The following is a 55,656-nucleotide window of genomic DNA, read 5'->3' on the forward strand; positions in this document are numbered from 1 at the left end:
TCGAAGCACAGGCAATCGGCGAGGGGCGCGGGTGGTTGGCCGAAACCGGACTGCCGGCCGATCTGGCGCCCGATGCCTTGGGCACGATCGGCGGCGGCAACCATTTCTGCGAGTTGCAGGCGGTGGAAGATATCGTCGAGGGCGGACAGGCTGCCGGTCTCGACGATCAGGGCCTTTACCTGCTCGTCCATTCCGGCTCACGCTCCCTTGGCGCCGCCGTCTTCTCGGAGACGGTGACTGCTCATTCGGGGCTCGCAGCCGGTCTCGATCCGGGTTCGGAGGCGGGCGCCGCCTGGCTTGCGAGCCATGACCGCTGCGTTGCCTGGGCATCGCTGAACCGGCGGTTGATCGCAGTGCGGGCCGCTGCAGCACTTCGCGCCGATCTGGGCCTGATCGCCGACATACCGCACAATCTCGTTCGTCGCTCAGATCGCGGGTTTGTGCATTACAAGGGCGCTGCGGCCGTCGCACCGGGCGAACTCGCGCCGGTTGCGGGATCGCGGGCGAGCCTCAGCCATGTGGTTGTCGCGAGCGCCGATATCGGCCGTTCGCTCGGCGGCATCTCTCATGGGGCCGGCCGCAAATATGACCGCGCCACCATGCATGGGCGTGTCGGCCGCAACCGGTCCGAACGCGAACAGCTGCTGCGCAATTCCTGGGGCGGGATCGCGATCTGCGACGATCGCGCCCTCGTCATCGAAGAAGCGGCGTCGGCCTACAAGGATGCCGGGCAGGTGGTGGGTGATCTCGAACAGGCAGGGCTGGTCGTTGGTCTTGCGAGCCTGCGGCCGCTGGTCACCTTCAAGAAGGCGGTCGACGAGGCGGAGGTGGAACAGCGTCGGCGAAAGCCTGAATATCGCAGGCAAGGAGGGCGCAGCCATGAGCGCTATTGATCTTCTCGTGACGTCGGGCAACGGCCCGGTGGAATGCCGCATGGCGCTCTCCGCACTTCTCGCCATCCTCGAGCGTGAGGCGATCGGGCTTGGCTGCACCTTCGAGAAGAGCCTCGGCCCGATGCCGGATCGGCACGGTGCAAAGTCGGCGATCGTCAGCCTCGATGGCCTCGAGGCGGAACGGATCGCCGGCGGCTATTGCGGCACGATCAGGTTCACCTTCAAGAGCCCGGTGCGTCCCGGTCACAAACGGCAGAACTGGTATGTTGCGGTTCAGCGTATCGAGGCGGGGCCGGAAGGCGGCGAGGTGACGATCGATCCGGCCGACCTGCGTTTCGAGACGCTGAGAGCCGGCGGACCGGGCGGGCAGCATCAGAATACGACCGACAGCGCCGTGCGTGTTCTGCACCGGCCGACCGGTCTGGTGGTGACGGCGCGCGACGAGCGCTCGCAGCATCGCAACAAGGCCCTGGCGCTTCGGCGTCTTGAAGCGATGTTGCGTCAAGTCGAGGCTGAAAAGCAGGAGGCGGCCAAATCCGGACGCTTCATCGCCAACCGCACCATCGAGCGAGGCAACGAGGTCAAGGCTTTCAAGCTGTGATCCGGCATATCGGTACGACCGCAACAAGAAACGGCGCCCTTCGATGAAGGGGCGCCGCTCCTTTCAGTTACGGTCTCTGAAAATAGTGATCCCGTTCGATGCCGTCATAGCGGCCGGATTGCAGGCAGCAGTTCTTGAAACCGCCTCCGGGAACCGCAGGGGCAGGGATCGGCGCGGCCGAGTTTTTCGATCAGTTCGACGTCGCCATGAACGATCTGCGAACCGGTCTTGACCCGGGCTTCGGACGGGAAGGATTTACGCCGTTTCGACGTGACCTCAAAAGCTGAAGTCGGTGAGGTGTTTGCGAGCCATGGCTGCCTCCTCTTCGTTGACACGCTGCGTCGTGCAGCATGCTCGTCATAGGTCTATGGCCGGTTCAGCGCAATGTCGCGGATCGAACTTTGCCGCCGCGTTGCAAAGCCGTCACTCGCCCGTCCCGGCGGGGCGCTGACAGGACTGTCTCGCAGCCTCACCTGGACATTATGCGAAAGCCTCCTCCGGAGCGGAGCGGTTTCGAGGAACCCCGCCCTTCCAGAACCGTTAGGGGTTTCCAGTAGGGACTGTTCACAATGTCGGGCGCAATCAGCGCGCTTTCATCGACGTCTTTGGACGTGAAGTACCCTCGTTCACGACCGGCGCGCCGATTGCTTCATCCGCGGTCTCCGGGCCGGATCGGTTGAAGGGCAGGCCCGGGATCGGCTGATATGGATCTCGGCAAATGCTGCTGGTCGCGACCGCCGGCACTCGAGGAGGGAAGCCTTCCAAAGGAGGTATCATGTTCAAGAAGTACGCCTATGCCTGGATCACCGTCGCCTTCTTTCTATTTTCGCTCGTCGGCCATTGGATGTTCGGTTGGTTCGCCTTTGTCGGCGAGCAGCGGAGCCACGGGCAAGCGCCTGATATCAATGCCTATCTCATGGAAATGAGCAGAGACACCTTTGAAAACTGGCAGTCCGAATTCCTGCAATTGCTCTGGCAGGTCGTTGGTCTTGCCTATTTTCTTTATATCGGCTCTCCGTCTTCAAAGGAAAACGATGACCGCACGGAAGCAAAACTCGATGCTCTCATCCGGCTAAATGCCGGAGAGAAGGGTGAAGTGATCATCGCCGAGATCGATAAGCACTTCATGAGAACCGGAGGGCATGCGGGACCGTACGAGCATGAGTTGGAGATGCGCAGGGGGCCTCACAGGACCGGCGGCGCCACTTGAGCCAATCTCAGGCAGGCGACCGCGCTTTGCGCGACAGCTCCAGCGATCCGAAGCACGCCGCGGGCGATATTCGCCGCGGCGTTGCTATTCGTCACTCCGCCGCCTGGCGGGCCATCGGGTTGTTTGGATGTGTCGTCCAGTTGGCATAGTTCGGATCGACCACGCGGCCGGTGCGTTTGTCGAGGCTGCCGGCGGGGAGCTGCTCCATGGTGATGCAGTTCTCGACCGGGCAGACGCTGACGCAGAGATTGCAGCCGACGCATTCCTCGTCGATCACCTCGAAGTGGCGCAAGCCATTGACGACGTTGGTGATCGCCTGATGCGAGGTGTCCTCGCAGGCGATGTGGCAGCGACCGCATTTGATGCAGGCGTCCTGGTCGATCTTCGCCTTGGCGACGTAGTTGAGGTTCAGATATTGCCAGTCGGTGACATTGGGCACGGCGCGGCCGGTGATGTCGTCGAGAGTGCGATGGCCCTTTTCGTCCATCCAGTCGGAGAGGCCCGAAATCATCTCGTCTACGATCTTGAAGCCGTAGGTCATCGCCGCGGTGCAGACCTGGACGTTGCCGGCGCCGAGAACGAGGAATTCGGCGGCGTCGCGCCAGGTGGTGATGCCGCCGATACCCGAGATCGGCAGGCCGTAGGTTTCCGGATCACGGGCGATTTCGGCCACCATGTTGAGGGCGATCGGCTTGACCGCCGGGCCGCAATAACCGCCATGGCTGCCCTTGCCGCCGACCGTCGGGTTGGGGGCAAAATTGTCGAGGTCGACGGAGACGATCGAATTGATCGTGTTGATCAGCGAGACGGCATCGGTGCCGCCGGCCTTGGCGGCGCGGGCGGGACGGCGAATATCGGTGATGTTGGGCGTCAGCTTGGTGATGACGGGCATGCGGGTGTACTGCTTGCACCAGCGCACGACCATTTCGATATATTCCGGCACCTGGCCGACGGCCGATCCCATGCCGCGTTCCGACATGCCGTGCGGACAGCCGAAATTGAGTTCGATACCGTCGGCGCCGGTCTCTTCGACCAGCGGCAGGATCGACTTCCAGGCCTGCTCCTCGCAGGGCACCATGATCGAGGCGATCAGCGCCCGGTCCGGCCAGTTCATCTTGACCTGCTTCATCTCCCGCAGGTTGGTATAGAGGTCGCGATCGGTGATGAGCTCGATATTGTTCAGTCCGAGCAGCCGGCGGTCGGCGCCCCAGATCGCGCCGTAGCGCGGGCCGTTGACGTTGACGACGGGTGGGCCTTCCTCGCCGAGCGTCTTCCAGACCACGCCGCCCCAGCCGGCCTTGAAGGCGCGCTCGACGTTATAGGCCTTGTCGGTCGGCGGCGCGGAGGCCAGCCAGAACGGGTTCGGGGATTTGATGCCGACGAAATTATTGCGGAGATCAGCCATTGTTCATTCTCCCCTTCAAGCAACCGCGACAGCCGGAGCGGCTGCTGCGGAGAGGGCGCGATGGATGGATTCAGCCGCGTCGCGGCCGTGCGCGACGGCGGAAACCGTAAGATCCTCGCCGCCGAAGACGCAGTCGCCGCCGGCCCAGACGCCGTCGAGGGAGGTGCGGCCCTCGACGTCGACCGCGATGCGACCGGATTCCATGCGAAGCGAGCCGAGGCCGGAGGCGTCAAAGGTCTGGCCGATCGCCTTGAAGATCTGGTCGGCGGCAATCACGCCGGTTTCGCCGGTGCCGACGAGGCGGCCTTCGACGAGCTTGGTGTATTCCACTTCGATGGCGGCGACCTTGCCGTCCTGCGCCAGGATCGACTTCGGCGCCAGCCAATGGCGGATGATGACGCCTTTGGAGCTTGCCAGATCCTGCTCGTATTCCGAGGCGTTCATATGCTCCTTGCCGCGGCGGTAACAGATCGTCACCTCTTCGGCGCCGAGCAGCTTTGCCTGCACGGCAGCGTCGATCGCCGTCATGCCGCCGCCGAGAACGACGACGCGGCGGCCGATGGCGATATCGCTCTTGTCGTCAGCCTGACGCAGTGCGGCGATGAAATCGACGGCATCGTCGACACCGGCAAGGTTTTCGCCCTCGATGCGCAAGGCATTGACGCCGGCAAGGCCGATGCCAAGGAAGACGGCATCATATTGCGCCTGCAGATCGGCAAGCGAAAAATCGCGGCCGAGAAGGGCGCCGTGGCGGACTTCGATGCCGCCGATCGAGATGATGTAATCGACTTCCTGCTGGGCGAAGTCGTCGACTGTCTTATAGGTGGCGATGCCGTATTCGTTGAGGCCGCCGGATTTTTCCCTGGCATCGTAGATGGTGACGGAGTGGCCTTTCACCGCCAGGCGGTGCGCAGCGGCCAGTCCTGCCGGGCCGGCGCCGACGACGGCGATCTTCTTTCCTGATGCTTCGGCCCTGACATAGAACTGTTTGCCGGCCTGCATGGCGGTATCGGTCGCGTAACGCTGCAGGCGGCCGATCTCGACAGGCCGTTCTTCCGCCGTGTTGCGCACACAGGCCTGTTCGCAGAGCTCTTCGGTGGGACAGACGCGGGCGCACATGCCGCCGAGGATATTCTGATCGAAGATCGTCTTTGCCGAGCCGATCGGATTGCCGGTCGAAATCTGCCGGATGAAGAGCGGAATGTCGATCGAGGTGGGACAGGCCGTCATGCACGGCGCGTCATAACAGAAATAACAGCGGTCGGCGGCGACCAGCGCCTCGTGATTGTCGAGGCGTGGATGCAGATCGGAAAAATTAGCCTCATACTCGGCGGGCGATAGCCGGCCGGAATGAATCCCAGTTTCCAGTCGTTCCATTGAAGTTCCCTCATTATTGGTAAACGGCCTGTGAGGGAAAGCGTAACTCAGGTTTAAAAATTTATCAAACGGTAAAATTTTGACGGTTCGCTCTCTTCCGTGCCCGCGCAAGCTGCTGTTTTCAAACGAGAAATTTCCCAGCCTTAGGCCTGCGAAATATTTGCGCGTTCGGCCCAGAAGGGGAGTCCGAAAAAAGGAGTCAAAAAAGTGGAATTTATTTACGATCGCAGGGAACCAAATTTGGACGTCGTCGTTATTGCGATATCCGGATGGTGATCGCATCGACCCAACATGCGCGCCCCCAACCCACTATCCGGACGTACTCACGGTCCCCTCCCGGTGAGTGAAGACAGCCGGTGCGCCGCCCTCGCACCGGCTGTTTTTCTGTTTTCGCTCGTCTTATTTTCCCACTTCAGATGCGCTTGAAGATCTCGAATTCGGTCTCCGGAATGGTCAGCCGATATTCGATGCGGCCGGGCACAAGGTTCAGTTCCGCCTTGCCGTTGACCGACGAGGGCACGACACGCTCCAGCACGGTGCGGCCGAAGCTGTTGTCACTGAATTCGTGGACTTCCGACTGATCCTGCAGCACTTCCGCCCAGGCGATCTCGATCGCCCTCCTGTCGCCGATCGCAGCTTCCCGGCAGTTGAGCGTGATGGAGGCAGCGCCGCCGGCAATGGCGCCATAGGAGGCGGAGTTGACGATGAGTTCGTGGAGAGCAAGTCCAAGATGCACCGCGGCATTCGGCGTCAGATGCGCATTGATGCCGTAGATCGGCATGGAGCCTGATGTTTCCGGCCAGTAGGGGGCGAACTGTTTTTCGGCGAGTTCGAAGAGATAGGCGCCGCGCCAGCTCGAATCCGTGATCAGGTCCTGGGAATTGGAAAGCGACTGCAGCCGCCCGCGGAACTTCAGGAGGAAACTGTCGAGCGAGAGCGTGTTGCGCGCCGTCTGCGTGGCAATGCCCTGGATGATGGCGAGAAGGTTCTTCGAGCGGTGCGAGAGTTCGCGCAGCAGCGATTTCAGTACTTTTTCACGATGCCGGCTTTCGGTGACCTCCGTCATGACGGACAGAAGCCCATGCGTGCCGCGTTCACCGGTGCGCTGGATTTTCAGTTCATAGGTGCGCATTTCGCCGTCGACGTCGATCTCGACCTCGGCATTGTTGGGGATTCCGGTCTCCAGCACCTTATGTTTCAGCGCTGTCAGATACTGCCCATGGATATCACCGAAAAGGCCGGCATCAGTGCCGCCGGGCATGAAGCGCGCCGCGAAATACGGCGGCAGATTTTCGGCGTAGAAAATCGAAAGCCGGGCATCCTGGCAGAGTATTGAAATACCGGCGCTGCCGAGCGCCCGTTCCATCATTGCGGCTTTGCCTTCGAAGGTGAAAGGCGTGCCCGACAATGGTTCAGTCGTATTCACTCGGCCGCCTTTCCTTGTGACGTATTGAACGTCGCTGAAGGGAACGCCCTCCAGAAACCGCCTGCCAACTCTAGAACGAAGCGCTGCAAAAACCGTTAAGGCCTTCGGTGCGTCCCGGCAGCACCGGAACGCCTGTTTCGACGGTTTGGTTCCGAAGGTCGGAAAATTGCGTCTCAGGCGGCTACCTTGGTCGATTCATTGAAGAAAAGCGCCTGGCTGATCAGTGCCTTGACCATGTCGGGGTTGAAAGGTTTGGTGACGAGGAAAGTCGGTTCGGGGCGCTCGCCGGTCAGAAGCCGTTCCGGGAAAGCGGTGATGAAGATCACCGGCACGCTCGACGTCTTGAGAATGTCGTTGACGGCATCGATGCCGGAACTGCCGTCGGCAAGCTGGATGTCGGCGAGCACCATGCTTGGCTTCGTCTTGTTGTAGAGTGCGACGGCTTCGGCATGGGTGCGGGCGATGCCGGTGACGCGGTGGCCGAGGCTTTCGACCATCTGTTCGATATCCATGGCGATCAACGGCTCGTCCTCGATGATCATGATATCGGTTGCCACCTGGCGGGAAATCTCCTGCGAAGCCTTGTCGAGCAGTTGCATGACATCCTGTTCGTCGAGCTCGAGAATTTCTGCGATTTCAGCGACGCGGAAATTCTCCACGGAAGCGAGCAGAAAGGCCTGACGGGCGCCTGGCGAAACTTTGGACAGATTGAGGGTGGCGCGCTGTTCCCACGCATATGGCGAGGTCGGCTCTGGAATCTGGACTGCAGTGGAACCAAACAGTTGCGTAAACAGTTTGTAGAGGGCGACCCGGTCATTCGCCGTGTCCGGGAAAATTGACAGATCGGCGATGATGGCTTCAAGAACGGCGGCGACATAGGCGTCGCCCGAAGTTTGAGTGCCGGTCAGTGCGCGGGAATAGCGACGCAGATAAGGCAGGTGCGGCGCAATTCGAGTAGAAAGTGTCATATATGGCTCCTGTATACAGGCCGGCATTGGCTTCAATGACCGATTAACGTCATCTTGATAAAAAAGTTCCGGAACGGCAGGAACTTTTTTTGCCGCGCCGCATTATTCCAGCCGACATAGAAAGGGCGTAGCATTTTGACCCACGCAGCGGCAAACCTCGGCGACATCGATAATCGAAAGCCTCGGTCTCGCTGGTCGAAGTCGTGATGATGCCGTGCACGCTCCTAGAACAGACAACCGGCGAGAAGACGAATTGATGACCACACGCAAGAAAGAAGCAGCCGATCAGCGCAAGCTGGAGCTGCGGGCAAGCGATATCCTGGACCCGAACAATCAGATCGGCGTCAAATTGCGGTCGCTTTATGCGGCCGCACAGGGTGAAGCGATCCCGGATCGTTTTCTCGATCTTCTCGAAAAGCTCGACCATGCCGAGATGATGGCTTCCGCCAAGATGGCCGAATAGGATCGTCGCATGGAAGATAAAATGCAACCCAGCTTCAAGCGGGAACTGCTGGCGGCCCTGCCCAGTCTTCGCGCCTTTGCAATCTCGCTCATCGGCCGCCACGACCGTGCCGACGATCTCGTCCAGGATACGATCATGAAAGCCTGGGCTAAGCAGGATCATTTCGAGATGGGCACCAATATGAAGGCCTGGCTCTTCACGATCCTGCGCAACGAGCTCTACAGCCAGATGCGGAAAAGCGGCCGCGAGGTGCAGGACAGCGACGGCCTGTTCACCGAATCGATGGCGATGCATCCGTCGCAATATGGCGCGCTCGATCTGCAGGACTTCAAGAAGGCGCTCGACCAGTTGCCGCCGGACCAGCGCGAAGCGATCATTCTCGTCGGCGCCTCGGGCTTTTCCTACGAGGAGGCCGCCGAAATCTGCGGCTGCGCCGTCGGCACCATCAAGAGCCGCGTCAACCGCGCCCGCCAACGCCTGCAGGAATTGCTGCAGATCTCGGGCGAAGCCGATTTCGGCCCCGACGCCACCTCGGCGCCGCTGACCTCGAAGGCGTTTGCGTTCTGAGGAGGCCGGCTGCTGAGACACCGGTTTTTTGCATCGTATTAAGGGGTGATCGCTACCTCTCCCCGCCCTCATTCCTGTGACAGGCACAGGAATGAGGGTGGGTGAGGCGGGCGTCTGTGCCCATCGTCCACCGGTGTGTGGAGGAACACACGCTCTCCTTTTGACAAGCATTCGGAAATGAGGGAGCCAATCCTTCCCTCAATCTTCCCGCTTCGATCCCACCAGATTGGCCGCGACGATGGCCGTCAGCACGCCGGCGGTCAGCAGGGGCTGGGCGCGGACGAGGCCGAGCCCGACTGCCGCCAGTGATTCCAGCGCTGCGCGGCGCTCGCGGGCGCGGCGTTTGTCCTGGGCGTTGATGATCACCATCACCACCACCAGGATGACGGCGATCAGCAGTGCGCAAGCGGCCAGGAAGAGGGCGGCGCCGACCGGGCCGTAGATGCCGGCGAGCCAGATGGCGCCAGCGGTGACGGCCAGCGCATAGGCGGTGAGAATGAAGAGCAGGGCGAGCGCAAGGAAGATGCTGGTGCGCTTGGCGCGCGCGACGGTCCGGTGCACGCTTGCGCCCGTCAGTAGGCTGAGGATCGAGAGCATCGCGCTTCCTCAGCGCCGCGCGAGGAAGGCGATGGCCAGGCCGAAGGCGGCTGCGGCGCCGATCGTTGCCAGCGGATGTTTGCGCACGGTCTCGCGCATCTCGGTCGCGCCGCGCTCGTAGCCATGCTGCAGTTCGCGTAAGAGATCCTCGCTGCGGCTGAGCAGTTCCTCATAGCCGGCGCTTGCCTGGCTGCGCATCTTATCGCCCTGATGGCGCGAACTCTTGCCGACCAGGCGCGTCAGTTCGGCGAGCTCATCGCGCAGCGCCTCGATCTGTTCCTCGATGCCGGATTCGAAATTGTGGAAGGTGCCGTTGCGGCGGCTGCGGCCGGAGTGAAAGATGGAATAGGTCATGGCTGTCTCCATTGGCTGGGGCGCGCGCAAGCCCGCCTGTTCTGCACCGGGGTCACTACCGTTCGTTGCATAGAGGAGACCGCGCGGCATTGACCCAAATCACTGCCGACAACGTGCCGGGCGGTCAAAAGTTCCGCCGTACGCGGTGGTTAGCGCTGGGAAACGGCGCTGTGGGCGAGCACGAAGGGCGTGCCGTCGGCAGGCACCTGATTGATGCGCAGCGCGCAGCCGAATACCGAGAGCATGGTCTCATCGGTCAACACCTCATCGATGCCGCCGGCGGCGGCGAGGCGGCCGGATTTCATCAGCACGACGCGGTCGGCAAAGAGCGCCGTCAGGTTGAGGTCGTGCATGACGGCGATGACGCCGCCGCCGCGTCGGCAGAAATCGCGGGCGAGCGACATGATGGTCAGCTGATGGCTGATGTCGAGGCTGGAGACCGGCTCGTCGAGCAGCAGCCAGCGGGACTTGCCGTCGACAACGGGCTCGGCGATCTGGCAAAGCACGCGGGCAAGCTGCACACGCTGCTGCTCGCCGCCCGAGAGTTCCTGATAGAAACGGCCTTCGAAGCCGGAGAGGTCGACGGAGGCAAGTGCTGCGGCCGCCGTATCATCGGCCTGGTCGGGATTGAGGTTGAGGCCCGAGGTCAGGCCCATGCGGACGATCTCGCGCACGGTGAAGGGAAAGGAGATGGTGCTTGCCTGCGGCAGCACGCCGCGAATGGCGGCAAGCTGCCAGGGTTTCAGTCCTCGCACCTCGCCGCCGCCGATGCGCACCGAGCCATCATAAGCAAGCTCGCCGGAGATCGCTTTCATCGTCGTCGTCTTGCCGGAGCCGTTCGGCCCGGCAATCGCCGTCAGCTCGCCGGCCTTTGCGGTGAAGGCGACGTCGCTGATGATTAATTTGCCGGAAAGGCGCACGGAGAGGCCGGACACTTCGATCATCTGCACGTCACTCACAAGATCGCTCACAGGGCAAGGCGCGAACGCTGCTTCAGCAGGATCCACAGGAAGAAGGGACCACCGACCGCTGCGGTGATGATGCCGATCGGCAGTTCGGCAGGGGCGACCAGGGTGCGCGCCAGGACATCGGCGAAGATCAGCAGTGAGCCGCCGAGAAGGGCTGCGGCCGGCAGCAGAAAACGATGATCCGGGCCGATCGCCATTCGCAGGATATGCGGCACGACGATGCCGACGAAGCCGATGCCGCCGCTGACGGCGACGGAAGCGCCGGTCGCCGCCGCGACGCCGACGATCGCGACGTTCTTCAGCCGCTGCACCGGCACGCCCATGTGAAAGGCGGCGGCTTCGCCGAGCGTGATGGCGTTGAGGCCGCGGGCCATGAAGGGGAGGGCGGTGAAGGATAGAAGCACGATCGGGCCGGCGGCGGCGATCTTCGTCCATGTGGCGCCGGCAAGCGAGCCCATGCTCCAGAAGGTCAGATCGCGCAGCTGCTGGTCGTTGGCCATGTAAATCAGCAGGCCGGTGAGGGCGAGGGTGAGCGCGCCGAGCGCGATGCCGGCAAGCAGCATCGTCGCCACCGAGGTCTGGCCGTGACGGGTGGCGATCCTGTAGAGCAGCAGCGTCGTGACCAGACCACCGCCGAAGGCGGCCACCGGCAAAGCATAGATGCCGAAGAACGCCTGGAACGGTGCCGCCAGGCCGCTGCCGAGCACGATCATGGCGACCGCGCCGAGGCTTGCGCCGGAGGAGACGCCGACAAGGCCCGGATCGGCGAGCGGATTGCGGAACAGGCCCTGCATCACCGTGCCGGAGACGGCCAGCGAGGCGCCGATCAGAAAGCCGAGGATCGTGCGGGGAAGGCGGATATTGAAGATGATGATCCGGTCACGGGCGCTCAGCGCCGCCTCCGAGCCGGTCATGTTGCCGATGACGTCGAGGATCGAGGCATCCGAGGCGCCTGTCGTCACCGAAAACAGCATCGCGAAGGCGGAGCCGGCGACAAGCAGCGCGATCGCCAGCACGGCGAGCCGCGTTCTGTCGCCCGCCCGCCTGGTTTCGCCGATCTCTGCCATCGCAAAGCGTCGCCCTCGTTGCGTCATGGCTTGCGGCAGGGCCATGATCAGCCCCCGTAGATCGCCGCGTTGAGCTCGCGCGCGGCGGCGGCCGTGCGCGGGCCGAAGCCGAGCAGGTAGATGCCGTCCATCCGCACGATCGCCTTCTTCTCGCCGGCCGGCGTCAGCGCGATCGCCGGCTGGGCCAGCAGGTCCTCGTTTCTGGTGCCGGCGCCATCGCCGCGATTCATCATCAGGATGATGTCGGGCTTGGCTTCGATGATCGCCTCGTCCGTCAGCGGCTTATAACCGGGGAATGCGCCGACGGCATTGACGGCGCCGGCAAGCTGGATGATGCCGTCGGCCGCCGTGCCGGTGCCCGAGGCCATGATCCGGCCATTCTGGGCGCTGAGGATGAAGAGAACGCGCTTGCGCTCGGCCTCCGGGCGCTTTTCGGCGTCGGCGATCGCCGCGTCGAGATCGGCCGCGACCTTTCCTTCAAGCGCCTTCGCCTTGTCGGGCACGCCGAGCAGCGCGCCGACGCGATCGATCTTGGCGATGATGCCGTCGCGGGTGAACGGGCTCGGCACGGTCTCGAAGGGCACGCTGGCATTCTTCAGCACGGCCAGCGCCTCCTTCGGGCCCGAACCCTCGACGGCGATGATCGCCGTCGGGTTCATGGCGAGGATGCCTTCGGGCGAGAGCGCGCGCATATAACCGACATTGGGCAGTTTCAGCGCCGCTTCCGGATAGGTGCTCGTCGTGTCGCGGGCGATCAGCCGGCTTTCCTCGCCGAGCGCATAGACGATCTCGGTGATATCGCCGCCGACCGAAACCAGGCGCGACGTGTCGAGCTTGCTGTCCTCGGCGTGGACGGCGCGGACAAAGGCGATGCCTTTGACCGCCGGCGCCGATGGGATCAGCGGCAGTGCCATGACGGCCGCCGTCAGCGCCAGTTGCCAGGGGCGGATTCGGCGCAGATTGTTACGCATCGTCATGGTTGCGATCCTTATGCGGCGACACTTGCTGCCCGCGGCAGGTTTTCGATGATCTCGCGCCATTCGACGCGTTCGTCAGAGCCTTCCTTGCGCTTGCCGAAGAACTGGATGATCATCTCGCCGTCGGCATTGTAAGCCTCGAGCGAAGTGACGTGGCCGTCCTTGGTCGGCTTGCGCACGGCCCAGGTCTCGGCGATGTGGTCCTGGCGCAGATGCAGGTGGAAGGTCGGGTCCATGATATTGATCCACGGGCCCATGGTCTGCACGTTGACGATCGGGCCGGAATGGATCTGGACGATACCGTTATTGGCGACGAAACACATGATCGGCAGGCCTGATTTCACCGAGGCATGCATCATCTCCGCCGTCGCGCTGTTGTCGAGCTTCCAGGCATAGTCGTCGCCGACGCTGCGGATGGCCGCCTGGCGGCCGATCTTCAGGCGCTTCAGCATGCCGAAGAACTCATGCGTGTCGGTGAGCTTGCTCCAGTTGTCGCGCAGCTCGTCGCGGTCGACATCTGCGGCCTCATCGGCGGTATTGGAGATCTCCGCCTCGACGAATTCCTGCGACTGGTCTTCGAGTTTCAATTCGGCGACGATCGCGTGATAGGCCTCGACATTCGAATTCGGTCGCAGATGCACCTTGTGCACGGCGTTGCCCGCCTTGTCGAAATATTGCAGGCTGAGACGCTCCTGGTCCCCATCCTTTTTGGAGACGGCGAAGCCATGCTCCCAGCGGCTCGGGAAGATGCGCAGGTCGATGTTCTCGCCGAGCACGATTGCGCTCTGCATGCCCATCTTGATGTTTTCGAAGACGCCGATCTTCTCGTGCACGGCGCTTTCGTTGCGCGACAGCGCCATCACTTCGCCGAGGCCGGCGACGCGTTCCAGAAGCTTCAGCGCGCTGCCATCGATGCGGGTCACGCTGATGCCGGTTTCGGCGGCGACGAGGGCGGCCTCGGAAATCTTCAGCCGGGCGGCGATATCGCGCTCGCGCATCTTTGGATTTTCGGCGCGAAACGCACGGATTTCGGCCGGCGCCGGTCTTTTCTGTTCAGTCATGTCTTACCTACTTATTGGCCCTATTTATTAAGAATGAGCTTGCCCTGGCGGGTGATCTTCAGGCGGTAGACCAGCCCGTCGTGTCTGATCACGATCTCGTTCGTGCCGCGGAAAAGATCCGCGCTGTCGACGATCCGCTGTTGCGCCGCCGGCTCGCTGGGCAGCGGCGCATGCTTAAAGCTATCTGGCTTTTCAACCATCATGTCGGTTGGCAATTCCGTGAAGCCGGGGATCGGTGGTCCCCGGTGTGGTGACAATTAACTTGACTTTCTTACTCATAGTTTTTTAAAGACGCAATAGGAGACTAACGTAGTCAAGTTTTTGAGATTGCTGATTTGCGGCTGCCTGCTGGCGGCCGGCGACAATGGCGGAGAAGATTATGACGGGTAGGTTTGCGGCCGTTGCGGCCGGCTGGGTAATGGCGGTTGCGAGCGTATGCCAGGCACAGGAGACGGCGCCGGCAGCCTCTCTCAATGTCGAGCTCAACACGCTGGCGCCCTCGCAGAAGGGCTGCATGATGACCTTCGTCGCGCTCAACCAGCTGCCCGCCGCCATCAACAAGGTGTCCTTCGAACTCGCCTTCTTCAACGATAAGAATGCCGTCGACCGCATCACCGTGCTCGATTTTCGCGATCTGCCGCAGGGCAAGAAGCGCGTGCGCCAGTTCGACATGCCGAATGTCAAATGCGAGAGCGTGACCCGCATCCTGATCAACGACACGCCGGTCTGCGACGGGCCGGCTGCCGGCGAATGCATGAAGGGTATCGTCACCCGCTCGCAGATCTCCGTCCCCTTCGAGGGATAAGAAGACGCCGGGGATGATCCCCGGCGGGCATGTTTCAGGCTGTCCGAGGCATAGACAATGGCGATTTCAGCGAAAACCAGATCGAGACACGTGCTCATCGGGGAGGCGGACGCCGGCGGCAGCCTGAATGATAATACGCCCGGAATGCATCCCGGCCACGAGCTTCCCGAATTGCGCAACGCGCAGCGCCAGCCGGCCGGCGAAACGGTGATCCACTATACACGTTTCGCGCAGATATCCTCCTTTCCCGATCATCCGGAAGCCGCGCCGGCAACTCCCGTTTCCGCGCCGCCGATGGACGCGGCGGTGGAAAAACAGGATGACGAGAAGACACCGGTGCGACGGCGGGTGGCGCTGAGTTGCGTCGGTTCAGCCTTTTTCCATGCTGCGTTGGCCGCCACGCTGCTTATTGTGATGCCTGCGCCCTCGGATGAAACGCTGATGGAGGCGGGCGAGGCGATCAGCGTGGTCATGCTCGGCAGTTCCGACGCCGATCAGAGCGCAGCCGGCGACACTGAGGTGACCATTCAGGAAGAAGTGGTCCCAGAGGCTGTTGAGCCCGATACAGTTAAGCCAGTCGAGACAGCCGAGGTGCAGCCGGAGGTCGTTCAGCCGGAAACCGTGCAGCCCGCTGACGCAGAGCCGGTCGAAACCGTCCAGCCTGTGCAGGAGGTTACACGTCAATCAGCGGAGACGATTGCGGCTTCGGAACCTGAAGTCCTGGTATCCGAAACCCCTGCCGAAACTTCTGTCGTGCAGCCGATGTCGACGGTGGTGCCGGAGCAGCCGGTGATGTCTAGCGAACCCCCAACGGCAGCCGCAATGCAGTCCAAACCCGAAGAGATCAAGCCTGTCGAGGTGCCTCCCGTTTCTCCCGAGCCGGAGCCGCCGACTGAGGTGGTCACTCCGCAGCCGAAGCCGAAGTTGGAAAAGCCTGTAGAAAAGAAGACGGTGGAAAGAAAGCAGCCGCCGAAGAAAGCACAGGGTTCGGAGGGCGATGCCAAGCAGGAGTCGCGCCGGGGTGCTGCCGACGGACAGGCAGACGCCAATTCGAACGATAATTCGCGCACATCCGGTGGACGGAATGGAGCGGGCGGTGCGTTGGAAGCCAATTACAAAGGCAAGCTTGTCGCGCGGTTGTTCCGTTGTGTCGACCGGATGGAGTCTCGGTATCGTACGGCTCCGGCTACCTTGACCGTTCGCATCACCGTCAATCGCAGCGGCGATATCACCGCATCGAGTGTTGTCCGTGGCTCGGGGCTCCCCGAGGTTGATAGCGCGGCTCTTGCCAGGGTAGCCTCGTGCAACCTGCCGGCGATGCCAGACACGATCGCGGCATCCTCGCGTACCTACACCTTCCCCGTCGAGGTCACTCCGCGATAATATGATAAAAATAATCAACTTTATACTTTACTCTAAAAATCAAGTTTAATAAGGTCCGTTCGCACACGCAGGAATCGTGTGACGATCAACGAGCGAACGGGTGGTAAATGGCTCGCAAGGGCAAGAAGGGTTCGAACCGGGAGGTCCGCGACAGCGCGGGCGAGGACGCAAGTCAGGCATCCCCCGGACGATCCAAACTGGATGGCCGCAGTTTCCTCTATGTCGGCGGGCGCGACTGCCAGGTGGCGCATCTTCGCCAAATCTGCAGCAATTTCGGCGCTGAGCTCATTCATCACGACGGCGGCCTGCGCGAAGCGGTGTCCCGCATCGATACCGTGCTTCCCTCGGTCGACTGCGTCTTCTGCCCGATCGACTGTATCAGCCACGATGCCTGCCTTCGGGTGAAGACCGGCTGCAAGAAGTTCGGCAAGGCCTTCATCCCGCTGCGCAACGGCAGCAAGTCCAGCCTGGAGCGTGCGCTGCAGACGATGAACGAACGAGATAATTCCAGATGAACGACCAGCATCCCGACGGCTTCACCATGATCGGCCTGCACAAGCTCGCCGCGCAGAGCGGCGACGGCCTCGTCCCCGAACTCTACGAACTTTTTCAGCAGCATGCCGAACGCCAGCGGATCTATCAGAATGTGACGCTGTTCCCGACCTGGGAGGCGCGCATGCCTGGAGAAGCGACGACGAGAGCACTTGGCCCGGCGGCGGCAAACGGCAATAATATCCTCGCCTTTCCCGCGCTTGCGGCAAGGGCCGATAAGCGGAAGGCGTAGGGAGATTTCATGTATATCGCAATGAACCGCTTCAAGGTCGCAGCCGGCAGCGAGAGTGATTTCGAGACGGTCTGGCGCAATCGCGATTCCAGCCTGGCCGAGGTGCCCGGTTTCGTCGAATTCCGCCTATTGCGCGGCAAGGCCAACGAAGAGGAGGGCTATACGCTCTATTCCTCGCACACGGTCTGGAAGAGCGAAGCGGATTTTCAGAACTGGACGAAGTCCGAGAATTTTCGTGCCGCGCACCGAAATGCCGGCGACCGCAAGGCGATGTATAAGGGACCGCCGGTGTTTGAGGGCTTCAATGTGGTCGATGGGATATAGCCGCTGACAGTTAGCTTGGCGTCCGTAGCCCCCTCATCCGCCCTTCGGGCACCTTCTTCCCGCCCGGGTAGAAGGGGAGATCTACGCCCGAACCCGCAAGACCGCACCCGCCGCAACCGCCAGCCAGCCAAGCATCATCGCCCAGCCGCCGGTCGGGGCGGCATAGGGGAAGAGGCCGGAACCGGCAAAACGCAGCGAGACCAGGTCGCCCGCAAAGAGCAGCGTTCCCAAGATCATCAGAAAACCGGCCAGCCAGGCGGTTTTGAGCCTTGCGGTGCCGAAAGCCAATGCCAGCAGGGCAGGGGCGTGCGCCAGGCACATGGCGGATGCCGATGCGGCCAGGTTGGCTTGCCCGCCGCCATGGGCGGCAAGAGCGGCAAGCGCGACGCCGGCCACGCCGAACAGGCCGGCAAAGAGATAGAGCACCGGTTCCAGACGCGCATTCAGGCTCATGGCTGTTCCTTGTTCTGCATGTGGTAGGCAAGGCGCTCGACCGGCGCCCAGATGAGATCGCGCAGCGCTTGGCTTTCGATCGTCTCATCGAGGGCGCGGCGGAAGCAGAGCAGCCATTCGTCGCGCTCGACAGGGCCGATCTCGGCGACGAAATGGCGGCTGCGCAGGCGCGGATGGCCGCGTTTGTCGGTATAGAGCGGCGGGCCGCCGAGATAACCGCTCATATATTCGTAGAATTTCTCTTCGCTCTCCTGAAGGCTCGGCGGGTGCACGGCGCGCACGTTGCCTGCCTCCGGCAGCCTGTCCATCAACTCATAGAAACGGCGCGTCAGCGCCCTGACGGCGGGATCGCCGCCGATCGCTTGATATAGAGTGGTGACCTTCTCCGTCACGAAACCATCCCAAATGTCTTTCCCCGGCCCCTTCATGCACCGGGCGGAAAATCATCGCAACTGTCATCAGGCTGCCGCGGCATTTCGCGCATAATGCCGGCGCCGCAGGGGTTCCAACCGATTCTTCTTGACAAAACCGTCCGGACGGTATCTTTATATCGCATGTCGAACGCTCATCACCGCAAGAAACAACCGGCTCTCGTGCGCCAGCAATTGCTGGATGTCGCCGCGCGTCTTGCTGCGAGTGAAGGCATGGCCGCGGTCACGCTCGATGCGGTGTCGGCCGCCTCCAGCGTCAGCAAGGGCGGGCTGCTGCATCACTTCCCGACGAAGAATGCGTTGCTCGATGCCCTGTTCGAGAGCCTGCTTGAAACGTTCGACGCCGATATCGAGGAGCTGATGCGGGGTGATCCGCTGCCGCAGGGCCGTTTCACCCGCGCTTATGTCATGGCGGTATCCGGTCTCAAGGACCGTCCCGACGATTCCAGAAATTGGACGCAGGTGACGATCGCGCTGCTTGCCGAACCCCGGCTGCGTCTGCGCTGGCGCCAGTGGGTGCAGGCGCGGGCAGAGGAATATGTCGGCACCGACTCCTCGCTCGACGCCCAGATCGTGCGGTTTGCCGCCGACGGGCTTTGGTTCGCGGACACGCTGGAAAGCCACGATATCGACGGTGCCCAGAGGCGGGATCTCATCGCCCGCCTCGTGGAGCTGACCGGCAAGTAATCCGAAAGGGAATTCGTCATGAGCCAGGCCGCCGTTTACGGGCTGCTTTTTGCCGCCATCGTGCTCGAAGTCATCGGCACCACCGCGCTGCAATTGTCGCAGCAGTTCACCCGCATCGGGCCAACGGCGCTCGTCGTCGCCTGTTATGCTGCCGCCTTCTATTGCCTGTCGCTGACGCTGAAGAGCATCCCTGTCGGTATCGCCTATGCGATTTGGAGCGCTTTGGGAATCGTGCTGATTTCCTCGGTCGGGCTGATCTTCTTCAAGCAACGGCTTGACCTGCCGGCAATCCTCGGGCTTGGGCTGATCGTATCCGGCGTCGTCGTCGTCAACCTGTTTTCGAAATCCATTTCGCATTGAAATTGCTGCGATATTTCCTAAAGCTGTTGTCCGCGCCACGAGAGAAATTTTCCCCTTTGTCAAATTCCTGACAAAGGGCTATGTGTTGCTTGAACGTGGAGGAGAGTGAGGCGCACGCGGTGCTGTTTTCCAAAGCGCTTTGAATCCTGCCTTCCCACCTTTCGAGACCTCCACTCTACAGGAGCACAGCATGGCCATTCGCACCGTCGTCTGGGGAGAGAATATTCATGAGAATACCAATGAGATCGTCCGGGGCATCTATCCCGAGGGGATGCACACGACGATCGCCAATGCGCTGAATGCCGATCCCGCCATCTCGGCGACGACGGCGACGCTGCAGGAGCCGGAACATGGCCTCAGCGAAGCCCGGCTTGCCGAAACCGACGTGCTGACCTGGTGGGGTCACAAGGATCATGGCGCCGTCTCCGACGTCGTCGTCGAACGCGTCGCCAGGCGCGTCTGGGAGGGCATGGGTCTGCTGGTGCTGCATTCCGGCCATTTCTCCAAGATCTTCAAGCGGCTGATGGGCACGCCCTGCGCGCTGAAGTGGCGCGAGGCGGGTGAACGCGAGCGGCTGTGGACGATCAACCCGCGCCATCCGATCGCCGCCGGCATCGGCGAGCATTTCGAACTCGAAAACGAGGAAATGTACGGCGAGCAGTTCTCGGTGCCGGAGCCGCTGGAAACGGTGTTCATCTCCTGGTTCCAGGGTGGCGAAGTGTTCCGCTCGGGCCTCACCTGGCGGCGCGGCGCCGGCAACATCTTCTATTTCCGCCCCGGCCACGAGACCTATCCGACCTATCACGACGCCACCATCCAGAAGGTGCTGATCAACGGCGTCAAGTGGGCGTACAACCCGCAAGCGGCGTTGACTGCTATTACCGACGCTCCAAATGTGCCGGTAGAAAAGGCGCTGGAGCCGATCGTCGAACGCGGCCCGAAACTGCACCAGGCCGGCGAAGCCGGTTACCGCTGAGGAGCATTCATGCGACTACTCGTTCTTGGCACGGGCGTGATGGCGAAAAGCCAGCTCACCCACTTCAGCAAAATCGACGGCGTAACGGTGGTCGGCGCCGTCGACACCGATCCCGACCGGCTTTCCGCGTTCGCCGACAAGTTCGGCATCGAAAAGCGGTTTCTGTCGCTGGATGAGGCGATCGCCTGGGGTGAATTCGATGCGGCGACGAACATTACGCCCGACCGCATCCATCACCCGACGACGCTGGCGCTGATCGCCGCCGGCAAACATGTGCTCTGCGAGAAGCCGCTGGCGGAAAACTATCCGAAGGCGCTGGAGATGACGGAAGCGGCCGAAAAGGCCGGCATCATCAACATGGTCAACCTCACCTATCGCAATGTCGCGCCGCTGCAGCGCGCCCGCGAGATGGTGCTGGCCGGCGAGCTCGGCACGATCAAACATGTCGAGGCATCCTATCTGCAGAGCTGGCTCGTCTCGCGCGCCTGGGGCGACTGGCGCACGGAATCGACCTGGCTGTGGCGGCTGTCCACTGGCCATGGCTCGAACGGCGTGCTCGGCGATGTCGGTATCCACATTCTCGATTTCGCCGCCTATGGCGCCGCGACCGACATCGATCATGTCTTTGCGCGGCTGAAGACCTTCAACAAGGCGCCGGGCGGCCAGATCGGCGAATATATGCTCGACGCCAATGACAGCTTCACCATGTCGGTCGATTTCGCCAACGGCGCGCTCGGCGTCATCCATGCCAGCCGCTGGGCGACGGGCCATCTGAATGAACTGAAGCTGCGCATCTACGGCGAGAAGGGCAGCCTCGAGGTCATTCATCGCCCCGGCGGTTCCGAATTGCGCGGCTGCCTCGGCGAGGATGCCGAGACCGCCACCTGGAGGGAGATCGAGGTGACGCCGGTGCCGACCAACTACCAGCGCTTCGCCGAGGCGGTAGCAAGCCGCATCCAGCCGGATCCCAATTTCCGCCACGCCGCCAACCTGCAGAAAGTTCTCGACCTCGCCATGGTCACCGAGCGCGAGCGGCGCGAGCTGAAGGTCTGATCGTGCTGGAGACAAGAATTCGCGACCGAATGTTGCCAATGAAAGGCGTGCCGTGTGGCCCCCTCATCCGACCCTTCGGGCCACCTTCTCCCCGCTGGGGAGAAGAGGGAGCAAGGTGTGCCGACATTGCCCAACCGAACCCGTCCGTTTAAGGGCACTTCGTCCAATAGGGTCGATGGCGAGGCCGCATTCGCCCTCTTCTCCCCAGCGGGGAGAAGAGGGCCCGAAGGGCCGGATGAGGGGGGCGCAGGGCACGATGCCAACGACAATTAGTTTATCCTGAAGAAGCATCCTGAGTAAGCTGAGCGGGACAACCAACTCGCCGGGCTGTTCACGCCCGGCATCTGGCGCAAGCAAACGAAAAAGGCCCCGCCGAAGCGGGGCCGGAGGTAGCCGAGCCGCAGCAGGCGGCTTCGACGATCTTATTATTCAATCACCTGCACCACGCGGTGGGTGCGGGGCTCGACGATCACGCGGCGATCGTTGATGACGGTATAGGCATATTTCGGGTTGTCGGGCACCGGAGTGACGACGACATCAGCCGGAAGCGGCTTGCCGACGACGATCGGTTGTTCGACCACCACGCGAGAGGTCGGGGCCGGCTGCTGTTCGACATAGGTGACGACCTCCCGCGGCGGCGGATCGATAACGGCGCCGGCAACACCGCCGGCCACGCCGCCAACGGCAGCGCCTACGGGACCGCCGACAATCGCGCCGGTGATGGCGCCACCGGCAGCACCGGTGACGGCTCCGTCAGCCAGAGCATTGGTGGCAAAAGACGACAGCGCAAGGGCGCTGGAGACAAGTAGAATCTTGTACATTTTGCTTCTCCTTTGCTGGGGTTGCGTCTCGTTAACGACGCCATCTATTCGATGTTCCCGCTGCAAAGAGTCACGCTTTGGAAGGCTGATTCACATTCTGTGAGGCCGCTGAAGCATTGCCGGACGTCGATTATTCCAGCCGCCGTCGGAAGAGCCAGGCGGCGGCGCTGAGCGTGACGGAGGCGATCAGCGCCAGCGGGATCGTCTGGTTTATCACCTCGCTCAAGGGGATATCCTTGAGGAAAACGCCTTTGACGATCACCAGGAAATAGCGCAGCGGATTGATGAAGGTTATCGGCTGCAGCCAGCCCGGCATGTTCTCGATCGGCGTTGCGAAGCCGGATAGCAGCATGGCCGGGACCATGAACAGGAAGGCACCGAGGATCGCCTGCTGCTGCGTCATCGACAGCGCCGAGATGAAGAGGCCGAGGCCGGCGACCGAGCCGAGGTAGAAGATGGCGCTGCCGTAAAGCAGGAAGAGCGAACCGCGCAACGGCACCTCGAAGAGGAAGACGGCGGCCAGGATATAGACGGTGATGTGGAACAAGCCGATCATCATCGGCGGGATCAGCTTGCCGATCAGGATCTCGTGCAGGCGCAGCGGCGAGACCATCAGCTGATCGAAGGTTCCGAGCTCGCGCTCGCGGGCGATCGACAAGGCGGTGACGATCAGGCCGATCAAAAGCGCGATGCTGGCGATCAGGTTCGGCACCATGAACCACTGGTAGGTGAGGTTGGGGTTGAACCAGTTGCGGGGCATGGTCGAAACCATCTCGGGGCCGGCGCGCCTGCCTGCCGGCGTCTCGGCGGCAAGGGCGGCGCTGATCTGCGAGAGGTAGCCGGCGACGATCTGCGAGGCATTGGAACGGCGGCCGTCGAGGATCACCTGCAGATCGGCCGGCGCTTCCGCCTCGATGTTGCGAGAGAAATCCGGGCCGATTTCGATCGCTGCGATCACCGTCTGGTTGTCGATTCCCACCTGAACTTCGGCCTGATTGGCGGCAATCTCGATACTGCGAAAGGTCGGTGAGCCATCGATGCGCTCGATCAGTTCCTGGCCCCAATGGCCGCTGTCGCGATTCAAGATCATGACGTCGACATTGCGCACTTCGAGGGTCGCCGCGTAGGAAAAGACCAGAAGCTGGACGATCGGCGGCCCGATCAAAATGGCGCGGCCCTTGGGGTCGCGCAGCACGGCGAGCAGTTCCTTGACGATGAGGGCGTAGAGCCTTGTCCATCCCATCTCAGCCGATCCTCTTTCGGGTGCTGCGCGCCGCGAGCACGAACATGATGGCGCCGATCGTCAGCATGACGGCGATTGCCTTGGCAAACATCGGCCAGATGTCGCCGGCAAGGAAGACCGTCTGCAGGCTGGGGATCAGGTAACGCGCCGGCACGATGAAGGTGATCCACTGGATCACTTGCGGCATGGAGTTGATCTCGAACAGGAAGCCCGACAGCAGGAAGGCCGGCAGGAAGGCGGAGATCAGCGCCAGCTGCGAGGCGAGGAACTGGTTCTTGGTTGCCGTCGAGATCAACAGGCCTTGCCCCAGCGCCGGAATCAGGAAGGCGGCCGACAAGGCGTAAAGGGCGGCGACGGAGCCGCGGAACGGCACGCCGAAGAGAAAGACGGCAAGCAGCACGCAGAGCGTCATCGAGGTGAGGCCGAGGAGGAAATAGGGCAGGATCTTGCCGGCGAGCAGCTCGACCGCCGTCACCGGCGTCGCCATCATCGCCTCCATCGTGCCGCGCTCCCATTCGCGGGCGACGACCAGCGAGGTCAGAAGCGTGCCGACCAGCGTCATGACGATGGCGATCGAGCCCGGCACGAGGAAATTGCGGCTGGTCAGCTCCGGATTGAACCAGAAGCGCTGTTCGACCGCGATGGGGGGGGCGGAGGAGGCGACATCCGCCTGCCTCTGCCGTTCCCAATTGGCAATGGCGCCCTGCGCATAATTCTGCACGAAATTTGCGGTGTTTGGATCGGAGCCGTCGACAATCACCTGGATGTCGGGCCGGTTGCCGGCGGTGTAGCGCGTGGTGAAATCGGCCGGGATGAGGACGATGCCGCGCACCTTGCCAAGCACGAGATCTTCCTCGAACAGGCGCCGGTCGCGGCCGATCGCCACATCGAAATAACGCGAGGCCCGGAAGCTGGCCGCGAGATCCTGTGTCAGCGGCGTCATCTCTTCCGCGATCAAGCCGATGCGGGTGCGGGTGGTATCGAGCGAGACGCCATAGCCGAAGAGAAAGAGCAGGATCAGTGGCAGCACGAAGGCGATGAGGATACTGCTCGGATCGCGGATCGCCTGAAAGCTTTCCTTGCGCACCAGGGCAAAAAGACGCCGAAGCCGGCCGCCGGAAGCGTTCATGCCGCATCCTCCGCTTCCGACCGCTGCACCAGCGCGATGAAAGCATCCTCCATCGTCGGGTCCGGCTGTTCTTTGCTTGCGACGCGGGCCTTCAATTCATCCGGCGAGCCGAGCGCGATCGAGCGGCCGCGATAGATCAGCGAGATGCGGTCGCAATATTCCGCTTCGTCCATGAAATGGGTGGTGACGAGCACGGTGACGCCTTTTTCGACCAATCCGTTGATATGCGTCCAGAACTCGCGGCGGGTGATCGGGTCGACGCCGGAGGTCGGCTCGTCCAGGAAGAGGGCGCGCGGCTCGTGCATGACGGCGCAGGCGAGCGCCAGGCGCTGCTTGAGGCCGAGCGGCAGATCCTTGGCGGCCTCGCGGCCATGGCGGCCGAAATCGAAGATATCGGCCATCAGCGCGATGCGCTCGCGTCTGTGCTGGCTGCGAAGGCCGTAGACGCCGGCGAAGAATTCGAGGTTCTGCATGACGGTGAGATCGCCGTAGAGCGAGAACTTCTGCGCCATGTAGCCGAGCTGGTTGCGCGCCTCGGCGGCATCGCGGCGAAGATCGAAACCGGCGACGCGGCCTTCGCCGCCGGTCGGCTTCAACAGGCCGCAGAGCATCTTGAATGTGGTGGACTTGCCGGCGCCGTTCGGGCCGAGCAGCCCGAAGATCTCGCCGCGGCGGATATCGAAGCTGATGTCCTCGGCCGCGGTGAAATCGCCGAAGCGCTTGGTCAGGCCCCTGGCCTCGATCACCGGCCGATCGCCCTCGGCCTTCAGCGGTTCCTGTGCTTCGGCCAGCCTGGAGCGGCCGCCGGGGCCGCCGCCCAGCATATCGACGAAGGCATCCTCGAAGCGCGGCGGGGCGGCAGTGAGCGTTGCGCTGCCGCCGGCGGTGTCGATATCGGGTTTCATGCCCTTTGCCGCAACGAGACGGATCGCCTCGCCCTGGATCACGCCGTCGATGACGCCATTGGCTTCAAGGAGTTCGGCGAGCACCTGCCGGCGGCGACCTTTGACGCCGGATACTCTGAAGACCCGGTCGCTCATGCGCTCGGTCATCTCTTCGGGTTTGCCTGAAAAAAGCAGCTTTCCCTGGTTCAGGAGCAGCACGTGGTCGCAGGCTTCCGCCTCGTCGAGATAGGCGGTCGACCAGAGCACGCCGATGCCTTCCCTCGTCAGGTTCTCGACCATCTTCCACAGGTCGCGCCGCGAGATCGGATCGACGCCGACGCCCGGCTCGTCGAGCAACAGCAGGCGCGGCTTTTTCAGAAGCGCGCAGGCAAGGCCGAGCTTCTGCTTCATGCCGCCGGAAAGTTTGCCGGCAAGCCTGCCGGTGAAGCGTTTGAGGTCGGTGAAGCTGAGCAATTCGTCGAAGGTGCTCGCGCGTTCGCTCTTCGGCAGGCCGCGCAGATCGGCGTAGAGATCGAGATTTTCCTGCACCGAGAGGTCTTCATAGAGGCCGAAGCGCTGCGGCATGTAGCCGATCGCCGCCTGGATGCCGGCGGCATTCTTCCTGGTGTCGAAGCCGAGAACCTCGACCGTTCCGCTGTCGGGCAGCATCAGCCCGGTCATCAGGCGGATCAGCGTCGTCTTGCCGGCCCCATCGGGGCCGACGAGGCCGGTGATCGCACCGCCGGCGATTGTGCCGGAGACGCTGTCAAGGGCAGGGGGAGCGTCGCCGAAACGTTTGGTGACGGCGTCGATCCGGACGAGCGGCTTGTCGTCCCAACCTGTCTGGGAGGTGGTCTCGACGGCAGTCATCGTCCGTCTGCCGCAGACGCCGGAGGCCGCACGGTGACCGGCATACCCTGGCGCAGATCCGGGCCTGGCTTGTCGATGACGATCCTCAGGCGATAGACGAGATCGGTCCTGAGCTCCGGCGTCTCCACCGATTTCGGGGTGAATTCGGCGACCGGCGAGATGAAACTGATGGTGCCTTCATAGGGGTTGTCGGGCGCCGTATCGGAGGTGACGGAAACCTTCATGCCAGGGTGGATGCGGCCGAGATCGGGCTCGGCGAGATAGCTGCGCACCCAGACCGGTTCGGTCAGGGACAGCACAAAGACGGTGTCGGCCGGCGAGACGATCGCGCCGTTTTCCCGCACCCGCGAGAGGACGACGCCGTCATTCGGGGCGCGAAGCTCGGTATCTTCAAGCGAGGTACGGGCCGAGGCCAGTGTTGCCTCGGCTGCCTTCAGCTGCGCATCGGCGGCGGCAATATCCTCGACGCGCGAGCCTTCCTGCAAGAGCTTCAGCGCTTCGTTGGCGGACTGGGAGCGGGCCGCGGCCATCGCCTTCGCGGCGGTCGCCTGGTCGAGGTTCGCCTCGGAAATGGTGCCCTGCGGACGAAGCTGGCGGGCGCGTTCATAGGCGAGGTTGGCGTTCTGCAGATCCGCGAGGCTCTCGTCATAGGCGGCGCGTGCCTGGGCAATCTCGGTCGGCCGCGGGCCTGCCTTCAGCTTGTCGAGCGTCGCCCGAAGAGCAGCCGCATTGGCCTCCGCCGAACGGACGGCGAATTCATAGGGCGCGGCGTCAAGTTTCGCCAGCGGTGCCCCCCTCTTGACGACATCGCCCTCATCGACGCGGAGTTCGGAGAGGCGGCCGTTGACGCGGAAACCGAGCGAGACCTGACGGATATCGACATTGCCGTAAAGGACGAATTCGCGGCGGGCCTCAGGCAACCAGCCGAGCTTTTCGGGCAGGCCGTACCACCAGGCCGCGGCCCCCGCAGCAACGAAGAGAAGGAGAGCGATGGGAAGGCTACGCCTCATGCGGCACCTTCTTTCGGCTGGCCGAGCACATCGACCAGTTCGGCGGCCAGCCCGCGCAGGATCTGCACCTGCTCCGGTCCAATGACGTCCCACTCCATCTGGGCGAGCACGGCAGCGTGAGTGACACGAAAGACGAGGATGCTGCCGAGAAGGCTGAAGGTGCGCAGGCGCACATGTTCCGAAGTCGGATCCTCACGCAGAATGGCGCCGATCAGCCGCCGGCCGATCTCGATCATCGGCCGCATGATGCCCTGATAGACTCTGGCGAAGGCTTCCGTCGGCTCCATCTGCTCACGGATCAGAAAGCGCGCCCAGGATTCGGATTCCTTGCCGACGAAAAGCGTCACCATGGTCTGGAGAATGTCGGTGAGGAAGCGCCGGGCTTCGGCCTCGCCGAGCGGTTTGCCTGCGGCCTCCAGGCTCAGCAGATGCGTGCCGATGCGCGCTCTCATATCGCCGATATGCGTGTCGATGCGGGCCATCAGATATTCGGCGGTGGCGATATAAAGGCCTTCCTTGCTGCCGAAATAATAGGGGATGGCCTGCAGATTGACACCGGCCGCTTCGGTCAGCTGGCGGGTCGATGCGCCGTCGAAGCCGTAGCGGCCAAAGACGTCGAGGGCGGCGGAAAGCATCTTCTGCCGCGCGACATCGGCGCGTGCCGAGGCTGGTGGTGGATTGGCCTTTTCCTTGATCATGAAGATTTTGTAACATGGCATGAAAAATAAGTCAATCGATTGATTATTTTTGGCAGCGCAGCGCCGCTCGTGTTGAGCCCGCATTCGGTGATCGACGGCAGCGCGGATAAGCAAAGGCAAAGAGGCCCGTGGGAACGGACCTCTCAGGGCTCTCGGGGTGAGAAGAGGAACCAAGCCTCGATTTGGCTGCCAACAGGGTAGCGATGCGACTATCGCTAATTTTCACGACACTGATATGTCTGGCGTCGGCCGGTTGCAAAACAAGCGGCCGACGCTTTTTCGTTGCTTCCCGGCCATGTTTTGACACAAAACCGCCTTGCTCTTTCCGTACCGCCGGTTCGATGCGTATTCAGATCTATATTATCGCGCTCCTGCTGAGCGCCATTATGTGGTCGATCTCGTTCGACGCGGCGCGAGAGTCCTATCACGCTGCCCAGAGTGCGGGATTGATGCCCAATTTGCACATCAACAAGAAGCTGGATCGCATTCTGTAGACTGCGGGCCGGCGTTCACACCATTGGCATTGCGCGTTTAGTCGAGGCGGCGTATCGGCCGGCGGATGCGTTCGCCATGTGCCCGGGCGCCTCTCGGTCCTCAATCCGAGAAAGCCGGAGAAAGTCAAATTTCGTAAAATTTGATCGATCCGCTTAAAAGCCCTGCAAATCCTGGCGTGTAGAGTGGTTTCATGAAAGCGGCCGAGGCGTGGACAGACGCGTCGATCGTTTGGAGCCGGACGGAGCGAACGCCGGCCGATCCACAAATGGGGACCTGACATGCAGAGAGCACTTGCCGCCATCGCTTTGACTTTGACCGTGACTGCCGCTGCCGGGCCGGCCTTCGCCGTCGGCCCCGCCAGCCTCGCACGCGATCTGATGTACACGTCCGCCATCGGCCATTCGCCAGAGGTTCCGCTGACGACACGCGCCGGTTTCGTGCGCCCGGTCGTCCCTTTCGTTCTGCGCAGCCCTGCTGCGGTCGCGGATCAGGGTTACGAACTCAAGACCTATTCGCAGAGTCTGGCCGCCGTTGTCGATTATGTGTTGTGGAAGACGGTCGACGCAGTGCAGGCGGTGACGTTTCTGCGCTGAGATCGCGGTCCGACCTGATGCGCGTGCTGTGGGTAGCGGTGATGCCCCGGGAAGGTCCTTAATGGGTTGCCAAGGCCCCCGCGCGCGCTCAAAAACATCTGGTCACCGGGGCGGAAGGCATCGCTATGGTTGATCAGGTTTCTCTTTCCGGGCTGTCGGAGGAAAGCTGGCGGGCGGTCATCGAAGCGCTGGCAGCGGCAGGCTGGTCCGTGCGGAAGGGCGGCGGCCTGGACTTCTCCTGGGCTGCAGTCGAACGCGACGGGATGCGGATCGATATGGAATATGATGCATGGCAGGAGGGTGAAATGGTCTTTGCTAAAGCGGATGCGTCCATAATAAGCGGCGATCTTCCTGCCCAGTTGATTGCCAAACTGGAAATCGGATCGTTCCCTCGTTGATGCGGAGCCGGACGGCGAGCGAACACGCATCTCATGACTATCGGTGGCTTGCGATTGCAGAGGTCGACGCGCCCATAACCCCTCAACTCGTGGATCGTCGAGCGATGAGAAGTCTTGCACTTACAGTTTGCGCTGCCTTTTCAGTCCTGGCTCTGAGCGGCGGCATTTTCCTCGGCGCTTTCCTGATTATGAGTCCTTCAGGCGGCGGCTTCTTTCCCAACCTTGGCGCTGTTCTGGGGCTACTGGTCCTCGGTACCGGAAATCTGGTCTCGAGCATCTGCAATGGTATCTATTGGTGCTTCGGTAGGGCCCCTCGTTGGCTTAGAATGGTTACGCTGGCACAGAGCCTGCCCACACTCCTGTTTGCGGGCTTGCTCATATTTGGGATGGACCCCGTGTCGTGACTGGGGAGCGATATTGGTCATGGACCGGGCTTCCCAAAGACTGCCCAAACCACGCCACGGAAGCCGGTTACGAACGCGGCTGAAAATCATCCGGATCTAGCCGTCGAGCTGGCCGCGCACATCGAGATACCATTCGACGAAAGCCTTGACGCCGACGTCCAAGGTCGTTCCCGGTTTGTAGTCCGTGAGCGCGACGAGCAGATCGGGGGCGGCGAAGGTGCGCGGCACATCGCCCTTCTGCATCGCCAGCATCTGGCGAATGGCAGGCCGGCCGAGCGCCTTTTCCACCGTCTCGACGAAATCCATCAGGCTGACCGGCTGGCCGCCGCCGATATTGACGACGCGGAAGGGCGCCTGGCGTGAAAGCGTTTCGACCGCCGCGTCGTCGAGGCGATTTTCCTCGCCGGGCGCAATGGCCGACAGCCTGACGATCGCTTCGACGAGATCATCGATATAGGTGAAATCGCGGCTCATATTGCCTTCGCCGTAGATCTCGATCGGCTGGCCCTCGAGCATGTTCTTGGTGAATTTGAACAGCGCCATATCGGGCCGGCCCCATGGGCCATAGACGGTGAAGAAGCGGAAGGCCGTGGTCGGAATCTTGTGAAGATGGGCATAGCTGTGCGCCATCAGCTCCATCGATTTCTTCGTCGCGGCGTAAATGGTCAGCGGCTCGTCGGCGCGATCGGTCTCGCGGAAGGGGACGGTCGCGTTGGCGCCATAGATCGATGATGTCGAGGCCAGCATCAGATGGCGGACTTCGACCCGCCGGGCGATTTCCATGATATTCCACGAGCCTTCGACGTTCGAATGTATATAGGCTTCGGGATTTTCCAGGCTGTAGCGTACGCCGGCCTGTGCGGCGAGGTGGATCAGGATGTCGGGTTTGGCCGCGAGGACAGCCGCCTCCAGCGCCGGCCGGTCCTCGAGCATCGCGATGACCGGTTTGAAGGCCGGAAACTGGGAGAGGGCCGCATGGCGCATCTCCTTGAGCTTGACGTTGTAATAGGGCGTGAGGCCGTCAAAGCCCGTTACCTCATGCCCCTCCTGCAGCAGGCGCCTGGCCAGATGAAAACCGATGAAACCGGCCGTCCCTGTGATGAAGTAGCGCATTCCCACCTTTTCTTGGCCCCCTGCCGACGGCAAAGAGCCGATTCCGTATCCCGTGACCCCCCTTACAAGATAAGAAGAGGCCGAGTCGATAGGTCTTTGAGGGGGAAGGCTGCGACACCTATGCCGGTTTCACGGACGTCGGCGCGGTCTGCTTGGCGCATGCCATCGATATTGCTCATCTGCCGGGATGAGGGCCGATCGTTATGCTGCGTTGCAACATGCCGGGCTGCATGTTATGCCCGCCCAGTCGTCGACAAGCGGAATCAGGATCGATGCGAGACATAATCTATTGGATTCTCTGCGCATTTCTGACCCTTGCCATTGCCATCGTGTCGCTGCGCTATGTCACGAACTTCTGGCTGTTGTCCTTTGTCTACAGCTTTCAGATCCATCTCGGGGTCATCTTTGTTGCCGCCAGTCTGGCAATTCTGGCGGTCAAAAGGCAGATCTACGGCTTGGTTCTTCTGCTCGCCTCGCTTTTTCTCACCGCTCACAGTTTCGTCATGCTGCGCGAATTCGCGCAGGATGATCAGCAGACGGGTGCCGCGCCGCTTTTCCGTCTGATGTCGTTCAACATCGCCATCGACAATTGGAAAAACTCGACGGCCCTTGCCGACATGGTGATCGCTTCGAACGCCGATGTCGTCAATTTGCTCGAAGCCAAGCCGCTGACATTTCATCTGCAGCGATTGTTCAAGGCCTATCCCTACCATATCGGCTGCGACAGCGGCAAAGATAGCTGCGATACGCTGGTCCTGTCCAAACGGCCGTTCGTGATGCGGCAGGTCGCAAGCATCGGCAGTCTCAGGAAAGACAGGCTGGTCGTCTCAAGCGTCGACTTCGGCGGCCAAGCCATCAATCTCGTGTCGGCGCATCTGTCCAAACCCTATTACGACGACTACCAGATGGGCGAACTGGATGACCTCGGCAAGGCGCTCGGTTCGATTTCCGGCCCTCTGGTGCTGTCCGGCGACTTCAATTCGTCGGCGATCGCGCCCAGCATTCAGGGTCTTCTGCGCGAACAGAAACTGAAGACGCTTGCACCTGAACCAGCGACATGGCCAATCGCTGCTGGCGCCCTCGGAATCGCCATCGACCACATATTCGTGCGGGCGCCGCTTCGCCTGATCTCACTCAAACGTCTCGACGACAATCTCGGCTCGAACCATTCCGGTCTGATTGCCGAATTCGCTCTCGACCAGGAAACTTCACCGGTGAGGTGACACGTGCGGCAAGTCAGAATCTCGATCGGCCGCCTTTCCGGTCGATCATCTGGAAGGTCTTGCCGTCGGTCTTCACGCTGACGCAGTCCTTCGACTTGTTGGGAAACAGAACGCAGATCTGGCCGTTGTCTATCTTGTAGCCATTCTTGTTGCCCTCGCGATATTCGTAGCCGTTGCTGGCTTCTTTCAGCTCCGAGGTGCCGGGCAGGTGCTGGCGAATTTCCGCCTCGCTTGCAACGCGCATATTCGCTGTCTGGGCGAACGCCATTGCCGGCAGCATCAGTGAAAGAAATCCGGCGAGGGCGGGCAGGGTACGCATCAGGGGATATCTCCGGTCATGTCTGTCGGCGCCTTCATTCTACGAGAACCCCGGCAGGAAATTCAACAGCAATGCTGATCGCGACGGAACGGCGGCGCGTTGCCTCGAGCCCGCCAGCCGTTCCGAAAGCCCGCCTTACGTTCTACCGAACTCGTCGACGATGCGGATGATGTCATCCTCGCCAAGATAGGATCCCGTCTGTACCTCGATGAGTTCGAGGACGATCTTGCCGGGGTTGGCGAGACGATGGACTTCGCCGAGCGGAATGTAGACGCTTTCGTTCTCGCGCAGCATCCGTACATTCTCCCCAACCGTCACTTCGGCCGTTCCTTTGACGACGACCCAATGTTCGGAGCGGTGGTGGTGTTTTTGCAGCGAAAGCTTCTTGCCCGGCGTGACGAAGATGCGCTTCACCTGAAAGCGATCGCCGTTGAAGATGGAGGTATAGCCGCCCCAGGGACGGTAGGACGTCGGGTGCGTTTCGGTGAACTTCGCTGTCGCCGATGTGGAGGCCAGCATCTTGACCAATTGTCCGACATTCTGGCTGTCCTTGAGCGGCCCGACGTAGACGGCGTCCTCGCTGGCGATGACGGCGACATCCTCCATGCCCTGGACGGCAAGATGCACGCCATGGGTCATGACCAGCGAATTGCGGGTGTTGACCACGGTCGTGTTTGCGGCAGCGACATTGCCGTTATCGTCGCGTTTTCCCGATTTCCACACGGCATCCCAGCTTCCCATATCCGACCACCGGAACGGCGAGGGGACGACAGCGGCCTTCGAGGTCTTTTCCATGATCGCATAATCGATCGAGATATCCGGGCTCTTGGCGAAATGATCGGCATCGAGGCGGGTGAAGTCGAGGTCGCGGCTTGCCTTGGAAACAGCCTTGCTTGCGGCTTTGAGCACCTCGGGCGCATGTTCCTGCAGTTCGGCAAGAAGTTCCGTCACCGGGAACATGAAGATGCCCGAATTCCAGTAGAAGCCACCATCGGCGAGCATCCGCTGGGCCTCCTGCAATGCCGGCTTCTCGACGAAGCGGCTCACCTTGTGAGCGCCGTTCTCCAGCGCGTCGCCGATCTCGATATAGCCGTAACCTGTGGCCGGTTCGGTCGGATTGATGCCGAAGGTGACAAGCCTGCCGTCGGCCGCCGCCTCGCGGGCGATGCGAATACAGTCGAAATAGCTCTTGTCGGCGAGGATTTCGTGATCCGAGGCGAGCATCTGGATGATGGCATTCTTGCCGAACAGGTCGGCGGCCAGCGTCGCCGCGGCAGCAACCGCCGCCGCAGTGTTGCGGGCGACCGGTTCGAGCAGGACGGCGGCGAGCGGACGGGCGAGCTCGCGCGCCTGCTCGGCGACCAGAAAGCGGAACTCTTCATTGGTGACGACGATCGGGGCTTCGTAGAGCTCGGGATCGGAAACGCGTTCGAGCGTCTCCTGAAACAGCGTCTTGTCGCCGACGAACTGAATGAATTGTTTCGGCGCGGTGGCGCGGGAAAGCGGCCAGAGCCGCGTGCCTTTGCCGCCGGCCATGATCACGGGAACGATTTTCTGCGTCATAGGCGTGTTCCTTGAAATAAACGGCTTATTCGTTGCATGTTAGCGGGCGGCTGCCCAGCCTCTTATTCTGTCGAGCCCGCTGTGCAGCAGGTCGAGGGCGGCGGATTCGCTCCCTGCCTCCACGTAGCAGCGCATTTCCGGCGCATTGCCGGACGGGCGGAAATGGATGATGCCGCCATCTCTCAGTGTCACCCGAAGCCCATCGATATCGGATTTTGTCGCTACCGCGCCGATCGGCTGCAGGAACGAGGCCAGGTTTTCATCCGAGGCGCGCAGATATTCCATCAATGCCGCGCTCGTCTCGACGGGGAAATTCTCCAGACGATCAGCGGCGGCAAAGGGCAGCTTATAGGAGGCGGCAATGACAGAAAGCGGCTGCCTGCGGGCGGCCGCCAGCGACAGGATTGCGAGCATGGGAATGAAACAATCACGCGTCGGCAATGCGCGCAGGTTCTGGCCATTGACATCGAAGGTGGTTGCCGTCAGCAGACCGCCATTGGCTTCAAAGCCCATGACGTGATCGTCGCCGGCGGCCACTGCCTCTTCCATGCCTGATATGACGAAGGGCGAACCGACACGCGTGCGCCTGACAGCGAAAGTGCCGGCGGCCTCGATGCCGGAATTGGAGGTCACGGGCGTCACCACCGTTCGGGCTCGCAAGAAGTTGGCGGCCACGAGGCCGAGAAGGTCGCCGCGCAAGGGTGTGCCGGTTTCATCGGCAACCAGGGGGCGGTCGCCGTCGCCGTCGGTCGAAACGATTGCATCGAATTTATGCTCGGAGACCCAGCGCCTCATCAGCGCGATCGTCTCGTCGGAAACGGCTTCGGTGTCGACCGGTATGAAACTTTCCGAGCGGCCGAGGGCGATGATCTCGGCACCGTAGTGGGCGAGGACGTCGATCAGGAGATCGCGAGCGACCGTGCTGTGCTGGTAGACGCCGATCTTCAGCCCGGAGAGCGCACCTTGCGGAAGCAGGGCCGTATTGCGTTCGAAAAACAGCTGCCGGCAGGTTGCCTCATGATCTTCCATCTTGGCCGGCGCCTCGACCAGCGCTTTGCCGCTTCGTTCGATTTCGGCTGCCTGTGCGGTGATCGCCGCCTCGTCCGATTTGTCGATCTCGCCGTCCGGGCGATAGAATTTGATGCCGTTGCGGTCTGCCGGGATATGCGAGCCCGTGACCATCAGGCAGGCGGCCTTGCTTTCGAGGCCATAAAGGGCGAGGGCCGGCGTCGGCACATTGCCGCAGTCGAAGACACGGAATCCGAGTGCCGTCAGCCCACCGGCACAGTTTGCCGAGATTTCAGGGCTTGAATCGCGAAAGTCGCGTCCGATCAGAATGACGTCGCCGGCCCGTGCCTTGCCAGTCTCCAGCAGATATTTGCCGAATGCGGTGGCGTAGAGGGCGGAGGCGTGTCCTTTGAGATCGACTGAAAGTCCGCGAAGGCCGCTCGTGCCGAATTTCATGTGAAGACAAGCTCCGATTGTCACGATCAAAGTTCTACTCAGCCCACCAGCCGGCGTAAATACCGAAGCAGGCTTATAGTTAAACACGGACGGTGAAGTCACCAACAAGGTTCGCGCCCGCTCGCCAGGTTTCGATGGTCGCCGCGAGACCGACAGCCATTGCGGCCTCGGCCTATTTTGTTAGAACCGTGTATCCATTGTTTGTCCCATATCGAAGGTTTGCCGATGAGCGATACATCCGTCAGTCTCGAGGAGAGCTGGAAGTCCGCCCTCGAGGGGGAGTTCTCAAGCCCCTACATGCAGCAGCTTAAATCCTTCCTGGTCGCGCAGAAGCAGGTCGGAAAACGGATATTTCCCAAAGGCAGCGAATATTTCCGTGCTCTTGACCTGACACCGATCGCCAACGTCAAGGCCGTCATCCTCGGTCAGGATCCCTATCACGGGCTAGGGCAGGCGCATGGATTATGTTTCAGCGTCCGGCCCGGCGTGCGCATACCGCCGTCGCTCGTCAATATCTACAAGGAGATGGAGGCGGATCTTGGAATAGTGCCGGCACGTCACGGTTTTCTCGAGCATTGGGCACGGCAGGGCGTGCTCCTGCTGAACAGCGTGCTGACAGTCGAGGAAGGGCAGGCGGCGGCCCATCAGGGCAAGGGTTGGGAACGCTTCACCGATGCCGTCATCCGCAAGGTCAACGACGAATGCGAATCCGTCGTCTTCATGCTCTGGGGTTCTTATGCTCAGCGCAAGGCCGCCTTCGTCGATACGGCGCGGCATATGGTGCTCAAAGCGCCGCATCCGTCGCCGCTTTCGGCCCATAATGGCTTTTTTGGCTGCAAGCATTTTTCCAAGGCGAATGCCTTCCTGCAGTCCCGCGGGCGGGCGCCGATCGACTGGCAGCTGCCGGTCGATCCCCATAAGTCCTGAAGTGAACACACATGGATCTGTGTTCACAAAAAGGAGACAATGCGTTTTGGTCTGCACGTCTATTCCGGAGGCATGACCGAGCGCATTTATGATCCATCGAAAGCCCGCAAGCGGCGGGCGAGAAAGGGGTCTCACATGCTCGATCAAATCAAGGGTCTGCACCACGTCACGTCGATGGCGGAGGACGCCCGCACCAACAATCAGTTCTTCACCAATGCGCTCGGCCTTCGCCGCGTCAAGAAGACGGTGAATTTCGACGCTCCCGATGTCTATCATCTCTATTATGGTGACGAGACCGGTGCGCCAGGCACGATCATGACCTATTTTCCCTTCCCGAAGATGGCACAGGGCCAGCCCGGTACCGGTGAAGTGGGTACGACCGTGTTTTCGGTTCCGCAAGGTTCGCTCGGCTTCTGGAACGATCGCTTTGCCGCACTCGGCGTCGGCGGCCTGAAGAGCGATGAAAGCTTCGGCGAAAAGCGGTTGAACTTCTCCGGTCCCGATGGCGATGGCTTTGCGCTCGTCGAGGTCAGGGACGATGGCCGCCAGCCGTGGACGCATGGCGGCATCAGCGAGGATTATGCCATTCGCGGCTTTCACTCCGTCGCCATGCGGCTGCGGGATGACGGCGCCACCGCCGAACTGCTGAAGTTCATGGGCTATGACGTCGCCGAGGAAAGGGACGGGGTCAAACGGCTGATCAAGCCTGACGGCAACGGTGCGCATCTCATCGATCTCGAGACGATGCCGAATATTGCCCGCGCGCTTCCCGGCGCCGGCTCCGTCCACCATGTCGCCTTCTCGGTCGAAAACCGCGAAAAGCAGCTCGAAGTGCGCAAGGCGCTGATGGACACCGGCTATCAGGTGACCCCGGTGATCGACCGCGATTATTTCTGGGCGATCTATTTCCGTACGCCGGGTGGCGTTCTGTTCGAGGTTGCGACCAATGAGCCCGGCTTCGACCGCGACGAGGATACGGCTCATCTCGGCGAAGCTCTGAAGCTGCCGCAGCAGCACGCCCATCTTCGAGCGTTACTTGAACAGCATCTGCAGCCGCTGGAAGCGTAAGGAGGGCGGCATGACGGAAATCGGATATGTGCACCGGCTGCATGCCGGCGCACCTGGCAAACCAATTCTGATCGTGTTGCATGGCACCGGCGGCGACGAAAACCAGCTCTTCGATTTCGGTCGACAGCTGCTGCCGGAAGCGACGGTTCTTGCTCCGCGCGGCGATGTTTCCGAACATGGTGCTGCGCGGTTCTTCCGGCGTAACGGTGAAGGGGTCTACGACATGGCCGACCTTTCACGGGCGACGGAGAAGATGGCCGCCTATGTCAAAGCATTCGCTGACGAGTACCAGGCTTCCCGTATTTTCGGCCTGGGCTTTTCGAACGGCGCCAATATTCTTGCCAATGTGCTGATCGAGAAGGGTATCTTCGACCTGGCGGTGCTGATGCACCCGCTCATTCCGTTTCAACCGGAAGCCCATTCGACGCTTGCGGGAAGAAAGGTGCTGGTGACGGCCGGGCGGCGGGATCCGATCGCCCCGATGGCCGTGACCGAAGCATTGTCGCAACACCTGAAAGGCCGCGGCGCCGAGGTCGGTACGGTCTGGCATCCCGGTGGCCATGAGATCGCCCCGCTCGAAATCGATGCAGTTCGCGATTTCTTCAGCGGCTATTGATCGATTGCGCCGCCAATCGGCGACGGCCGAATTGCGGGGCCGGTGAAAACCGGTCCCGCATCTCGGCTCAAACGACGACTCGGCATCGCCAACAGAGATGCCGCCAAAAGTGCTCTAACTCTTTAATTGAGAACAGGATTCAGATGTTAGGCCAAGCGGCCCTGAAATCATCCTGTTCTAGGGACGAGGAGGATATTTGCCCCTGATTGCCTTCATATAAAAATTCCCCGGTGACTCCGCCATCGTCAACCCGACGACGACGCCTTTGGGAACCCCTTCATATTCTCGCCTCTGACCGTTGGTCAGATAGACCCGCAGATGCCGGCTGTCTTCGTCGTAGGTAATCGCCTCGATAAGTTTCGAATCAACCGCAGTTTCCACTTTGCACCCCGCAGTTTTGGATCTGAGATTCTTGATCAAGAATGTCATTCGCGCTCGCAACGCGCCATCTTTATGCGGTGTCGCAAGGTCGTCAAGCGTGATCTGCTTTAACGTTCATTTTTTCCTGGCGCCTCTCGTTTTAGTTGATTAATACAGCTTTTTCGAAGGCCTTGCCTGTGGAAAATTGACGGTCTCCGGTTCTTTGAGGCGCAGAAATATTGGGTGATGCAGCTAAATTTTGAAGAATGTTGTAAATAAACACAAGCTTAACCAACTGTTAACCAGAATATATTAACGGACGTGAAAATATTAATCGAAACATCTTCTCGAATATGGATCAATACGACGTGCCCTTATTTGTGGCAGCCGTTTTGCTATGCCCGCCGGGCGGTGTGAGGAGCCCTGACCACGTGCCGCCGACAACCGACCGGCAGGCGAGATTCCTCGCATTCTCGTCGGTCCATCGCGACGCGAAAATCGTTCAAGCGCTTAGCGCCCAGATGATGACCACGCAGGAGCCTCTTGCGCTTTCCATCGGGCGCGAGGAGGATGGACGATCGTCATTGCCCGATGTGCTGGACGCGCAGCATTCGGCCGCGACCAGCCAGGCGAGCTTGGTGCAGGCGGTTCAGCAAAAGGGCGATGGGTCCGTCGTTTTGAATGTGGCAATAGGTTCCGGCTACAATGTCGACGCGGCCGCGATCAGGCCAACTTCTTATGATCACTAAACTTCGTGCCGTTGCGGCGATGGGTGAGAAATGGATCAGTTCCGACAGCCCGCCACGCGGCCGGGTTTCACAAATGGGTTACATGTTTAACTATCTCGTCCCGTGGCGACAACAGATACCGATACTGACTGGCAGCCATAAAAAGCGCGATCGGCTGACATTTGCCGAAGGCGATTTCGCCGCGGTCTATGCGATGAGCGATGTCCACGGATGTTATAGCGAACTCGTCGAGGCGCATCGCCGCATCGAAGCGGATGCCGAGCGCATCCCGGGACCGAAACTCATTCTCCTGCTCGGCGATTATGTCGACCGCGGGCCGGATTCGAGCGCGGTGCTGGAATTCCTGAGCAAGCCGCCGCCGCCGGGATTTCAGCGTCTCGCCCTGTGCGGCAATCACGATGCGGAGCTGGTGAAGCTCTATCGCAAGCCGACGCGCCTTCTTGAATGGCTTGGTTTTGCCGGGACGGAGACGCTGAATTCATACGGCATTGACATCGAGCATCTGCTGCAATCGGCGGCTGGAAACGAAATGATCGCCCGCGTCATTCACAACATGATACCGGAGCGGCATATCCAATTCCTGGAATCGCTGCCGATCATGCTGCAGATGGGAAGGGTCGTCTTTGTCCATGCGGGCATCAGACCTGGCATCGATCTCAAGAGACAAAAGGACAGCGACCTTATGTGGATCCGCCAGCCCTTTCTGGACGAAGGGCCGCAGCTTCCTTTCCTCGTGATCCATGGACATACCCCGGCGCGAATCCCGACATTCGGTCCGCAACGCATCGGTATCGACACCGCGGTTTCGGCGACGGGCCGCCTGACCGTACTGACGATCAAAGGGACGCGGGTCGGACTGCTGTAGAAGGGGAGGGCGTGGTGTCGTGCGATAATCGCCTGCGGTGTTCGCCGGCGCGCTTTTGCTGGGTTTTCACCCATGTCGTTGTCCCGGAGCCACTGCAGGCTTCCGCACGTCATGCATTAAAAAACGCCGCGGAATTTATGTTCCGCGGCGTCAGGATGTCAGATCTCAGCAGACCCTATCAGGAGCTGGTCGTTTCCTGGAAGAGATTGGTGCCGATGCCGGTGTAGGTGAAGCCGTGTTTGCGGACCTCGTCGCTGCGGTAGATATTGCGCAGATCGACCAGGACCGGAGCCCGCATCGACTGCTTCAGGCGGTTGAAATCGAGCGCGCGGAACTGGTTCCATTCGGTGACGATGACCAGCGCGTCCGCGCCAGCGGCTGCTTCATAGGGGCCGCCCGCATACTCGATATTCTCGATGACCTTGCGGGCGTTCTCCATGCCCTCGGGATCGTAGCCGACCACCTGGGCTCCATTGTCCTGCAGGGTCTGGATGATGGCGATTGCCGGGCTGTCGCGCATGTCGTCGGTATTCGGCTTGAAGGTCAGGCCGAGGATCGCGATCTTCTTGCCGCGAATGTCGCCGCCGACCGCCGAAATCACCTTGCGTCCCATCGCCCGCTTGCGGTTGTCGTTGATCGAGATCGTCGTCTCGATGAGACGGACCGGCGCGTCGAAATCCTGCGCGGTCTTGGCCAGGGCCAGCGTATCCTTGGGGAAGCACGAGCCGCCGTAACCCGGGCCGGCGTGCAGGAACTTGGCGCCGATACGGCCGTCGAGACCGATGCCGCGCGAAACGTCCTGGACATTTGCATCGACCCGTTCGCAGAGATCGGCGATCTCGTTGATGAAGGTGATCTTCATCGCGAGGAAGGCGTTGGCAGCATATTTGATCAGTTCGGAGGTGCGGCGGGAAGTGAAGACCAGCGGCGCCTGGTTGAGATAAAGCGGACGATAGACTTCGGTCATGGCTTCGCGGGCCCGGTCGTCGTTCAGACCGACGACGATGCGGTCGGGGCGCTTGAAATCTTCGATCGCCGCGCCCTCGCGGAGGAACTCGGGATTGGAAACGACGGCGACATCGGCTGTCGGATTGGTTTCGCGGATGATGCGCTCAACCTCATCCCCGGTCCCAACCGGCACGGTCGACTTGGTAACGACGACGGTGAAGCCTTCTACGTAAGTCGCGATCTCGCGCGCCGCCGCATAGACGTAGGAGAGATCGGCATGGCCGTCGCCGCGCCGGGAGGGCGTGCCGACCGCGATGAACACGACGTCGGCGCCACGAACGCTTTCGCCGACATCCGTCGAAAAGGACAGGCGGCCGGTGCTGGTGTTTTCGGCGACCAGTTGATCGAGACCTGGCTCGTAAATCGGAATGCGGCCTTCGCGAAGGGCCTCGATCTTACTCAGATCCTTGTCGACGCAGATGACGTCGTGGCCGAAATCCGCAAAGCAAACGCCTGAAACGAGGCCGACATAGCCTGATCCAATCATCGTGATGCGCATATTTCCCTCAAATCATTAGAGTAGAACGTCATGCTGCGTCGCAGCATGGCCCCGTCATACTTAATCTGGGCGAAAAGACAACATCGAAGATCGCCTGGTCGCCCAAATCGGAATTCCAACCCAGGGCGCTGCGAGGCGCGCCAGCTGCCCTGTCGACAGCAAAAACATAGGTTTGTGTGGGAGATATGACAAGTCGGGCCGCGCATCGGAGCCGGCTCGACTTCAACCCGGAACGGGTGGATTTAATTATTTAGATGTGGGCATTGCGGAGGCCAAGGCACTTCACGGCTTTGCCGGAATTGCCCCAGCCGCGCCCGTTTTTACAGGCGATACCAGACGTAGGGGTCGGTATCCGATTGAATTTTGTCCCAGCGCAGATCGGTATCGCGCCAGTTCTTGATGCTGCTTTTCCTGTTGTCGAGCACCAGGTCGCCCTTGTCGGTTCTGACCACAAGGACGGCGTGTCCTTCGCCGGAGGGTGTATAGGCCGTCGCAATCCGCAAAGCGCGCGACGACCAGCCCATTGCCATCAGCCGGCTGCGCTTGGTCAGCGCAAAATCCTCACAGTCGCCGCTGCGGACGTTCACCTTCCAGACATCGCCATTCAGTTCGTTGCGCGGGTCGTTCCTGCCGATCATCGTACGATTGACGGAGTTGTTCACATCCTTCAGCTGCAGCATTTCCTTGTCAGTCAGCGCCAGGACCGACAAACCATTGTTGTCGCGGCATTCGGCCGGGTTCTGGGCGCAGAACAGCACCTGGGCGAAGGGCGGAATGATCGTTCCTTTTTCAGAGATATAGCTCACCGCCGAACCACTGGTCAGGCCGCGGGCGAAACCTGCGGGACCGGCGGCAAGTGCAGAGCAGGCATTCGCAGCTGTAAAAGCCAGTGCCAGAAGTGTAACGAACGTCTTCTTCATCTCTTAATCCCCGTTCAGGGCAACCGATTGAGATCAGGCTTGCCTTTTTTCTCAGTCAATGGCATGGCGGATTAGTGATCTGCCAAGTATTGGGCACAGAACGTCTGTCCCGTTTCTGCCGCTTGAAGGAGCATAATCGGGGCCGGTCTCGATTGGCTTAAGCCGTTCGCGACAATTTTAAACGATGTGGAATTCTGTTGCACTTTAGCACGCAAGCGTTTGATATGCAACTTATGTTAGTACGAGTATATTAACCGTGCTGGTTGTAGGCCCTTCATTCCCGCTGCTGCTGGTGAGCAAATTCAAATGTTGTCCAATCTCATCAACAGGCAGATCTTGCGAGAGGCGATCCTCGTTGCCTTCATCGGCCTGGTGATACTGACACTCATTCCGTTCGGAAGCGTCACGCCCTTTCCCTTCGCCTTTGCCGCAATCGGAATGTTTGTTCTGGCGATTATTTCGGGGCTGCTGTTCGGGGAGCCGAGGCAGACCAGATCGGTGTTCAGCATCACTCTGTTTCTGCTGATTGTGCTGACGGGCTGGATGTTCGTCCAGACGATCGAACTGCCAGCCCATTGGCTGGCAAACCCTGCCTGGAACGCTGCGCGTGACCTAGCAGGCGTGCAATACGCGGCGATCTCCGTCGTGCCGGCCGATACACTCGCCTCGATTCTGTGGGTGGCTCTGCCTTTCGTGACCTTCCTGACCGGGCTCGTCTTATGCGATACCGATCAACGAGCGCGGAAAGTTCTAGCCAGCCTCGGGCTTGCGGCGGGCATTATCGCCGTTTTCGCCCTGATCCAGTTTTCGATGTTTCCCCGCATTCTGATCGTTATCGAAAAACGTGCCTACCTCGACAGCCTGACGGCCGTCTTCGTCAACCGCAATACCGCTGCGACTTTCCTCGGGCTGGGAACGCTGTTGATGCTGACCCTGGTCAGGGATATTGCCCGTTCCTATTCAAGCCATCCGCCCGGCGAGCCGGGCCGAAACGTCCTTCTCTTGAGGACGTGGATCTACATTCTGCTTTTGTGCGCATGTTTCACCGCCCTGATGCTGAGCCGCTCACGCGCCGGGATATTCGCGACCTTTGTTGCCGCTCTTATCTACTTTCCATGGCTTGTCATCAATTGGAACAGCTCGAAGCGTTATAGAAGAACGACGCCAACATGGCGGTCGATATTAAAATTTGTCTCGGCGATTGCTTTCGTCGGGTTGTCGCTGATCATGTTTGCCGGCCAGGCGATTTTGCGTGCGCAGGAACGGCGGCTCGAGGACGACGATCGTTTCTGCATTCTGCCGGGTATATGGCGTGCCATTTCGGATCATTGGCTGACGGGGACGGGTCTTGGCAGCTTCCGCACCGTGTTTTCCGCCTATCGCGATCCGGCCTGCGGCATTTTCGGGATCTTCGATCGCGCACATAATTTCTACCTCGAAGGTTTTCTGGGCCTTGGCATATTATTTCCGATCGCGGCGGCGATTGTCTTCTCAATGCTTGCCAGAGTGTTTTGGCGGGGGCTCGCTCAAAGGCGCCGCGGGAGACATTGTGTTCTTCTTGGTGTGGCGGCGACGGTTTTGGTCACCCTTCATAGCGCGGTTGATTTTTCGCTGCAAATACCAGGCTTTGCGGTATTTTTCGCCGCTTTCCTGAGTGCTGTCGTTGCGATCAGCCTTGGACGCAACAATGGGGAGGCGCAACGGCAAATATGAGTGGTCGCTCAACAGCGAATGATCTGAAGGCGGTTTCGTGAAGGTTTTTCGAAAATGCCCATTGTGCAGTAACGCGCTGTTGACTCTGAAACGCAAGAGAACTTATAGCGGGTGCAGCCTTCAGATCGTTGCCGGCGGGAGAAAAGCCGGATTGGATCGTTTTCGCTGGATGAAGGGGCTTGGCGTTGCCAGCTTGCCACAGTTAGAGGAATGTTAATCCGCCTACAGTGATTATTGGTCGGCGATTGTCTTGTATTATGTGAGATTGCAAGGCAGTAGCTTCAGGGGCGTCAACACAGGTTATTCTATGGGTTGTTTTCCTATCGGTAGTACACGCGTCGCCATTGTTGTAGCGCTAACGAGTATATTGGCAAGCTGCACGTCGTTGCCAAGATCCGGTCCCGATCACAAAGATGTTGATCGAGGTGCGGCAGTGAAAGTGACAACGAAGGAGCGTCGCGTCGGTATCGACTACGCCCTGGTTGATCTCAGCAAGAACGTCCTGCCCTATTTCACCATGGCGCAGCCGACCTCCTTCAAGGGTTTCGGTGGGGGTCGCGGCAGGGCGCCTGAAATTCCGCTTGGTTATGGCGACGTCGTCCAGGTTGCTATCTTCGAAGCTCAGTCCGGTGGGTTGTTCATTCCCTCGGACGCCGGCAGCCGACCCGGCAATTACATTTCTCTGCCGGAGCAGACTATCGATAGAAACGGAACGATCACGATTCCCTATGCTGGTCGTGTTCCGGCCGCCGGTCGCCTGAAGGAGACCGTGGAGCAGGACGTGGAAGATCGGTTGGCCAGCCGTGCGATCGAGCCGCAGGTGGTTATTACCACGACGACCAACCGTTCCAGTCAGGTGGCTGTGCTCGGTGACGTCAACAATCCGCAGCGCGTCACGATCAGCCCTGCCGGTGAGCGCGTTCTCGATGTCATTTCCGCCGCGGGCGGTTTGACGACCAACAACATTGAAACGAATGTGACGCTGCAACGGCGCGGCAAAACCGCTACCGTCGCATACAATACACTGCTGAAGAACCCGGCGGAAAACATCTATGTCGCGCCGGATGATACGATCTCGGTCGATCATGAGCGCCGCACCTATCTTGCGCTCGGCGCCACCGGCGTTAGCGGCCGCTTCGATTTCGAAGAGTCCGACCTGACCCTGGGAGAAGCTATCGCCAAGGCAGGCGGACTGCGCGACGATCGTGCGGATCCCGCGCAGGTTCTACTCTATCGCCTTGTCCCAAAGAAAACGGTTGCCGCGATGCATGTGGATGCGACGAGGTTTGCGGGTGATACGGTTCCGGTGATCATTCGCGCCAATCTTCGCGATCCGGCAACCTTGTTTGCTGTTCAGCAATTCAAAATGGAAGACAAGGACGTTATCTATATCTCCAATTCGGACTCTGTTGAATTGGTCAAGTTCCTTGACATCGTAAACTCGGTATCGTCGACTGTTGCCGGTGTGTCGGACGACGCGAACGATACCCGTAACGCAGTCCGCGATCTTGGAAATTGATTAAAATGGGCGGGCCGGCGTCGATCGTGAAAGATCTCTGTCGGCGGCCTGTCTCAGTTAGCGGATTTGATGAAGGAAATTATGGTTATGGCAAGGTCGGCTGTTTATCGTAGGCTTGCATATGGCGGCATTGTGGTCGCAATCCTTACTGGCATGACTTCGAGCGCTTTTGCTGCTGCTTGTCTGGGACCAGCAAATTTAGCCCCGGTCGACATCAGCGGATTTACGGCCAATCCCGCCGTTCTGCTCGACATGTCCGATCCGTTGGTTTTGTCATCGCGCGTACGCGCATTGGTCGGAAGCAGCAACGACGCCCTGGCGCCGGTGATCGAGCAGGCCAAGAAGGCCAATGCTGCACAGATGGCAGCTATCGGCTCCGGCCTTGGGCGGGCTGCCAACAGCTGCCAAGTGTCGGACCCGCAATTCAAGCTCGCGATCGAAAAAGCGGTTGCCGAAGCGGCCAGCGCCGATCCGAATCTTGCGCCGCTGCTGACAGCCTTTGCAAAAGTTCTGGCTGAAGGGGCGACTGCGGCGCTCGGTCCGGGTACCGGCGCGCCTGCCGCAGCATCCGGAATCGGCAACGACGGCTCGATAGGCCAGACTGGCCCCGGATCGGATGGCGGTACACCTTTTGACGGCAGCGCCACGACCGCCGGTACGCTGCAGGTTTCGAATGCGGGTGACGGGGACAGTTCATCGACGAGCTCAACCACGATCATTATCAGCTCTGGTGGAGCGGGACAGTCGTCAACCGACCCGACGCAATCGACGAGTGAGAGCGTCCCCGTCACACAATAGCTGGAATTGCCTGTAGATCTTAGCGCTTGACGCCTTAGTTGGAGATCGAAATTGCTGTCGCCAGATAAACTTACGCCGCGTATCGACCCTTCCCGCGATACAGGAAACGAAGCTGATTTCATCGATTTCGACAAGCTTATCGCAATTGTCCGCCGGCAGTGGCGGATCGTGGCGGCGTGCGCTTTCGCCTTTGCCATCCTCGGTGTCGTCTATGTACTGACTGCAGTACCGGTCTACACAGCCGAGACCAAAGTGCTGATCGACCGCAGCGACAATCAGATGATTAACCAATTGGCGGCATTCGGCCAACTGGACGATGACGAGGGGACGGTTCTCAGTCAAGTCGAGCTGTTGAAGTCCGATGCGATCGCCTATGCGGTCGTCGACAAGCTGAAACTTGTCGACAATCCGGTGTTCACGGCACAGAAGAATTCACTCTTTTCTGTCGCAACTGTGAAATCCCTGCTGAATTTTCGCTCCTGGTTTGCCGATGACGTGGCGGCTGCACCCGATGCGGAATTGAAGCGGCGATATGCTGCGGAAACCGTCGCCGGAAATATCGATGTTGAGCGTGTCGGCAAATCCTACGTGCTCGACGTCAGCTACACCTCGCAGTCGCCGGATCTAGCGCGTGATATCGCTGCCGCCATCGCCGATGTTTATCTGGTCGATAAACTCAATTCGAAATATGAAGCGACGCGCCGGGCCGGCGAGTGGCTGCAGGAGCGCATCGAAGAACTCCGGCAACAAGCGTTGGACACAGACCTTGCCGTGCAGAAATTCCGCAGCGAGCACGGCCTTGTCGAGTCAGGGTCTGGCAACTTGCTCAGCGAGCAGCAGCTTTCCGAGTTGAACAGCCAGTTGATCAAGGCTCAGGCCGAAACGGCGCAGGCCGAAGCGAAATATACCCGCATCAGGTCGATTATCGAGGCCAAGCAGACCGATGCGATCGTGACCGATGTGCTTGACAGCTCGATCTCAAATGATCTTCGCAAGAAATATCTGGAAGCGTCGAAGCTCGAGGCAGAAATCGAAGCCCGGCTTGGTCCGGACCACGTCCAGGCAGTTCGGCTTCGAGCGGAAATGGCCGAGTATGAACGGCTCATGTTCGACGAGCTGAATCGCATTGCCGAGAGCTATCAGAGCGAGCTAACGGTTGCGCAATCCCGCGAGAAATCGCTGCGCGATAGCGTTGACAAGGCAACGGGTGTGGCCGCAACCGCAGGTGAGACGCAGGTACAACTTCGTGAGCTCGAGCGGACGCGGGATACTTATAAGAATCTCTATCAGAGTTTCCTCGCGCGCTACCAAGAGGCGATCCAGCAGCAAAGCTTCCCGATTACCGCCGCCCGTATCATCACGACCGCGGAGACGCCGACGAAGCCAAGCGCGCCGAAAAGAAGCCTCGTCATCGCTTTCGCCATGTTCCTGGGATGCGCGTTCGGTAGCGGCATTGGAGCTTTCCGGGAGTTCCGTGATCGCTTCTTCCGGACTGGTGACGATGTCAAGGATATGCTCGACGTCGAATCCCTTGGTGTCATGCCGCTGATCGAGAACAACGTCGAGGATCCGACGCTCGTCGATCCGGGGAACCCGCGAAGCATCGCCAGGGGCGGCAAGACGACGACCTATGTCGAGGAGCATCCGCTATCGGCATTCGCCGAGACGCTTCGCAGCGCGAAGATCGCCATCGATATCAGTGCGGCGGATCAGCGCTGCAAGGTCATCGGCGTGGTGTCGAGCCTGCCGGGCGAAGGCAAGTCGACGACAGCCATCAACTTTGCCAAGCTTCTGGCAATGCAGGGCGCGCGTTGCCTGCTGATCGACGGCGATATGCGAAATCCGGGAGCGACGCGGGCCATCGGCCGCCATGCGGAAGCCGGCTTGCTTGAAGCGATCGTCGACAATCGCCCGCTGAAGGATCTCATCCTTCTCGATCCGAAAACAAAGCTCGCATTCCTGCCGACGGTGGCGCGATATCGCGTTCCGCATTCTTCGGAGCTGCTCGCTTCGCGCGGCATGGATCAACTTCTTGAAATGGCGCGCCAAAGCTTCGACTACATTATCATTGACTTGCCTCCTCTGGCTCCCGTGGTGGATGCGCGCGCCATCAACCCTAAGCTTGATGCCGTCGTTTTCGTGATCGAGTGGGGCAAGACATCGCGCAAGGTGGTTCAGTCAACCTTATTGTCCGAGCCGGATCTCTATACGAAATGCGTTGGCGCCATATTGACCAAGGTCGATCCGTCGCAGATGAAGCTCTACCGGACATTCGGCTCCAGCGAATATTATTATAAGCGTTATTCGCGATATTATACTGAAAGCTGATGCTCGGCCGCCGTTTCGTTTCGCCTATACGCATCGTTTTCGTTATTTTCGCCGCCATCTGCTCGGTGCTGGCTGGCCGAGAACTGTACGCTTCGATAAAAACGGCTAGCATCTCAATCGTCGCCGAAAGGATCGAGCGAGGCGAGACCATTACGAATGAGGTAGCGGCCAGATATGCGGCGCGCACCATGGAGGTGGTCGACGGACATTATTGCCGATCTGACATTGTCGCCGCCGGCGTCACCCTCGTTCTGACACAGCTCGACCGTCAGAAGGTCGGTGTCAACTACGATGCTTGGGCCACCGCGGCGTCGAATGCTCGCCAATATCTACAATATGCTCTCTCGTGCATGCCGACGAATAGCAATTTTTGGCTTCGACTTGCGGCCGTGCAGTCGGAAATCGCGGAGGAACCGGTCTCGATCGCGGAAATGATGAAGCGTTCAGTTGCGCTCGCGCCCCACGACCAAGGAATGATTCTGACGCGGTTTTATTTCTGGAACGATTTTACCAGCGTAACGCTGCTTACGGCGAAGAATGCACTTGAAAGCGATCTCACAACAATGCTGAAACTTGGCGATCGCTGCATGGTCAATGCCGTGATTAAAGAGATCAGTCCGCAACTCCGCCCGGTCTTCGATCGAACCTGGACGAGCCTCGGGGAAAGAGCGACGGCGCGGTTTCGACAGCGCTGTAGCCGGGGATGACAACAAAGCGCCAAAGCGTTTCCATTTTTTCGCCAGCCGCGACATTCGCGACCTACTGATTTGCGGAATTCGGGAGGCAAATCGCTCTCGCGCTTCTGCCGGAATAGTGTCAGAGAAGTAAGCTCAGCGTTTAAAACCAGCAATACCAGGGCAATCTTGAACTGTGGGCGACCGAGCCGACGCGGCATCGGGTTAGGCACACGCCTGCGGATGACGGGCTCACCCGGCTGCAACGCCCGCTGCTGTGCCCCGGGCGCTGCGTCTTGAGGGGCGACTCAGACCTCGGCGCCGCCGGAAACAACCTCGGTGCCGGTAATGTTCAGCGTCAGAATGCCGACGTCGGTGTGACCCGAGCCATCGGAGATCTTATAATACTGGACGGTTTCCGTGACCTGATCGCCCGGAGCGATATCCTGTGTCAGTTCATAGGTGAACGCGCCGTCCGCCTTAACATGGAAGGTACCATACGTGCCGGCGATATCGGTGGTCGCGCTCGGATTCCCGTTTACATTGGTGCCGTCGAATTGACGAAGGTAGAGCTGACCGGTGTCGCTGGCAAGGTCGTTGTCCAGAGCATTGCCGCCGATGAGGTCGCCTTCGTTGAAGCTGTAATGATCGTCGACTGCGACCGGCTTGACCTGGGCTACACCCTGAATATTCAGAGTGAACAGGCCCACATCGGTGTGACCGGCACCGTCGGAAATCTTGTAGGAAACCTTCTCCTGAAGCAATTCGCCGTTGGTGAAGCCGACCTTGGCAGCATCACTCAGAACATAGGTGTAGCTGCCGTCGGCCTTGACGTAGAAGGTGCCGTAGTCGCCTTGGATCGCCGTGACCTGGCCGGGCTGTTTGGCGCCGACGCCCTGCTGGTCGAAGAAGCGTAGGAAAAGGTTGCCGTCGGACGTGTCGTTGCTGAGGAGATTTCCGGAAATAACGTCGGTTTCCAGAAATGTTGCAGTATCGTCGGTTGCGTGAATAGCCATTAGTCTCTCTCCTTGAAATTGATCCTCGCCGGTCATTTTTGACTTCAGCAAGCCGCCCGATTAATGATATCTTAATACGTGGAGTCAAGTGCATGGTTAACAAGAGATTGACATCTTTGAGTGTATTTTATCAATAATAACACACGTACAATGTGCATAAGCTGATGAAAGACTTAGATATAATTGCTTTAATAATAAGTGATTGTCTCAAGTTTTCATGCCGTGGTGGATGTTTCTTCTCACTGAAAGAATCTTTCTGCAGAAGCAAATGTAATTAATATGACGGATTGTTTATTCTGCTGCGGAGCGCGCGTCTAATCACTTTGGATTATAGGTCGTTTCTGAAAGCCCCCGGCAGAGCATCTGCAAGACAACGTCTATCATATTGCTATAATCTAGGTTTATCAGGGAAATTGACCTGCGGCGGCGTTACTCAGCCCAAAATCCCGCTTGCTCCGGATCACCGGGTGGTGCCTGCGTCCGGCCGAGTAAACCGGGTCTCCATCGCGGCGCTGCAACCTTGTCGCGATGGAGTATACTGAATACACCAAGTAATTTATATTAAAGGAGCAAGAATTATTGCGAGATATCGCGCATTTTAGTGTTTCATTTTAGCAGCCGGAGAGAGGTCCGTGGTTAGAAGATTTTCCATTACCCTGGGAGATCGCAGCATGACCGTCTATTACGTGAATTCGTTGACAGGATCCAACAACAACAACGGAACCAGCGAAAATTCTGCCTTTGCGACATTGTCTGCTGTTGAATCTTTAAGACTAAACCCGGGCGACAAAGTTCTGCTTGCTGCCGGAAGCGTGTTCAACGAACAATTCGACTTGAAGTATTCGGGCAGCGTCAGCGCTCCGATTACCATCGGCAGCTATGGCATCGGTGATGCGCCGGTCATTCACAGCAGTAACAACGGCATCCACGGGTCCAAGGCTTCAAATATCGTTATCGAGAATATCAAGATCGCCGATACCGGCGCTAATGCGATCTATGCTGGCAGTGTATCCAATTGGATCGTGCGGAACGTCGAAGTGTCGAATACCGGTCTGGCGGGAAAGCCCGGCTCGTTGAGCTTCCAGAGCAGCCAGAATATTACGATTGAGAACAGCACCCTGACCGGTGTGCATTCTGACGGCATTTGGATGGACAAGGTTAAGGGTATTACCCTTTTCAACAATACCGTGACCAACAGTCAGGGGAGCGTGGCTGACGCTATCCAGCTTAACGACAGCAGCAATATTCTGATCAAGGACAATCATCTCGAGCAGACGCAAACCAATAGCGCCAAGGGCGTTCTAGTGCTGATCAGGGCTCAGGATGCCGTGGTCGAAGGCAACACCCTTATCGGTGGGGGCTTCGGGCTCAGTGCTCAGGCGGGCACGAACATCGCCATCCATGACAATGACATCTCAGGATATGGCGGCTACAGCTGGTCTTACGGCATTGGCCTCGGCGATTCGGGCGATGCGAAAAACTACGATATCAGCGGCAACTACCTGCATGACGGCGTGTATGGCGTCTTGGTCAGCGCCGTCGGCAATCCCGGTTATGTCCGCGAGAATATCGTCGTCCACGACAATGTCTTCGACGGACTGTCCTCCTCGGCACTCAAGGTCGACAGATCCGCGTCGGGCTCCTTCTATGACAATATCATAGATAGTTCTGTGTCGACGCTGACGATGCCCGCTGCAATTGCAGCCCAAAAGACATTCACGATCGGCGAAAACAAGACACTTGAGCAAGCGCAGGCGGAGCTCAACAACGCCGCCGGCGGCACGACCGGTGATCCGCAGGTCAGCTCTCCTGCGCCTGTCGCGGAACCCCTGGTCTCCCCCGTGCCCGCCGCCACCGCAAAGATTGTCGCCGTACATGACCACCTGAAGATCACGGAAGATGCCGGTAGCGGCTATCACGGCAACCTGCTCGAGAACGACAATGCGAGCAACGGCACGATACTGCTTCGCCGCTTCGGCGACAGCGCGGTCGACAAGCACGGGCTGACGCTGACCGGGAAATACGGCGTCATTCACGTGGAGCGCGATGGCGATTACAGTTACACGGTCGATGCCACCAAACTCGCCGGCCTCAGCGGCAAAGTCAGCGAATCCTTCCAATACAAGATCTCCGATGGCGCCTCCCATATCGACGCCGACAGTTTGACCGTCTCCATCAATGTCGACACATTCCACAGCAGCCACGTCTCGCATATGCTTTCCTAAGGCCCCGGCATGTCCCCCGCCGAGGCCGCTCGATTTCCGTCCGAGTTCCGTCTGCCGGACTGGAGTGTGCGGGATGAGCGGCGGCAAAATGTTCCGCCGGCGTGAATAAATCGAACTATAGATTGCATTTATAGTTAACACGGTAGTAGCTACCGAAGCTAACGCGCCACGGTTTCGCCGCTTTGGACCATTATTGGGCGACTTGCGCTTTTCACTTGCTTGTGACGGTATGCTTATCGTACCGTTAAAGTTAGGGCCTCTGAAATTGTTCGTGATAAATTTGTATTTTTGGTCACGTTTCGGTGGGATTCATGTACTAGTGTAGGAGCGTGCCAACGGGTTCGGCGCCGATGCCGGGTCCGAGGGCAGCCATGTCATAATCGGGCCTGAGGGGCCTGCAACTGCAGTGTGTTTCGCGGCGTATTCGCTGCGTGCGCGATGCGGCAGGAGAGGATTGCTTCGTGTTTCAGAGTTCAACAGCTGACGTCAATGAACCGTCCAAAGCCTTGCGGAAATGCAAAAGTGGGCTGATCTTCATTGGCATAGCCAGCGCGCTTGTTAATATCCTCTACCTTACAAGTTCATTTTTTATGCTTGAGGTGTATGACCGGGTCATCCCCAGCAAAAGCATACCGACGCTGGCTGCCCTGGCAATACTGGCATTAGTTCTTTACGCCTTTCAGGGAGCGTTCGAAGTTCTGAGAAGCAGAATGCTCGTCCGCGTTGCCGGTGCCCTTGACGAGATGATGAACGGGCGGGTGTTTCGGGCGCTGATCAAGGCGCCGCTGAAGGTCAAGATCGGCGGCGACGGGCTGCAGCCCTTGCGGGATTTCGATCAGATCAGAACCTTTCTGTCCGGCATGGGTCCGACGGCGATGTTCGATCTGCCTTGGCTTCCCTTCTATATCGTGATCTGTTTCCTGTTCCATCCGGCGATCGGATATATCGCCATCGGCGGATCGCTGGTGCTCGCCATCCTGACGTTCCTGACCAACCAGGGTACGCGCACACTCTCTAAACAGCAGTCGGAAGCCGCCAATATGCGCAACGCTTTTGCGCAGAGCTCGATCCGCAACTCCGAGGTCATCCACGCCATGGGCATGGCGGGCACCATGGCCGAGATCTGGGACCGCAAGAACGGCGAATACCGGCATATCACCCGGCAGGCATCGGATGTCGGCAATGGATATGCGACGCTTTCGAAGATTTTCCGTATCGCCCTGCAATCGGCAACGCTGGCGACCGGGGCGATCCTGGTCATTCAGGGACAGGCCTCTTCGGGTATCATCATCGCCGGCTCCATCCTGACATCCCGCGCTCTGGCGCCCGTGGAAGCAGCGATCGGAAATTGGCGCGGTTTCGTGTCCGCCCAGCAGAGCTGGGGCCGGCTTGCGAACCTGCTGAAGACAATTCCGGAGATGCCGGCTCCGCTCGCGCTTGCGGCGCCTTCCAAGCAGGTCACGGTCGAGGGTGTAGCCAGCGGACCGCCGGCCGGCCAGCGGCTGGTCATTTCCGATGTCAGCTTCGGTCTGCGTGCAGGCAGCGCGCTCGGCGTCATCGGTTTCAGCGCCTCGGGCAAGTCGTCGCTGGCGCGGGCGATGATGGGCATCTGGCCGACGGTCAGGGGATCCATTCGCCTGGATGGCGCGGCACTCGACCAGTGGGACGGCGACGCACTTGGCCGCCATATCGGTTACCTCCCGCAGGACGTGGAGCTTTTCTCGGGCACCGTCGCGCAAAATATCTGCCGCTTCGCCAAGGAGATGTCGCCGGAGGCGGTGGTTGCGGCGGCGAGGGCTGCCCGCGTTCACGATCTCATCCTGCGTCTGCCGAACGGTTACGAGACCGACATCGGCGAGGGCGGTGCGGCGCTTTCGGCCGGTCAAAGACAGCGTATCGCGCTTGCGAGAGCGCTTTATGGCGAACCGTTCCTGGTCGTGCTCGACGAGCCGAATTCCAATCTCGATGAAGAAGGCGAGCGGGCGCTGAGCGCTGCGATCATGAGCGTGCGGGCACGCGGCGGCATTGTCGTCGTCATCGCGCATCGCTCCGGCGTTCTGGCTGTGTGCGACTTCGTGCTAATGATGCAGGAGGGCAGAATGATCGCATTCGGTCCCAAGGAAGAAGTTCTGGCGCGGGTGAGCCGACCGGAAGCGACGCGCACTCCGATTGCCGAGCGCGTGGCTCAGCTCAAAGTCGTAGTCGACGGCAATGCGGCCGAATAGGCCGGAAGGACGATGATGAGCAAAGTCACTATTGAATCAAAACGATCCCTCAACCGTCACGTCGCCGTTGTCGGCGCGCTGTCCATCGCGCTGGTGTGCGGCATCGGCGGCTGGGCGGCGACGACCGAGCTTTCCAGCGCCGTTATCGGCGAAGGCGTTGTCGTCGTCGACGGCGATGTCAAGAAGGTCCAGCACCCGACCGGTGGCGTCGTGTCGAAACTCCTGGTCGCCGAAAATGACCATGTGGCGGCTGGACAGGTGTTGATACGGCTCGATGGGACGGCGACCAGAGCGCAGCTCTCGATCGTCGAAAGCACGCTGGCGCAGCTTTATGCGCGTCGTGCCCGTCTGAAGGCAGAGCGGATCGGCGCCGATTCGTTCGAGGTCGAGGAAAACATCAGCGATTTGATGACATCCAGCGCTGCCGCATCCAACAAGGCGGCCTCCAGAAATGCCGCACGGGATCTTCTCGACGGCGAACAGAAATTGTTTGACAGCCGCAAGTCGGCGCTCGTCGGCATGAAGAGCCAGTTGGCGTCGCGCAAGGACCAGCTGGCCGAACAGATCAAGGGTCTGGTCGTTCAGATCAACGCCACCAATGATTCCCTCAGCCTGATCGAACAGGAACTGGAAGGCGTGGATGCGCTCTACAAGAAGGGACTGGTCACACTTCAGCGCTTGAACGCGCTCAAGCGTGCACGCGCCGACCTTCAGGGCAATAGCGGCCAG

At 60.3% G+C, this 55,656-nt stretch carries 57 protein-coding genes (2 of these 57 running past the window's edge); 30 read left to right on the forward strand and 27 right to left on the reverse strand.

Going from position 1 to position 55,656, the window contains the following annotated elements:
• The 3 genes from CO671_RS02550 to CO671_RS02565 form a co-directional block, all read left to right on the forward strand.
• Positions 1-893: the 3' portion of an RNA ligase RtcB family protein gene (locus tag CO671_RS02550; protein ID WP_245424939.1), read on the forward strand. Its footprint begins 298 nt before the window's first position; 893 of the gene's 1,191 nt are visible here — the last part of the coding sequence; its start codon lies off the left edge, out of view; it ends in the stop codon at positions 891-893.
• Entirely contained in the window at positions 880-1,494 is a 615-nt protein-coding gene (prfH, locus tag CO671_RS02555; RefSeq protein ID WP_097604198.1) for a peptide chain release factor H, read from the forward strand. Before CO671_RS02550 ends, prfH begins: the two co-directional genes overlap by 14 nt.
• A 775-nt stretch (positions 1,495-2,269) precedes the next feature.
• Positions 2,270-2,704: a DUF6766 family protein gene (locus CO671_RS02565; protein WP_097604200.1), complete on the forward strand. Its 435-nt coding sequence runs from the start codon at positions 2,270-2,272 to the stop codon at positions 2,702-2,704.
• A 91-nt stretch (positions 2,705-2,795) separates the two neighbouring features.
• On the opposite strand, the gene preA is transcribed toward CO671_RS02565, so the two are convergent.
• The 4 genes from preA to CO671_RS02585 form a co-directional block, all read right to left on the reverse strand.
• Positions 2,796-4,109 carry an NAD-dependent dihydropyrimidine dehydrogenase subunit PreA gene (gene preA / locus CO671_RS02570; RefSeq protein WP_097604201.1) on the reverse strand — a complete coding sequence of 438 codons (1,314 nt, stop codon included), beginning with the start codon at positions 4,107-4,109 and terminating at the stop codon, positions 2,796-2,798.
• A gap of 15 nt (positions 4,110-4,124) precedes the next feature.
• On the reverse strand, positions 4,125-5,486 hold the full coding sequence (locus tag CO671_RS02575; RefSeq protein ID WP_097604202.1) for an NAD(P)-dependent oxidoreductase: 1,362 nt from the start codon (positions 5,484-5,486) through the stop codon (positions 4,125-4,127).
• 412 nt (positions 5,487-5,898) lie between these two features.
• On the reverse strand, positions 5,899-6,894 hold the full coding sequence (locus tag CO671_RS02580; RefSeq protein WP_010030602.1) for a sensor histidine kinase: 996 nt from the start codon (positions 6,892-6,894) through the stop codon (positions 5,899-5,901).
• Positions 6,895-7,085: 191 nt separating this feature from the next.
• Positions 7,086-7,880 (reverse strand): response regulator, encoded by a 795-nt coding sequence (locus CO671_RS02585; protein WP_020922074.1) that lies wholly within the window; start codon positions 7,878-7,880, stop codon positions 7,086-7,088.
• Between the two features lie 256 nt (positions 7,881-8,136).
• On the opposite strand from CO671_RS02585, the gene CO671_RS02590 reads away from it, so the two are divergent.
• Together CO671_RS02590 and CO671_RS02595 are read left to right on the forward strand one after the other, a co-directional pair.
• On the forward strand, positions 8,137-8,343 hold the full coding sequence (locus CO671_RS02590; RefSeq protein WP_012484947.1) for a NepR family anti-sigma factor: 207 nt from the start codon (positions 8,137-8,139) through the stop codon (positions 8,341-8,343).
• 9 nt (positions 8,344-8,352) lie between these two features.
• Positions 8,353-8,910, forward strand: coding sequence for an RNA polymerase sigma factor (locus CO671_RS02595; RefSeq protein WP_064684848.1), 558 nt, complete (start codon positions 8,353-8,355; stop codon positions 8,908-8,910).
• Positions 8,911-9,108: 198 nt separating this feature from the next.
• Here the strand turns inward: CO671_RS02595 and CO671_RS02600 are convergent, their stop codons facing one another.
• The 7 genes from CO671_RS02600 to CO671_RS02630 form a co-directional block, all read right to left on the reverse strand.
• Entirely contained in the window at positions 9,109-9,507 is a 399-nt protein-coding gene (locus CO671_RS02600; RefSeq protein ID WP_097604203.1) for a hypothetical protein, read from the reverse strand.
• Between the two features lie 9 nt (positions 9,508-9,516).
• Positions 9,517-9,861 (reverse strand): DUF883 family protein, encoded by a 345-nt coding sequence (locus CO671_RS02605; RefSeq protein ID WP_097604204.1) that lies wholly within the window; start codon positions 9,859-9,861, stop codon positions 9,517-9,519.
• A gap of 149 nt (positions 9,862-10,010) precedes the next feature.
• A complete protein-coding gene (locus CO671_RS02610; RefSeq protein ID WP_097605048.1) occupies positions 10,011-10,805 on the reverse strand; it encodes a heme ABC transporter ATP-binding protein in 795 nt (264 codons plus the stop codon).
• A 23-nt stretch (positions 10,806-10,828) separates the two neighbouring features.
• A complete protein-coding gene (locus CO671_RS02615; RefSeq protein ID WP_097604205.1) occupies positions 10,829-11,941 on the reverse strand; it encodes an iron ABC transporter permease in 1,113 nt (370 codons plus the stop codon).
• A gap of 2 nt (positions 11,942-11,943) precedes the next feature.
• Positions 11,944-12,873: an ABC transporter substrate-binding protein gene (locus CO671_RS02620; protein ID WP_097604206.1), complete on the reverse strand. Its 930-nt coding sequence runs from the start codon at positions 12,871-12,873 to the stop codon at positions 11,944-11,946.
• Between the two features lie 11 nt (positions 12,874-12,884).
• On the reverse strand, positions 12,885-13,934 hold the full coding sequence (locus CO671_RS02625; RefSeq protein ID WP_097604207.1) for a ChuX/HutX family heme-like substrate-binding protein: 1,050 nt from the start codon (positions 13,932-13,934) through the stop codon (positions 12,885-12,887).
• A 20-nt stretch (positions 13,935-13,954) separates the two neighbouring features.
• On the reverse strand, positions 13,955-14,137 hold the full coding sequence (locus tag CO671_RS02630) for a hemin uptake protein HemP (protein WP_010023267.1): 183 nt from the start codon (positions 14,135-14,137) through the stop codon (positions 13,955-13,957).
• A 176-nt stretch (positions 14,138-14,313) separates the two neighbouring features.
• Here CO671_RS02630 and CO671_RS02635 point away from each other — a divergent pair, with 176 nt between their 5' ends.
• The 5 genes from CO671_RS02635 (at position 14,314) to CO671_RS02655 (ending at position 17,230) form a co-directional block, all read left to right on the forward strand.
• Complete coding sequence (locus CO671_RS02635; protein WP_097604208.1) at positions 14,314-14,739, forward strand: hypothetical protein; 426 nt, start codon at positions 14,314-14,316, stop codon at positions 14,737-14,739.
• A 57-nt stretch (positions 14,740-14,796) separates the two neighbouring features.
• Positions 14,797-16,122, forward strand: a complete 1,326-nt coding sequence (locus CO671_RS02640) for a TonB family protein (protein WP_097604209.1) — start codon at positions 14,797-14,799, stop codon at positions 16,120-16,122.
• 107 nt (positions 16,123-16,229) lie between these two features.
• Positions 16,230-16,637, forward strand: a complete 408-nt coding sequence (locus CO671_RS02645; RefSeq protein ID WP_039621588.1) for a DUF2325 domain-containing protein — start codon at positions 16,230-16,232, stop codon at positions 16,635-16,637.
• Positions 16,634-16,906: a hypothetical protein gene (locus CO671_RS02650; protein ID WP_012484938.1), complete on the forward strand. Its 273-nt coding sequence runs from the start codon at positions 16,634-16,636 to the stop codon at positions 16,904-16,906. The genes CO671_RS02645 and CO671_RS02650 overlap by 4 nt, the downstream gene beginning before the upstream one ends.
• Positions 16,907-16,915: 9 nt before the next feature.
• On the forward strand, positions 16,916-17,230 hold the full coding sequence (locus tag CO671_RS02655; protein WP_012484937.1) for an antibiotic biosynthesis monooxygenase: 315 nt from the start codon (positions 16,916-16,918) through the stop codon (positions 17,228-17,230).
• Between the two features lie 81 nt (positions 17,231-17,311).
• On the opposite strand, the gene CO671_RS02660 is transcribed toward CO671_RS02655, so the two are convergent.
• Both CO671_RS02660 and CO671_RS02665 read right to left on the reverse strand, forming a co-directional pair.
• Positions 17,312-17,683 (reverse strand): DUF423 domain-containing protein, encoded by a 372-nt coding sequence (locus tag CO671_RS02660; protein ID WP_097604210.1) that lies wholly within the window; start codon positions 17,681-17,683, stop codon positions 17,312-17,314.
• Positions 17,680-18,075 carry a group II truncated hemoglobin gene (locus tag CO671_RS02665; RefSeq protein WP_097604211.1) on the reverse strand — a complete coding sequence of 132 codons (396 nt, stop codon included), beginning with the start codon at positions 18,073-18,075 and terminating at the stop codon, positions 17,680-17,682. Before CO671_RS02665 ends, CO671_RS02660 begins: the two co-directional genes overlap by 4 nt.
• Positions 18,076-18,237: 162 nt before the next feature.
• Between CO671_RS02665 and CO671_RS02670 the strand changes: the two genes are divergently transcribed.
• The 4 genes from CO671_RS02670 (at position 18,238) to CO671_RS02685 (ending at position 21,190) form a co-directional block, all read left to right on the forward strand.
• Positions 18,238-18,801 carry a TetR/AcrR family transcriptional regulator gene (locus CO671_RS02670; protein WP_097604212.1) on the forward strand — a complete coding sequence of 188 codons (564 nt, stop codon included), beginning with the start codon at positions 18,238-18,240 and terminating at the stop codon, positions 18,799-18,801.
• Positions 18,802-18,819: 18 nt separating this feature from the next.
• A complete protein-coding gene (locus CO671_RS02675) occupies positions 18,820-19,161 on the forward strand; it encodes an SMR family transporter (protein ID WP_010026374.1) in 342 nt (113 codons plus the stop codon).
• A gap of 190 nt (positions 19,162-19,351) precedes the next feature.
• Entirely contained in the window at positions 19,352-20,137 is a 786-nt protein-coding gene (locus CO671_RS02680) for a ThuA domain-containing protein (protein ID WP_097604213.1), read from the forward strand.
• Between the two features lie 9 nt (positions 20,138-20,146).
• Positions 20,147-21,190, forward strand: a complete 1,044-nt coding sequence (locus tag CO671_RS02685; RefSeq protein WP_097604214.1) for a Gfo/Idh/MocA family oxidoreductase — start codon at positions 20,147-20,149, stop codon at positions 21,188-21,190.
• A gap of 425 nt (positions 21,191-21,615) precedes the next feature.
• Here CO671_RS02685 and CO671_RS02690 read toward each other — a convergent pair whose 3' ends face one another.
• The 6 genes from CO671_RS02690 to CO671_RS02715 form a co-directional block, all read right to left on the reverse strand.
• Positions 21,616-22,011: a DUF1236 domain-containing protein gene (locus CO671_RS02690; RefSeq protein ID WP_010029720.1), complete on the reverse strand. Its 396-nt coding sequence runs from the start codon at positions 22,009-22,011 to the stop codon at positions 21,616-21,618.
• A 130-nt stretch (positions 22,012-22,141) separates the two neighbouring features.
• On the reverse strand, positions 22,142-23,254 hold the full coding sequence (locus CO671_RS02695) for an ABC transporter permease (protein ID WP_097604215.1): 1,113 nt from the start codon (positions 23,252-23,254) through the stop codon (positions 22,142-22,144).
• A 1-nt stretch (position 23,255) separates the two neighbouring features.
• A complete protein-coding gene (locus CO671_RS02700) occupies positions 23,256-24,383 on the reverse strand; it encodes an ABC transporter permease (protein ID WP_097604216.1) in 1,128 nt (375 codons plus the stop codon).
• Positions 24,380-26,137: an ATP-binding cassette domain-containing protein gene (locus tag CO671_RS02705; RefSeq protein ID WP_097604217.1), complete on the reverse strand. Its 1,758-nt coding sequence runs from the start codon at positions 26,135-26,137 to the stop codon at positions 24,380-24,382. Before CO671_RS02705 ends, CO671_RS02700 begins: the two co-directional genes overlap by 4 nt.
• Positions 26,134-27,147 (reverse strand): secretion protein HlyD, encoded by a 1,014-nt coding sequence (gene hlyD / locus CO671_RS02710; RefSeq protein ID WP_097604218.1) that lies wholly within the window; start codon positions 27,145-27,147, stop codon positions 26,134-26,136. Before hlyD ends, CO671_RS02705 begins: the two co-directional genes overlap by 4 nt.
• Complete coding sequence (locus CO671_RS02715; protein WP_097604219.1) at positions 27,144-27,845, reverse strand: CerR family C-terminal domain-containing protein; 702 nt, start codon at positions 27,843-27,845, stop codon at positions 27,144-27,146. The genes hlyD and CO671_RS02715 overlap by 4 nt, the downstream gene beginning before the upstream one ends.
• A gap of 773 nt (positions 27,846-28,618) precedes the next feature.
• On the opposite strand from CO671_RS02715, the gene CO671_RS02720 reads away from it, so the two are divergent.
• The gene (locus CO671_RS02720) at positions 28,619-28,933 is read left to right on the forward strand and encodes a hypothetical protein (RefSeq protein ID WP_097604220.1); all 315 of its coding nucleotides are present in this window, start codon (positions 28,619-28,621) and stop codon (positions 28,931-28,933) included.
• Positions 28,934-29,058: 125 nt separating this feature from the next.
• On the forward strand, positions 29,059-29,331 hold the full coding sequence (locus CO671_RS02725; protein WP_097604221.1) for a hypothetical protein: 273 nt from the start codon (positions 29,059-29,061) through the stop codon (positions 29,329-29,331).
• A 500-nt stretch (positions 29,332-29,831) separates the two neighbouring features.
• Here CO671_RS02725 and CO671_RS02735 read toward each other — a convergent pair whose 3' ends face one another.
• Complete coding sequence (locus tag CO671_RS02735; protein ID WP_097604223.1) at positions 29,832-30,848, reverse strand: NAD-dependent epimerase; 1,017 nt, start codon at positions 30,846-30,848, stop codon at positions 29,832-29,834.
• Between the two features lie 272 nt (positions 30,849-31,120).
• Here CO671_RS02735 and CO671_RS02740 point away from each other — a divergent pair, with 272 nt between their 5' ends.
• The gene (locus CO671_RS02740) at positions 31,121-32,071 is read left to right on the forward strand and encodes an endonuclease/exonuclease/phosphatase family protein (protein ID WP_097604224.1); all 951 of its coding nucleotides are present in this window, start codon (positions 31,121-31,123) and stop codon (positions 32,069-32,071) included.
• Between the two features lie 13 nt (positions 32,072-32,084).
• Here the strand turns inward: CO671_RS02740 and CO671_RS02745 are convergent, their stop codons facing one another.
• From CO671_RS02745 to CO671_RS33990, 3 genes are all read right to left on the reverse strand, one after another.
• The gene (locus CO671_RS02745) at positions 32,085-32,390 is read right to left on the reverse strand and encodes a hypothetical protein (protein WP_010028923.1); all 306 of its coding nucleotides are present in this window, start codon (positions 32,388-32,390) and stop codon (positions 32,085-32,087) included.
• A gap of 135 nt (positions 32,391-32,525) precedes the next feature.
• Positions 32,526-33,953 carry a mannose-1-phosphate guanylyltransferase/mannose-6-phosphate isomerase gene (locus tag CO671_RS33985; RefSeq protein ID WP_176539245.1) on the reverse strand — a complete coding sequence of 476 codons (1,428 nt, stop codon included), beginning with the start codon at positions 33,951-33,953 and terminating at the stop codon, positions 32,526-32,528.
• 39 nt (positions 33,954-33,992) lie between these two features.
• The gene (locus CO671_RS33990; RefSeq protein WP_210201906.1) at positions 33,993-35,417 is read right to left on the reverse strand and encodes a phosphomannomutase; all 1,425 of its coding nucleotides are present in this window, start codon (positions 35,415-35,417) and stop codon (positions 33,993-33,995) included.
• A 225-nt stretch (positions 35,418-35,642) separates the two neighbouring features.
• Between CO671_RS33990 and ung the strand changes: the two genes are divergently transcribed.
• From ung to CO671_RS02765, 3 genes are all read left to right on the forward strand, one after another.
• A complete protein-coding gene (ung, locus tag CO671_RS02755) occupies positions 35,643-36,344 on the forward strand; it encodes a uracil-DNA glycosylase (RefSeq protein WP_097604225.1) in 702 nt (233 codons plus the stop codon).
• 135 nt (positions 36,345-36,479) lie between these two features.
• Positions 36,480-37,412 (forward strand): VOC family protein, encoded by a 933-nt coding sequence (locus CO671_RS02760; RefSeq protein ID WP_097605049.1) that lies wholly within the window; start codon positions 36,480-36,482, stop codon positions 37,410-37,412.
• A gap of 10 nt (positions 37,413-37,422) precedes the next feature.
• Positions 37,423-38,028 (forward strand): alpha/beta hydrolase, encoded by a 606-nt coding sequence (locus CO671_RS02765; protein WP_097604226.1) that lies wholly within the window; start codon positions 37,423-37,425, stop codon positions 38,026-38,028.
• Positions 38,029-38,205: 177 nt separating this feature from the next.
• Here the strand turns inward: CO671_RS02765 and CO671_RS02770 are convergent, their stop codons facing one another.
• The gene (locus tag CO671_RS02770; RefSeq protein WP_037116620.1) at positions 38,206-38,457 is read right to left on the reverse strand and encodes a KTSC domain-containing protein; all 252 of its coding nucleotides are present in this window, start codon (positions 38,455-38,457) and stop codon (positions 38,206-38,208) included.
• Positions 38,458-38,819: 362 nt separating this feature from the next.
• On the opposite strand from CO671_RS02770, the gene CO671_RS02780 reads away from it, so the two are divergent.
• Positions 38,820-39,137 carry a hypothetical protein gene (locus CO671_RS02780; RefSeq protein WP_245424940.1) on the forward strand — a complete coding sequence of 106 codons (318 nt, stop codon included), beginning with the start codon at positions 38,820-38,822 and terminating at the stop codon, positions 39,135-39,137.
• Positions 39,138-39,210: 73 nt separating this feature from the next.
• Positions 39,211-40,002 (forward strand): metallophosphoesterase, encoded by a 792-nt coding sequence (locus tag CO671_RS02785; protein ID WP_097604228.1) that lies wholly within the window; start codon positions 39,211-39,213, stop codon positions 40,000-40,002.
• Positions 40,003-40,180: 178 nt separating this feature from the next.
• On the opposite strand, the gene CO671_RS02790 is transcribed toward CO671_RS02785, so the two are convergent.
• The gene (locus CO671_RS02790) at positions 40,181-41,509 is read right to left on the reverse strand and encodes a UDP-glucose/GDP-mannose dehydrogenase family protein (RefSeq protein ID WP_097604229.1); all 1,329 of its coding nucleotides are present in this window, start codon (positions 41,507-41,509) and stop codon (positions 40,181-40,183) included.
• A 320-nt stretch (positions 41,510-41,829) separates the two neighbouring features.
• The gene (locus CO671_RS02795) at positions 41,830-42,429 is read right to left on the reverse strand and encodes a transglutaminase-like cysteine peptidase (protein WP_097604230.1); all 600 of its coding nucleotides are present in this window, start codon (positions 42,427-42,429) and stop codon (positions 41,830-41,832) included.
• 306 nt (positions 42,430-42,735) lie between these two features.
• Here CO671_RS02795 and CO671_RS02800 point away from each other — a divergent pair, with 306 nt between their 5' ends.
• The 5 genes from CO671_RS02800 to CO671_RS02820 all read left to right on the forward strand — a co-directional run bounded on the left by CO671_RS02800 (position 42,736) and on the right by CO671_RS02820 (position 49,494).
• Complete coding sequence (locus CO671_RS02800; RefSeq protein WP_097604231.1) at positions 42,736-44,142, forward strand: O-antigen ligase family protein; 1,407 nt, start codon at positions 42,736-42,738, stop codon at positions 44,140-44,142.
• Positions 44,143-44,449: 307 nt separating this feature from the next.
• Positions 44,450-45,661 (forward strand): polysaccharide biosynthesis/export family protein, encoded by a 1,212-nt coding sequence (locus CO671_RS02805; protein WP_097604232.1) that lies wholly within the window; start codon positions 44,450-44,452, stop codon positions 45,659-45,661.
• Positions 45,662-45,742: 81 nt separating this feature from the next.
• The gene (locus tag CO671_RS02810; protein WP_170964928.1) at positions 45,743-46,459 is read left to right on the forward strand and encodes a sugar transporter; all 717 of its coding nucleotides are present in this window, start codon (positions 45,743-45,745) and stop codon (positions 46,457-46,459) included.
• A 51-nt stretch (positions 46,460-46,510) separates the two neighbouring features.
• A complete protein-coding gene (locus CO671_RS02815) occupies positions 46,511-48,787 on the forward strand; it encodes a polysaccharide biosynthesis tyrosine autokinase (RefSeq protein WP_097604234.1) in 2,277 nt (758 codons plus the stop codon).
• Entirely contained in the window at positions 48,787-49,494 is a 708-nt protein-coding gene (locus CO671_RS02820; RefSeq protein WP_097604235.1) for a hypothetical protein, read from the forward strand. The genes CO671_RS02815 and CO671_RS02820 overlap by 1 nt, the downstream gene beginning before the upstream one ends.
• Positions 49,495-49,769: 275 nt before the next feature.
• Here the strand turns inward: CO671_RS02820 and CO671_RS02825 are convergent, their stop codons facing one another.
• Positions 49,770-50,477, reverse strand: coding sequence for an Ig-like domain-containing protein (locus CO671_RS02825; protein WP_097604236.1), 708 nt, complete (start codon positions 50,475-50,477; stop codon positions 49,770-49,772).
• Between the two features lie 671 nt (positions 50,478-51,148).
• Between CO671_RS02825 and CO671_RS02830 the strand changes: the two genes are divergently transcribed.
• From CO671_RS02830 to CO671_RS02840, 3 genes are all read left to right on the forward strand, one after another.
• On the forward strand, positions 51,149-52,702 hold the full coding sequence (locus CO671_RS02830) for a right-handed parallel beta-helix repeat-containing protein (RefSeq protein ID WP_097604237.1): 1,554 nt from the start codon (positions 51,149-51,151) through the stop codon (positions 52,700-52,702).
• A 461-nt stretch (positions 52,703-53,163) separates the two neighbouring features.
• Positions 53,164-54,927, forward strand: coding sequence for a type I secretion system permease/ATPase (locus CO671_RS02835; protein WP_097604238.1), 1,764 nt, complete (start codon positions 53,164-53,166; stop codon positions 54,925-54,927).
• A 15-nt stretch (positions 54,928-54,942) separates the two neighbouring features.
• Positions 54,943-55,656, forward strand: partial view of an HlyD family type I secretion periplasmic adaptor subunit gene (locus tag CO671_RS02840; RefSeq protein WP_097605050.1) — the 5' portion only. 627 nt of this gene lie beyond the right edge of the window; 714 of the gene's 1,341 nt are visible here — the first part of the coding sequence; it begins with the start codon at positions 54,943-54,945; its stop codon lies beyond the right edge, outside the window.

It is taken from the genome of Rhizobium sp. M10, assembly GCF_002531955.1.
In the GTDB taxonomy this organism is placed as follows: Bacteria; Pseudomonadota; Alphaproteobacteria; order Rhizobiales; family Rhizobiaceae; genus Rhizobium; species Rhizobium etli_C.

Coding starts and splice junctions, on each gene's coding strand:
- prfH (WP_097604198.1), top strand. CDS start 880: ATGAGCGCTATTGATCTTCTCGTGACGTCGGGCAACGGCCCGGTGGAA.
- CO671_RS02565 (WP_097604200.1), top strand. CDS start 2,270: ATGTTCAAGAAGTACGCCTATGCCTGGATCACCGTCGCCTTCTTTCTA.
- preA (WP_097604201.1), bottom strand. CDS start 4,109: ATGGCTGATCTCCGCAATAATTTCGTCGGCATCAAATCCCCGAACCCG.
- CO671_RS02575 (WP_097604202.1), bottom strand. CDS start 5,486: ATGGAACGACTGGAAACTGGGATTCATTCCGGCCGGCTATCGCCCGCC.
- CO671_RS02585 (WP_020922074.1), bottom strand. CDS start 7,880: ATGACACTTTCTACTCGAATTGCGCCGCACCTGCCTTATCTGCGTCGC.
- CO671_RS02590 (WP_012484947.1), top strand. CDS start 8,137: ATGACCACACGCAAGAAAGAAGCAGCCGATCAGCGCAAGCTGGAGCTG.
- CO671_RS02595 (WP_064684848.1), top strand. CDS start 8,353: ATGGAAGATAAAATGCAACCCAGCTTCAAGCGGGAACTGCTGGCGGCC.
- CO671_RS02600 (WP_097604203.1), bottom strand. CDS start 9,507: ATGCTCTCGATCCTCAGCCTACTGACGGGCGCAAGCGTGCACCGGACC.
- CO671_RS02605 (WP_097604204.1), bottom strand. CDS start 9,861: ATGACCTATTCCATCTTTCACTCCGGCCGCAGCCGCCGCAACGGCACC.
- CO671_RS02610 (WP_097605048.1), bottom strand. CDS start 10,805: ATGATCGAAGTGTCCGGCCTCTCCGTGCGCCTTTCCGGCAAATTAATC.
- CO671_RS02615 (WP_097604205.1), bottom strand. CDS start 11,941: ATGGCCCTGCCGCAAGCCATGACGCAACGAGGGCGACGCTTTGCGATG.
- CO671_RS02620 (WP_097604206.1), bottom strand. CDS start 12,873: ATGACGATGCGTAACAATCTGCGCCGAATCCGCCCCTGGCAACTGGCG.
- CO671_RS02625 (WP_097604207.1), bottom strand. CDS start 13,934: ATGACTGAACAGAAAAGACCGGCGCCGGCCGAAATCCGTGCGTTTCGC.
- CO671_RS02630 (WP_010023267.1), bottom strand. CDS start 14,137: ATGATGGTTGAAAAGCCAGATAGCTTTAAGCATGCGCCGCTGCCCAGC.
- CO671_RS02635 (WP_097604208.1), top strand. CDS start 14,314: ATGACGGGTAGGTTTGCGGCCGTTGCGGCCGGCTGGGTAATGGCGGTT.
- CO671_RS02640 (WP_097604209.1), top strand. CDS start 14,797: ATGGCGATTTCAGCGAAAACCAGATCGAGACACGTGCTCATCGGGGAG.
- CO671_RS02645 (WP_039621588.1), top strand. CDS start 16,230: ATGGCTCGCAAGGGCAAGAAGGGTTCGAACCGGGAGGTCCGCGACAGC.
- CO671_RS02650 (WP_012484938.1), top strand. CDS start 16,634: ATGAACGACCAGCATCCCGACGGCTTCACCATGATCGGCCTGCACAAG.
- CO671_RS02655 (WP_012484937.1), top strand. CDS start 16,916: ATGTATATCGCAATGAACCGCTTCAAGGTCGCAGCCGGCAGCGAGAGT.
- CO671_RS02660 (WP_097604210.1), bottom strand. CDS start 17,683: ATGAGCCTGAATGCGCGTCTGGAACCGGTGCTCTATCTCTTTGCCGGC.
- CO671_RS02670 (WP_097604212.1), top strand. CDS start 18,238: ATGTCGAACGCTCATCACCGCAAGAAACAACCGGCTCTCGTGCGCCAG.
- CO671_RS02675 (WP_010026374.1), top strand. CDS start 18,820: ATGAGCCAGGCCGCCGTTTACGGGCTGCTTTTTGCCGCCATCGTGCTC.
- CO671_RS02680 (WP_097604213.1), top strand. CDS start 19,352: ATGGCCATTCGCACCGTCGTCTGGGGAGAGAATATTCATGAGAATACC.
- CO671_RS02685 (WP_097604214.1), top strand. CDS start 20,147: ATGCGACTACTCGTTCTTGGCACGGGCGTGATGGCGAAAAGCCAGCTC.
- CO671_RS02690 (WP_010029720.1), bottom strand. CDS start 22,011: ATGTACAAGATTCTACTTGTCTCCAGCGCCCTTGCGCTGTCGTCTTTT.
- CO671_RS02695 (WP_097604215.1), bottom strand. CDS start 23,254: ATGGGATGGACAAGGCTCTACGCCCTCATCGTCAAGGAACTGCTCGCC.
- CO671_RS02700 (WP_097604216.1), bottom strand. CDS start 24,383: ATGAACGCTTCCGGCGGCCGGCTTCGGCGTCTTTTTGCCCTGGTGCGC.
- CO671_RS02705 (WP_097604217.1), bottom strand. CDS start 26,137: ATGACTGCCGTCGAGACCACCTCCCAGACAGGTTGGGACGACAAGCCG.
- hlyD (WP_097604218.1), bottom strand. CDS start 27,147: ATGAGGCGTAGCCTTCCCATCGCTCTCCTTCTCTTCGTTGCTGCGGGG.
- CO671_RS02715 (WP_097604219.1), bottom strand. CDS start 27,845: ATGATCAAGGAAAAGGCCAATCCACCACCAGCCTCGGCACGCGCCGAT.
- CO671_RS02720 (WP_097604220.1), top strand. CDS start 28,619: ATGCAGAGAGCACTTGCCGCCATCGCTTTGACTTTGACCGTGACTGCC.
- CO671_RS02725 (WP_097604221.1), top strand. CDS start 29,059: ATGGTTGATCAGGTTTCTCTTTCCGGGCTGTCGGAGGAAAGCTGGCGG.
- CO671_RS02735 (WP_097604223.1), bottom strand. CDS start 30,848: ATGCGCTACTTCATCACAGGGACGGCCGGTTTCATCGGTTTTCATCTG.
- CO671_RS02740 (WP_097604224.1), top strand. CDS start 31,121: ATGCGAGACATAATCTATTGGATTCTCTGCGCATTTCTGACCCTTGCC.
- CO671_RS02745 (WP_010028923.1), bottom strand. CDS start 32,390: ATGCGTACCCTGCCCGCCCTCGCCGGATTTCTTTCACTGATGCTGCCG.
- CO671_RS33985 (WP_176539245.1), bottom strand. CDS start 33,953: ATGACGCAGAAAATCGTTCCCGTGATCATGGCCGGCGGCAAAGGCACG.
- CO671_RS33990 (WP_210201906.1), bottom strand. CDS start 35,417: ATGAAATTCGGCACGAGCGGCCTTCGCGGACTTTCAGTCGATCTCAAA.
- ung (WP_097604225.1), top strand. CDS start 35,643: ATGAGCGATACATCCGTCAGTCTCGAGGAGAGCTGGAAGTCCGCCCTC.
- CO671_RS02760 (WP_097605049.1), top strand. CDS start 36,480: ATGCTCGATCAAATCAAGGGTCTGCACCACGTCACGTCGATGGCGGAG.
- CO671_RS02765 (WP_097604226.1), top strand. CDS start 37,423: ATGACGGAAATCGGATATGTGCACCGGCTGCATGCCGGCGCACCTGGC.
- CO671_RS02770 (WP_037116620.1), bottom strand. CDS start 38,457: ATGACATTCTTGATCAAGAATCTCAGATCCAAAACTGCGGGGTGCAAA.
- CO671_RS02785 (WP_097604228.1), top strand. CDS start 39,211: ATGGGTTACATGTTTAACTATCTCGTCCCGTGGCGACAACAGATACCG.
- CO671_RS02790 (WP_097604229.1), bottom strand. CDS start 41,509: ATGCGCATCACGATGATTGGATCAGGCTATGTCGGCCTCGTTTCAGGC.
- CO671_RS02795 (WP_097604230.1), bottom strand. CDS start 42,429: ATGAAGAAGACGTTCGTTACACTTCTGGCACTGGCTTTTACAGCTGCG.
- CO671_RS02800 (WP_097604231.1), top strand. CDS start 42,736: ATGTTGTCCAATCTCATCAACAGGCAGATCTTGCGAGAGGCGATCCTC.
- CO671_RS02805 (WP_097604232.1), top strand. CDS start 44,450: ATGGGTTGTTTTCCTATCGGTAGTACACGCGTCGCCATTGTTGTAGCG.
- CO671_RS02810 (WP_170964928.1), top strand. CDS start 45,743: ATGGTTATGGCAAGGTCGGCTGTTTATCGTAGGCTTGCATATGGCGGC.
- CO671_RS02820 (WP_097604235.1), top strand. CDS start 48,787: ATGCTCGGCCGCCGTTTCGTTTCGCCTATACGCATCGTTTTCGTTATT.
- CO671_RS02825 (WP_097604236.1), bottom strand. CDS start 50,477: ATGGCTATTCACGCAACCGACGATACTGCAACATTTCTGGAAACCGAC.
- CO671_RS02830 (WP_097604237.1), top strand. CDS start 51,149: ATGACCGTCTATTACGTGAATTCGTTGACAGGATCCAACAACAACAAC.